Below are 56,033 nucleotides of genomic sequence, written 5' to 3'. Positions count from 1 at the left end.
GACGCGGGGGCCTTCGCCGTGTACGGGGCTCCACGCGGCCCCGGGGCCTCGTGCGGCGGCGCCGCGTGCCGTCGGCGCGGGCCGGTACGCGGAAGGCCCCGCACCCTGGAGGGGGTGCGGGGCCTTCGGCTGCTTCCGGGGAGGGACCGGGGCTCAGCCCTGCCAGCTGTGCGGGGCGCGGAAGCCCGGGGTGCGCTCGAGACGGCGCCAGCCGGCCTGGCGCGGCAGGCGGGCCGTGGTCTCCTCGGGCGTGGCGGCGGCGCGGGCGAGCAGGATCGCGGTGATCGCGGCCAGCTCCTCGGGCGCGGCGTTGCCCTTTTCGACGCGGAGCAGGGTGTCAGAGGCGTTGGTCATGGGGTGGCAGATCTCCTTCGCGGTTACTGCGGCGGGTTGCCGTGCTTGCGGGACGGCAGATCGGCGTGCTTGTTGCGGAGCATCGCGAGGGCGCTGACGAGCACCTCGCGGGTCTCGGCGGGGTCGATGACGTCGTCGACGAGGCCGCGCTCGGCCGCGTAGTACGGGTGCATCAGCTCGGACTTGTATTCCTTGACCATGCGCGTGCGCATGGCCTCGGGGTCCTCGGCGTCCGCGATCTGCTTGCGGAAGATGACGTTGGCCGCGCCCTCGGCGCCCATCACGGCGATCTCGTTGGTGGGCCAGGCGTAGGTGATGTCGGCACCGATGGACTGGGAGTCCATGACGATGTACGCGCCGCCGTAGGCCTTGCGCAGGATCAGCGAGATCCGCGGGACGGTGGCGTTGCAGTACGCGTACAGCAGCTTGGCGCCGTGGCGGATGATGCCGCCGTGCTCCTGGTCGACGCCCGGCAGGAAGCCGGGGACGTCCAGCAGCGTGATGATCGGGATGTTGAAGGCGTCGCACATCTGGACGAAGCGCGCGGACTTCTCGGAGGCCTCGATGTCGAGGACGCCGGCGAGATGGGCGGGCTGGTTGGCGACGATGCCGACCACCTGTCCGTCCATGCGCGCCAGGGCGCAGATGATGTTGCGGGCCCAGCGCTCGTGGATCTCCAGGACGTCGCCGTCGTCGACGAGCTCCTCGATGACCTTGTGCATGTCGTACGGGCGGTTGCCGTCCGCGGGGACCAGGTCCAGGAGGACCTCGCTGCGGCGGTCCGCCGGGTCGCTCGTCTCGTGGACGGGCGGGTTCTCGCGGTTGTTCGAGGGGAGCATCGAGATGAGGTAGCGCACCTCGGAGATGCAGGTCTCCTCGTCGTCGTACGCGAAGTGCGCGACGCCCGAGGTCTCGGCGTGCACGTCGGCGCCGCCGAGGCCGTTCTGGGTGATCTCCTCGCCGGTCACCGCACGGACCACGTCCGGGCCGGTGATGAACATCTGCGAGGTGTCGCGGACCATGAAGACGAAGTCCGTCAGGGCCGGGGAGTACGCGGCTCCGCCGGCGCACGGGCCGAGCATCACCGAGATCTGCGGGATGACACCCGAGGCCTTGGTGTTGCGCTGGAAGATGCCGCCGTAGCCGGCGAGGGCGGAGACGCCCTCCTGGATGCGGGCGCCGGCGCCGTCGTTGAGGGAGACCAGCGGGGCACCGGCCGCGATGGCCATGTCCATGATCTTGTGGATCTTGGTGGCGTGGGCCTCGCCCAGGGCGCCGCCGAAGATCCGGAAGTCGTGCGCGTAGACGAAGACCGTGCGGCCCTCGACCGTGCCCCAGCCGGTGATGACACCGTCGGTGTACGGCTTCTTGCTCTCGAGGCCGAAGCCGGTCGCACGGTGGCGGCGCAGCTGCTCGACCTCCCTGAAGGAACCCTCGTCGAGGAGCAGTGCGATGCGCTCGCGCGCCGTCAGCTTCCCCTTCGCGTGCTGGGCCTCGGTCGCACGGTCACTCGGTCCACGCCGCGCCTGCTCGCGCAGGGAGTGCAGCTCGGCCACGCGCCCACGGGCGTCCGTCGGCTCGCTCGGGATCTGGTCCACAACGGTCATGTACCGACCTTACGAAGATCGTGATGAAAAACCTCCGTTCATTCCGCACAGTCTCGGGAGTCTTCCGCTGTCCGGCCCGCACAGAACCACCGGTGGAAGTAAGGACTCCGCCAGATGGCGCTCTCCGGGGTTGTAGGACCTTCACAGATTTCGCTGACACCTCCACTGGTAGTTGAAATTTGAACGGAATGGTTCTAGTGTCTGTCGTGTCGAAGTCGTTGAAGTTTCAACAGCTTCGACTTCCCCCACACCGGATTACTACCGAGGAGTAAGTCATGGGTCTCTTCAACCGCCGCACCGCGCAGGACACCACCGCCGTCGCCACCCTGGAGGTGGATCCGGCGCTCGCCGCCCTCACCGGCGACTACGTCATCGACCCGGCCCACAGCAGCATCGGCTTCACCGTCCGGCACGCGATGGTGACCAACGTCCGCGGCTCCTTCGCCGACCACGAGGGCACCCTGTACCTGGACGGCTCCGACCCGGCCCTCTCCACGGCCTCCATCGACGTGAAGATCGCCTCCGTCGACACCGGCATCGCCGACCGCGACGCGCATCTGCGCAGCGGTGACTTCTTCGACGCCGAGGCCTTCCCGCTGATGACCTTCCGCTCCACCGAGGCCGCGTTCCTCGGCGGGGACACCTACCGGGTCACCGGCGACCTCACCATCAAGGACGTCACCCGGCCGCTCTCCATCGACCTGGAGTTCAACGGCTCCGCCACCGACCCGTACGGCAACCAGCGCGTCGGGTTCGAGGGCAGCGCGGACATCCTGCGCTCGGACTGGGGGCTGACCTGGAACGCGGCCCTGGAGACCGGCGGTGTCGTGGTCAGCGACAAGGTGAAGCTGACCTTCGACATCTCCGCCATCAAGCAGGCCTGACCGGCCGCACGGCGACCCGGGGGCGGTGCGCCCTAGAAGCCGCCCCCGTCGAATCCGCCGCCGCCGAACCCGCCGCCCCCGCCGAAGTCCCCGCCGCCGAAGTCCGACGGGTTGAAGTCGGCCCCGGAGAGGTCGCCGCCGCCGTAGCCGTCGCCCATGCCGCCCCCGTAGTCCGCGGCATAGGCGGGCGTCGACATGATCGAACCGAGCATCGTGCCCATGAGCAGGCCGGGCAGGATGCCGCCGCCGAAGTAGCCGCCGGCCCAGGGCCCGTACGCCGGGCCGGCGTCGTAGTACGGCCGCGGTCCGCGCTCGGTGTCGACCGTGCGCACGGCCGGGTCCAGTCCGTCGCGCAGCCGCACCGCGTCCGCCGTGCACACGGGCACCGTACGCGCCGCCCCCGCCGCCGGAGCCCACGTCGCGTCCTCGGCGCTCGGCCCGTGGCGCGGGTCGAAGAAGCACGGAGCGCGACGCTCCGGCACCGGCTCGCCCCGTCGGCGCGCGTCCAGACAGGCCAGGGCGTACCGGCCGTCCTCCAGGGCCTGGGTCACCCCGGTGACCTCCTCCGGGTTCCGGACGGAGGCCATGATCCGCTTGGCCTTCTCGTACGAGTCGAGCCCCCGCTCGTAGTCCTCGCGCATGGTGTCGTCGGCGCCGGGCTCGCCGGGGTGGAAGTCGAGGCGCTCCAGCTCCTCACCGAAGGCAGTGATGTCCTCGTCGACGACCACGCTCAGCCGCTCGATGGCCTCGCGCCGGGCCTCTTCCTTCTTCTTCCGGTTCCGGCGCACCAGCGCGTAGGCGCCGCCGCCGCCGATCGCGGCCACCGCGCCGAGGGTGACCAGGCCGCCGACCGGGACTCCGTCGTCGGCGCCGGCGGTACCCCAGGAGTCGGGGGCACTGCCCCTGGTCTGGGTCAGGGCCTGGTCCACGAAGTTGTTGAGCTGGGTGCTCGCGTCGACCGGGGCGCCCGTCTTGACCGCGTCGGTGAGGTTGCGCACGGCGTTGGTCGGCATGACCGCCCGGTCTGCGCCGGCGTCGAAGCCTTCGCCGAGCCGGATCGCGTAGAGCCCGGTGATGCCGGTCTGCGCGCGGACCGCGGCGAGCACCTTGTCCTGCGGGAATTCGGCGGTGGCCGGGAGGACGGCGACGAAGACCGGCTTCCCGGCGTCCTCGATCTTCTTCGCGAGCGCATCGGCCTCGGCCTTCGGCAGCTGCGCCTCGGCCCGCGGATCGACGTAGACGGGACCCTCCTTGAGGGCCTCGGCCACGGCGGCGACGCCGGTGGCGGCCGATGCCTGCGGTGCGGCCGCCAAGGCGGTCGCACCGAGGGCCAGCAGCAGACCGGAAAGCAACGATCCCAAACGTATGGATATCAGCCTGGTCCTCATATCCATGACGCTACCCGAACCGGCACTTTCCCGTGTGAGTAGGACATAAGGGAGCCTTGGCCCCGGCCGTCGGCAGGCGTCCGCGAGCACCGCCCCGGCCGGTGCCGACCCGGCTACTCGGCCGGTTCGACGCCGGCGTGGAGGAGGCCGTAGGTGAAGGCGTCCTCCAGGGCCTGCCAGGAGGCGGCGATCACGTTGGGGGCGACACCGACCGTCGACCACTCGCGGACCCCGTCCGTCGTGGCGACGAGCACGCGCGTCGTGGACTCCGTGCCGTGCGTGCCCTCCAGGATGCGGACCTTGTAGTCGACCAGCTCGAACTTGGCGAGTTGCGGATAGAACCGCTCCAGCGCCACCCGCAGGGCCCGGTCCAGGGCGTTGACCGGGCCGTTGCCCTCGGCCGTCGCGACGATCCGCTCGCCCTTGGCCCACAGCTTGACCGTGGCCTCGTTGGCGTGGGTGCCGTCCGGGCGGTCCTCGACGATCGCCCGCCAGGACTCGATGCGGAAGTACTTGCGGGCCCGCCCCTCGGCCTCGGCGCGCAGCAGCAGCTCGAAGGAGGCGTCGGCCGCCTCGTAGGTGTAGCCCTGGAGCTCGCGCTCCTTGACCCGCTCCACCACCCGGGAGATCAGCGCGCGGTCCCCGCCGAGCTCCACGCCGAGCTCCTTGCCCTTGAGCTCGATGGAGGCCCGGCCGGCCATGTCGGAGACCAGCATCCGCATGGTGTTGCCGACCCGCTCGGGATCGATGTGCTGGTAGAGGTCCGGGTCGACCTTGATCGCCGAAGCGTGCAGGCCCGCCTTGTGCGCGAAGGCGGAGACGCCGACATAGGGCTGGTGGGTGGAGGGCGTCAGGTTGACGACCTCGGCGATGGCGTGCGAGATCCGGGTCATCTCGGCGAGCGCGCCGTCGGGGAGCACCTGGCGCCCGTACTTGATCTCCAGAGCGGCGACGACGGGGAACAGGTTGGCGTTGCCGACGCGCTCGCCGTAGCCGTTCGCGGTGCACTGGACATGGGTGGCGCCGGCGTCGACGGCGGCCAGGGTGTTGGCGACGGCGCAACCGGTGTCGTCCTGGGCGTGGATGCCGAGGCGGGCGCCGGTGTCGGCGAGGACGGTGGCCACGGTCGCCGACACCTGGGCGGGCAGCATGCCCCCGTTGGTGTCGCAGAGGACGACCACGTCGGCGCCGGCCTCGTGCGCGGTGCGCACGACGGACTTCGCGTACTCGGCGTTGGCCCGGTAGCCGTCGAAGAAGTGCTCGCAGTCGACGAAGACCCGGCGGCCCTGGGCCACCAGGTGGGAGACGGTGTCCCGGACCATCTCCAGGTTCTCGTCGAGGGTGGTGCGCAGGGCGAGTTCGACGTGGCGGTCGTGGGACTTGGCGACGAGCGTGATCACGGGGGCGCCGGACTCCAGCAGGGCCCGCACCTGGGGGTCCTGGTCGGCCGAGCCGCCGGCCCGGCGGGTGGCGCCGAAGGCGACCAGCCAGGCGTTCTTGAAGTCGATCTCCGCGCGGGCGCGGGCGAAGAACTCGGTGTCGCGGGGGTTGGCGCCGGGCCAGCCGCCCTCGATGAAGCCCACTCCGAAGTCGTCCAGATGGCGGGCGATCGTCAGCTTGTCGGCGACCGTGAGGTTGATGCCCTCACGCTGGGCGCCGTCGCGCAGGGTGGTGTCGAAGACGTGGAAGCTGTCGTCCAGGCCCCCGGACAGCGCAGTTGCCGCCTCTGGTGTCGTCGTCATGCTGATCTGGCTCCTGTCGGATGAGTGGTTCCGTGAAACCCGGAGTCCACTGCCCCATCATCGCGCGCAGTCCGCTCCCGGCAGGGATGGGCCGGGAAACGAAAAAACCTCTCGCGGGTAGCGAGAGGTCTGCACGCGGGTCCGAGGCACGGTGGCCGCGTCCGCGAAGTTCTTCCACGGTTCAGCGGCCACAGGGGACCGGCGCGCTGCTGGCGATAATCATGAGCTGAGCAGGCACGGTCGCAGTGTGCCACACCGCTCGCCGTGGATGGACAGGCATCTCACCATGCGGGCAGCGCCCTCCGGTGGGGACGCGCCGCCGCGGGGCTACGGGCGAAGGGCCAGGGTGTCGGTGAGGAACTCGTGTACGTGGGCCAGGATGGCCGTCCGGTCGAGCGTGGGCAGGCCCACCGCCAGCTGGATGCTGAAACCGTCGAGAAGGGCACGGATGCGGGTCGCCACGCGCTCGGCGTCGACCGGGCGGAACTCACCGCGTGAGATGCCCTCGGCGAGCAGCGCCACCAGGTCGCGGTGCCAGGCGCCCTCGATGGCCGCCTGCCGGTCCCGCTCCTGCGGGCCCGCGTTCTGCGATCGGTTCCACACCTCCAGCCACAGCGTCCAGTGCGGGTCGCGGGCCTGCGTGGGCACGTACAGGTCCACGTACGCCTGCAGGCGCTCGGCCACCGGACCGCGGCGTGCGAGCAGGGCCCGCCGCGCACTGCCCAGTTCCGCCTCGCTCCACTCCAGTGTCTGGAGCAGGAGCTCGTCCTTGCTCCGGAAGTAGTAGAGGAGGTGGCCGCTGCTCATGCCGACCTCGCGGCCCAGACCGGCCATGGTGAGGCCTTCGAGCCCGCGCTCGGCGATCGTGGCCATGGCGGCGACGAGTACGTCCTCGCGCGGGGGCGCGTTCTTGCGCGCCGCCCGTACCGGTACTCCGCCCGCCGCCATGACCACTCCTCGTCGCTCGGCCGCCGTTCGTCCGCGGATCAGACCTTCGGCTGCTGCTGGGTGATGCAGTGGATACCGCCGCCCCCGGCGAAAATCGTACGTGCGTCGACGAGGGTCACGGTCCGTTCGGGGAACAGGCCGCGGAAGATCTCGGCGGCCTCCTCGTCCCGCGGGTCGTCGAAGGAGCAGAGCACGACGCCGTCGTTGCACAGGTAGTGGTTGATGTAGGAGTAGTCCACCCACTCGCCGTCCTCCTCCAGGACGGTCGGCGCGGGGATCTCCACGACCTCCAGCTGCCGGCCCCGGGCGTCGGTGGACGCGCGCAGGATCGCCGCGATGGTCCTGCAGCGCTCGTGGTCCGGGTGGGAGGGGTCGGGCTGGGTGTGCACCATGACCACGCCGGGGCGGGCGAAGGCCGCGACGATGTCGACGTGGCCCTGGGTGCCGTAGGTGCCGTAGTCCCCCGCCAGGCCGTACGGCAGCCAGATCGCCTTGCTGGTGCCGAGGTGGGCATGGATCTCGGTCTCGACCTGTTCGCGGGTCCAGTCGGGGTTGCGGCCCTTGCCCAGCTGGACGGTGTCGGTGAGCAGCACGGTGCCCTCCCCGTCGACGTGGATGGCGCCGCCCTCGTTGACCAGCGGTGTGCTGAACGTGCGGGTGCCGAGCACGTCCGAGACCTGGCGGGCGATCTTCGAGTCGTGGTCCCAGCGCGCCCATTCCTGGGCGCCCCAGCCGTTGAAGGTCCAGTCGACGGCGGCCAGCTCGCCGGCGTCGTTGGTGACGAAGGTGGGGCCGATGTCGCGCATCCAGGCGTCGTCGAGCTCGCGCTCGACCACGTCGAGGGCGTGGCCGTCGCCGGCGCCGGCGATCGCCAGGGCGTTCTCGGCATCGCCCGGGGAGACGACGAGGGTCACGGGCTCGTACGCGCGGACCGCGCGGGCGACTGCGCCCCAAGCCTCGCGGGCCTCGGCGAGCTCCTGCTCGTTGGTGAAGGTCGGGTTCGGGCTGGGCCAGGCCATCCAGGTGCGCTCGTGGGGCGTCCACTCGGCGGGCATCCGGAATCCGTTGTGCACGGGCTTGGCGGTCATGGCAGGCAGGTCCTTACGGGCTGTGCTGGTTTACAGGAAGTACAGGCGGTTGAGCGAGACCGATTCGGCGGGTTCGGAGCGCAGGGGTTCCCCGTCGAGGGAGACCAGCCCGCTGCGCGCGTCCACGTCGACCGCGCCCACCCGGGAGTTGAGGAGCAGGTCGCCGGGGCCGATGCCGCGGGTGCCGCGGACGGCGACCCGGCGGCGGCGCGTCGGCATCGCGTCGCTGCCCAGGGCCGCGGCGGCGGAGGAGACGAAAGCGACGGAGATGTCGGCCGCGGTGGCCCCGTACGAGCCGAACTGCGGTCCGAGGACGAGGGGTTCGCAGGTGTCGGTGGCGGCGTTGGGGTCGCCCGTGACGCCGTAGGCGGGGAAGCCGGACTTCAGGACGAGTTGCGGCTTGGCCCCGAAGAACTGGGGTCGCCAGAGCACGATGTCGGCGAGCTTGCCCACCTCGATGGAGCCGATCTCGTGCGCCAGGCCGTGGGCGATGGCCGGGTTGATGGTCAGCTTGGCCATGTAGCGCAGCACGCGGGCGTTGTCGTCGCCCTCGCCGTCGCCCTCCAGCGGGCCCAGCTCGCCCTTCATCTTCGCGGCCATCGCGAACGTGCGGCGGATGGTCTCGCCGGCGCGGCCCATGCCCTGGGCGTCGGAGGAGGTGATGCCGATCGCACCCAGGTCGTGCAGGACGTCCTCGGCGCCCATCGTCCCGGCCCGGATCCGGTCGCGGGCCATGGCGGCGTCGCCGGGGAGGTCGGGCTTGAGGTCGTGGACGGAGACGATCATGCCGTAGTGCTCGGCGACCGCGTCCCGGCCGAAGGGCAGCGTGGGGTTGGTGGAGGAGCCGATCACGTTCGGCACGCCGGCCATCTTCAGCACGTTCGGGACGTGTCCGCCGCCGCAGCCCTCGATGTGGAAGGCGTGGATGGTCCGGCCCTCCAGCACCCGCAGGGTGTCTTCGACGGACAGGCATTCGTTGAGGCCGTCGCTGTGCAGGGCGACCTGCACGTCGTGCTCCTCGGCCACCCTCAGCGCCGTGTCCAGGGCCCGGGTGTGGGCGCCCATGTCCTCGTGCACCTTGAAGCCGCTGGCGCCGCCCTCGGCGAGTGCCTCGACGAGGGGTGCGGCGTCGGAGGAGGAGCCGCGGGCGAGGAAGCCGATGTTCACGGGCCAGGCGTCGAAGGCGTTGAAGGCGTGCTTCAGGGCCCACGGGGAGTTGACGCCGACCCCCCACACCGGGCCGAACTCCTGGCCGATGACGGTGGTCACGCCCGCGGCGAGCGAGGCCTCCATGATGCGCGGGGACAGCAGGTGGACGTGGGTGTCCACGGCGCCGGCGGTGGCGATCAGGCCCTCGCCGGAGACGATCGAGGTGCCGGTGCCGACGACGACGTCGACGCCGTCGAGGGTGTCGGGATTGCCGGCCCGGCCGATGGCGTGGATGCGGCCCTCGCGGATGCCGATGGAGACCTTGCGGATGCCGAGGACGGCGTCGATGACGAGGACGTTGCTGATCACGACGTCGCAGGTGTCGCGGACCGCGGCCCCCTTCAGGTGCAGGCCGTCCCGGGCGGTCTTGCCGAAGCCGGCCAGGAACTCGTCCCCCGGCTTCTGCGCGTCCGACTCCACCCGGACGGTCAGACCGCAGTCGCCGAGCCGCACCCGGTCGCCCGCGCGGGGGCCGAAGACGGCCGCGTACTCGTGCGGATCGATGTGCCGGCTGCCCGGCGCGCAGTGCGCACTGTGGTCGGTGTGCGGGGTCTGCCTGCTCATGCCGTCGTCCCTTCCGGGCGGCCGGTGGGGTCGGCCTGGCCGGCCCCGGTCGGGGTTGCGCCCAGGTAGCCGCAGGCCGCGGCGCGGCGCAGGGCCTCCTGCCTGGCGCCTGGGGCGTCCAGCGGGCCGTCGACCAGGCCCGCGAAGCCGATCGCGATCCGGTCGCCGCCGATGGGGACGAGGCCGACGTCGCCCTCGCCGTGCGGGTCGAACCGTACGGACGAGCCCGCCGGCACGCACAGCCGCATGCCGTAGGCCGCGGCGCGGTCGAAGTCCAGGCGCGGGTTCGCCTCGAAGAAGTGGAAGTGCGAGGTCACGCTCACCGGGACGTCGGCCGTGTTGCGCACGTGCAGGCGCACGACCGGCTCCGGCTGGGGGGCGCCTGGGCCGGGGACGACGGCGCCGGGCGCGTCGTCGCCGAGCGGCACCGCGCCCCGTACGGGGGACGAGACCACGGCGAGGCGGGATCCGTCGTCGAAGACGGCCTCCACGTGCACCTCGGTGACCACGTCGGCGACCCCCGGCAGGACGTCGTCGGGGCCCAGAACGCTGCGGGCCTCCTCGATGGCCTCGGCAAGCCGTTTGCCGTCCCGCGCGGCCTCGCAGACCGTGTCCGCGATCAGCGCGGTGGCCTCCGGGACGTTGAGTTTCAGGCCACGGGCCCGACGGGCCCTGGCCAGTTCCGCAGCGCCGCGGAGCAGCAGCCGGTCGCGCTCCGTAGGGGTCAGCCGCACGCCGATCCACCACCTCTTGAGTAGAAGAGTTAGAGCATCACTCTAACTCTTCATTTCGTTGCGGGGAATCATTGACCTGAGAGCAGGGCTTGAGTCACATTGAGTGTCGCTCAAATACAAGCGCAACCACCCCCCGCCCTGCCAAGGGAGTCCCCCCATGCCCATCGAACAGCGCGGAGTCGACACCATCCCGGAGGAGGAACGGACCAGCGGTCCCCGTGACCTGATATCGATCCTGCTCGGCTCCAACCTCTGCCTCGGTGTGATCGTCTTCGGCTGGCTGCCCCCGTCCTTCGGACTGGGCCTGTGGCCCTCGGTCACGGCCATCGTGACCGGCACCCTCGTCGGCATCGTCTTCACCGCGCCGCTGGCGCTCGTCTCCCTGCGCACCGCGACCAACCTCTCCACCTCCAGCGGCGCGCAGTTCGGTGTGCGCGGCCGACTCGTCGGTTCGGTGGTGGGCCTGCTGCTCTCGCTCGGCTACACGGCGCTGACGCTGTGGATCGGCGGCGACGTGATGGTCGGCACCCTCGCGCGACTCACCGGACTCGCGGACACCGGCCTCTCGCGGGCCGTGATGTACGGCCTGCTGGCCGCATGCACCGTCGTCGCGGCCGTCTTCGGCTACCGCCTGCTGCTGCGCATGAGCAAGGTGCTGTCCATCGGGATGGTGCTGCTGCTGGCGGCCGGCTTCGTCGCCTACGGCCCGGACTTCACCACCGCCGCGCCGCCCGAGACCCCGTACCTGCTCGGCTCCTTCTGGCCGACGTGGCTGCTGGCCGCTGTCGCCGCCGGGCTCAGCGGGCCCGTCGCCTTCATCACCCTGCTGGGCGACTACACGCGCTACATCTCCCCGCGCCGGCACGGCTCGCGCAAGGTCCTGTGGGCCACTGCCCTCGGTCTGCTGATCGGCCTGCTGATCCCGCAGCTCTTCGGCACCTACACGGCGCTGGCCGCCCGGGCGGGCCTGGACTACGCCGGACCGCTGGTGGACGCCGCCCCGTACTGGTACCTACTGCCGCTGCTGGCGGCGGCCGCGGCCGGCTCGGTCGGCAACGCCGGGCTGATGCTCTACTCCATGGGCCTGGACCTCGACGCGATCGTCCCCCGGGCGACCCGCACCACGGCCACCGTGATCGCCGCGGCCGTCGCGACCGCCTTCGTCTTCGTCGGGTCCTTCGAGTGGGACGTGCAGTCCGCGATGACCTCGTTCGTCCTGCTTCTCACCGCGATCGGCACCCCGTGGGCCGTGATCACCCTGATCGGCCACGTGCGCTGCCGCGGGGTCTACGACGCCGACGCGCTCCAGGTCTTCAACCGCCGCTCGGTGGGCGGGGTGTACTGGTACCGCTCCGGCTGGAACGTCGCGGCCACCGCCTCGTGGGCGATCGGCGCGGCCGTCGGCCTGCTCGCCGTGACCACCCCCTTCTACGAGGGCCCGCTGCTCGCCCTGACCGGCGGCGTCGACTGCTCCTTCGTCCTCTCCGGCCTCACCGGCGGGCTCGTCCACGCCGCGCTCACCGCGCGCCGCGCCCCGGCCGTGGCTGCCGTGGCCGCCGCCGAGGAGCCGGCGAACGCCTGAGGCGGGTACGCGAACGGGCCCGCACCCCGGAGATCCGGAGGTGCGGGCCCGCTCCCTTACGCGGCCTAGCCGAGGGGGTGCATCCAGCCGTGCGTGTCGGCGGCGCGGCCGGTCTGGAGCTCCAGCAGCGCCTTGCGCAGGCGCATGGTCACCTCGCCGGGCTCGCCGTCGCCCTGGGTCCAGTCGGCGCGCTCGGACTTGACCGAGCCGACCGGGGTGATGACGGCGGCCGTGCCGCAGGCGAACACCTCGGTCAAGGTGCCGTTCGCGTTGTCGCGCTGCCAGTCCTCGGTGGTCAGGCGTCCCTCCTCGGCGGTGTAGCCGAGGTCGCGGGCGATGGTGAGGAGGGAGTCGCGGGTGATGCCGGGCAGCAGCGAGCCGGTGAGCTCGGGGGTGACGATGCGGTCGCCGTACACGAAGTACAGGTTCATCCCGCCCATCTCCTCGATCCAGCGGTGCTCGACGGCGTCGAGCCACACCACCTGGTCGCAGCCGTGGGCGGCGGCCTGGGCCTGCGCGACCAGCGAGGCGGCGTAGTTGCCGCCGGTCTTGGCCGCGCCCGTGCCGCCCTTGACCGCGCGGACGTAGTCCTCGGAGAGCCACACGGAGACGGGCTTGACGCCGCCGGGGAAGTACGCGCCGGCGGGCGAGGCGATGACGATGAAGAGGAACTCGTTGGCCGGGCGGACGCCGAGGCCGACCTCGGAGGCGAACATGAAGGGCCGCAGGTACAGCGAGGCCTCGCCGGAGTCGGGCACCCAGGCGCGGTCCTGCTTGATCAGGACGTCGCAGGCCTCGATGAAGAGCTCGACCGGCAGCTCCGGCATCGCCATGCGGCGGGCCGAGGCCTGGAAGCGTGCGGCGTTGGCCTCGGGGCGGAAGGTGGCGACGGTGCCGTCGGGCTGGCGGTAGGCCTTCAGGCCCTCGAAGATCGTCTGCGCGTAGTGCAGGGTCATGTTCGCCGGGTCGATCGAGAGCGGCGCGTACGGGACCAGTTCGGCGTCGTGCCATCCGCGGCCCTCGGTCCACTTGATCGTCACCATGTGGTCGGTGAAGTGGCGGCCGAAGCCGGGGCTGGCCAGGATCGCCTCGCGCTCCGCGTCGGACAGCGGGTTCGAGGAGGGCTTGAGCTCGATCGTGGGCGTCGTCATGAGTGCTTGTCCTTCACCGGTTGTGTATGGCGGACCGCGCTCACGGCGTACTAGGACGTCCGAGCTTCCCCGCATTCCGCGGTCTCGCGTTCGATTATCGCGCGCGGGCAGGCTTCGGAGAAGCGGGGGGATTGCGGCCCAGGGGAGATGGTGGCACCCGGGGCCGCACAGGAGAAGCCGCCGGGTCCCATTGTGACCCGGCGGCTTCCTGGGGTGGAGCGGCCGGGTCAGCCGGCTACTCGCGCGGCGAGGGCGTCGCCGATCGCGTCGGTGGAGCGGAAGGTTGCGTCGCGCTCCGCGAGGTCGGCGGAGACCGCGTCCTCGATGCGGACGGCCTCGGCCTCGTAGCCCAGGTGGCGCAGCAGGAGGGCGACGGAGAGGATCGTCGCGGTCGGGTCGGCCTTGCCGGTGCCGGCGATGTCCGGGGCCGAGCCGTGGACGGGCTCGAACATGGACGGGAAGGCGCCGGTCGGGTTGATGTTCCCGGAGGCGGCCAGGCCGATTCCGCCGGTGACGGCGGCGGCCAGGTCGGTGAGGATGTCACCGAAGAGGTTGTCCGTGACGATGACGTCGAAGCGCTCCGGCTGGGTGACGAAGAAGATCGTCGCCGCGTCGACGTGCAGGTAGTCGGTGGTGACCTCGGGGTACTCCTGGCCCACCTTGTCGAAGATGTTCTTCCACATGTGGCCCGCGTACACGAGGACGTTGTTCTTGTGGACCAGCGTCAGCTTCTTGCGGGGACGGGAGTTGGCCCGCTCGTACGCGTCACGGACGACGCGCTCGACACCGTACGCGGTGTTGACGCTGACCTCGGTGGCCACCTCGGCGGGGGTGCCGGTGCGCAGGCTGCCGCCGTTGCCGGTGTACGGGCCCTCGGTGCCCTCGCGGACCACGACGAAGTCGATGTCCGGGCGGCCCGCCAGCGGGGTGGCGGTGTTGGGGAACAGCTTCGACGGCCGCAGGTTGATGAAGTGGTCGAAGGCGAAGCGCAGCTTCAGCAGCAGGCCGCGCTCCAGCACTCCGGACGGGACCGAGGGGTCGCCGATGGCGCCCAGCAGGATCGCGTCGTGGTGCCTCAGGGCTTCGAGTTCCGCGTCCGGGAGGGTCTCACCGGTGCGGTGCCAGCGCTGGGCGCCGAGGTCGTATTGCCTGGTCTCCAGCTTCACGTCCTGGGGCAGGACCGCGGTAAGGACCTTGAGTCCCTGAGCCACGACTTCCTGGCCGATGCCATCACCGGGGATCACTGCGAGATTGATGCTGGTCGACATGGCGAAACCGTACTCCGTGTCCAACCCTCAGACATTTCACGTCCACGATGTGGACGCGAAATGTCCCCGGGAGGGTGATCAGTGGCCGGTCGAGCCGCCGTTGTCGCGGCGGTCGAGGGCGCGCTGCAGGGCGGCGGCGGCGTTCTTGCGCTCGTCGGCCGAGGCGGAGGCGTGGCGGACGCGGCGGGAGGAGGTGGTGGCGGTCATGGTGATCGACTCCTTGAGATCACGGCGTGGCGGGGCCACGGATGAGGGGTTCCTTCAAGGCGCCGGAAGAGGCGGGGAGCGGGGCGCCGCAGGGGTTGCCTGCCAGGGGCGCGCTCTCGACCGCCATTCGCCTGATCGGCGATACGTTCGGCTTCTACAAAGCTAGGCCAGGTCCCGCTGTATGTCTCGGCAATTACTCGGACTTCCTACTATCTGAGACGCCGATTGCCTCGGAAAGCCGCCCCAGCAGGGTCCGTTTCAGCCCCTGTCGGAGCGAAGTTCCCTGATCAGGGCCCTGATGGTGAGAGCGGAGGCGGCTTCCGGCGTAGTGACGTATCCCACCTGCCTCACCGGCCCCTGCGGGCCCAATCCGGTGATCTGCACCGCCTCGGTCGCCTCCCTCAGGGAGAGCTCCGGCATGATCGCCATGCCGAGCCCGCGGCCGACCATGGTCAGCACCATCGCGTCGTCCTCGGCCTTGACCGTCGCCCGCGGGATCCAGTCCTGGGCCCGCCACCACGCGCGGGTGTAGGAGCCGCAGTTCTCGTCCCAGTCCATGAGGGGCAGAGACCTCGGGTCGGGATGCCCCGCCGGATGCACCAGGTGGTACGCCTCCTGCGCGAGCACACCCGTCAGCAGGCCGGGCGGCGCCACGTCCTGCGAGCCGCTCAGGGTGGCGATGCCCAGGTCCGCGCGCCCCGCCGCCACTTCCCCGGCCGCGCCGGCGCCGATCTCGCGCACCACGCGGACCTCGGGGCGGACGCCGGGGTGCCGGGCGGTCAGCCGTTCCAGGGCGGGCGGCAGCAGGTGCAGGGCGGCGCTGCGGAACGCCGCGATCCGCAGTACGCCGCCGAGTCCGTCGCCGCTCCCGTCGCGGCCCGCGCCGCGGGCCTCCGCACCCATGACCTCGTACAGCCGCAGGATGCGGCGGGCGTGGCCGACCGCCCGTTCCCCCGCCGGTGTGGGCGACGCCCCGGACCGCCCGCGCTCGAAGAGCACCGCGCCGAGCTTGGCCTCGCTCCCGCGCACCGAGTGCGACACGGCCGACTGGGTGAGGCCGAGCGCCGCGGCCGCGGCGGAGAAGCCACGGGCTTCCGCGACGGCGACCAGGATCCGCAGTTCCTGCGGATGAAGATCGGACATCGGGCCCCACCTCGCTCTATGAGTGGCGTTCATGGACATGTGACTTCCATGAGCCCAACCCCCTGCCCGGCTCCGGGATTCCTTCCTAGCGTTCGGGCCATGACCACGAACACCGCTCGCGCCGTCCACCAGGTCGCCCGCCCCGACGGCTTCCCCTCCGCCTCCGACTTCGCCTACGTCTCCTCCCCGGTCCCCGAGCCGCGGCCCGGCACCGCCCTGGTGGAGAACCTGCTGCTCTCCGTGGACCCGTACCACCGCGGCCTGATGGACGGCGGCGAGGACGGCTTCGCGCTGAACAGCCCGCTGGAGGGCCGCTCGGTGGGCCGGGTGATCGCCTCCCGCGATCCGGGGCTGCGCGAGGGCGACCTGGTCTTCCACCGCGAGGGTTGGCGCACGCACGCCCTCGTCACCCTGGGCCGGGCCGGCACCCGCACGCTGCGCGGCCACGCGGGCGTCCCGCTGGAGGCGTACCTGTCGATCCTCGGCGGCACCGGCCTGACGGCGTACGCCGCGCTCACCCGGACCGCGGCGCTCCGCAAGGGCGAGGACCTGTTCGTCTCCGCCGCCGCCGGCGGGGTCGGCACCGCCACCGGGCACATCGCGCGGCTGCTGGGCGCCCGGCGGATCATCGGCAGCGCCGGCTCGGCGGCCAAGGTCCGCCACCTGACGGACGCCCTCGGCTTCGACGCGGCCTTCGACTACCACGACGGGCCGGTCGGCGAGCAGCTGTCGAAGGCCGCCCCCGAAGGCATCGACGTCTACGTGGACAACGTGGGCGGCGAGCACCTGGAGGGCGCGATCGGCGCGCTGCGCGAGTTCGGCCGGATCGCCTGGGTCGGCGCCGTCTCCACCTACAACGGCGACCGCTCCCCCGCCGCGCCCCGCAACCTCTTCGAGGTCGTCCACAAGTCGCTGCGCATGGAGGGCGTGCTGGTCCGCCATCACAGCGATCTGCAGAACGAGTTGGAGGACTTCCTCGTCCCCCATCTGCGCAGCGGCCGGATCGGCACCGACACCACCGTTGTGCACGGCTTCGAGCACACGGTGGACGCCTTCCGCGGCATGCTCCGCGGGGAGAACACCGGCAAGATGCTGGTGCGGGTCGGCACCTGAGCCGGGCCACCCGGAAGTCCGCCGAACTCCTGCCGCGCCGGCTCCGACGGCACCCGGCCGCGCCGCTGCACGGGGCACATCGAGGCGGGCTCGGCCGGCATCGGCGGGTCCCGACCCTTGGCTGGGCGCTGTGGCCCGAAAAGGTTTGCCGGTGAGACCTTCCGGCCGCAGCGCTAGAGGACGTCCCCGTCGCGCCAGTCGAAGTCGAGCCGTGCGGCGGGGTCCAGCCGGATCCCGCCGGGCGGCGCCCACACGTAGGTGGAGCCCTCCTCCTCGGGCAGCCGTACCGGCCCGTCCGGCGACAGCGCCCCCACCTCGCCCGGCCACACCGACCAGCCGCGGGCCCGGTACAGCCCGGCCCCCTCCTGCGACGCCGACAGCGCGCCCAGCACGTAGGCACCCGCCACGACCTGCTCCAGCCGGGCCATCACCTGTCCGCCGAGGCCGCGGCGGCGCAGGCCGGCCCGTACGGCCACGGCCTCGACGTATCCGATGCGCAGGGCGCGGCCCCGGTGCAGGGCCCGCCGCTGGACGACGCTGCCGTGCGCGGCGAGCCGGCCGTCCACTTCGATCAGGACGTGCATCCCGCCGAGGGCGTGCTCGAAGTCCTCGTCGGCGAAGTCCCCTTCGAAAGCGTCGTCGAGCAGCGACCGGATCGCGCGCAGCTCGGCGGCGGTCAGTTGCGAGGTGTGCGCGATCCGCGTGTCCATCACTGCTCCAACCGGTCGGTGTGCCAGGTGCGCACGTCCGGACTCTCGGGCCGGCGGCCGCCGAAGTCCCGGTCCGGGTGTCGGACCTGGCCGGCCGGCGGCCCGTCGAGTACGAGCCTCACATACCTCCGGTACCCCCACGGGCAGCGTGATGCCGTGCTCCGCCTCGAGGGCCCGGACATCCGCCTCCGGGAGCGGCGGCCTCAGCGCGTGGCGGAAGGGCTTCGGCGCAGCCCCTCGCGCACCGCCTCCGCGTCCCCGTCGCTCACCCGACGAACGTACCAAGGGCCGGGTCGGCGTACGGACCGCATTGCGGACGCCGAGGGCCGCACTCCGGCCGCCTTCGGCCGAAGCGGCTCTAGCGGTCTGGACCAATGCGTCGGCAGACTCGCCCCATGTCGCCCGATACCCAGCAGTGGACCCCCACCCACGGCCAGCCGTACCGCCCCGCCCCGTACCGGCCCGATCGCATGCCGCAGCACGAATCCCTCGCCCGCGCCGCCGAGTTGCGCGCCCGGATGGACGAGCGGCGGACCGTGCGCCACTTCTCCCCCGACCCGGTGCCCGAGCAGGCCGTCCGGGACGCCATCGCGTGCGCGGCGACGGCACCGTCGGGGGCGCACCAGCAGCCGTGGACCTTCGTCCTGGTCAAGGATCCTGCCGTCCGCGCCCGGATCCGTGCGGCGGCGGAACAGGAGGAGGAGCTCTCCTACGACGGCCGGCTCGGCGACGAGTGGCTGGCGGCGCTGCGCCCGCTCGGCACGGACGCCGTGAAGACCCACCTGACGGACGCCCCCGCGCTGATCGTGGTCTTCCAGCAGCGGTACTGGCTGGGCCCCGACGGTACGAAGCGCAAGCACTACTACGTGGACGAGTCGGTCGGCATCGCGGTCGGCATGCTCCTGTCCGCCCTGCACCTGAGCGGCCTCGCCGCGCTGATCCACACGCCGAGCCCGATGCGCTTCCTGAGCCACGTCCTGAACCGGCCGGCGAACGAGAAGGCCTTCGCGGTCATCCCGGTCGGCTACCCGGCGGACGACTGCGTGGTCCCGGACCTGATCCGCAAGTCCCTCGACCAGGTCATCGTGGAGGTGTGACGCCTTCTGCTGCGGGCGGCTCCGGGGGCGGCCCCGGCTGCCCGCCGCCGAGCGCTTGCGCGAGCCGCATCCCGATCCGCACCCGGTCCTCCGGCGTCCCGGTCTCCATGGCGGCCCTCACCTGCCGCAGGATCAGCCAGTCGCGCACCACTTTCGCGACTCCGAGGACGGCTGCCGTCACGATCACGGCGGTCGGCATCACGCGTACCACCGCGCCGAGGGGTGGGGGCATAGCAGGGCCCGCGGCGCAGGGTGACGAAGGCTTTGCCCAACGCGGTCTCCCCGGGGACCGCAGCTGGTCCCGCAGCCGCTCGGCGATCCGGCCCGGCCGCTGCGCCAGGCCGCTCCGCCGCAGCCGCCGCCCGAGTTCGTCCCTTTCCACGGCGCGGCACCACTCGACGACGGCGTCCCCGCCGCCGTGGGTGCAGACGTTCGCCGATCCGTGGGCGACCCCCGCCGCGCCCAGCAGCCGCGGACGCCTCAGGAGCCTGCTGTTCAGCCAGTCCTGCGCCGCGACCGATCCGGGATCGCCCCCTGCGCCGGCGCGCCCGCTCAGCTCCGCCGCCTCGGCGGGGTGCAGCTGGTGGCGGTTGCGCCGGCACGGTTGCGCCAGTCCGTCACCGTGTTCCGGCAGCGCCGGGCGCCAGTCCGGGTCGGGGTGCCGCAGATGGACCGCAGCCCGGTCCCGCAGCTGGGTCGGTGCCCAGCTCCGACCCGTCGGGACGATACGCAGCCCGGGCACCCCGCGGAGCCCGCCGTGGTGCTCGTCGATGCGCGGCAGCACCGTGGCGAGGACCCGGTCCGCCATGGCCGGGTGCAGCCCACGCCGTACGGGAACCCGTCAGAGCCCTTGGCTCCCCCGGGTCACCGGGCCCGGGTAGCGGAGCTGGTCTCCGTACGCGACAACTGCGGCCAAGCTGGCAGCAGTTGTCCGTCGAGGAAATGGAAACCGCCCCCGCTCCGGACTTGGGGGTACCGGAACGGGGGCGGGGTACAGCAGGGGCCGGAGATCAGCCCATGTGGGGGTAGCCGTACTCGGTCGGCGGGACCAGGGTCTCCTTGATGGAGCGGGTCGAGGTCCAGCGGAGCAGGTTCGACGCGGCGCCGGCCTTGTCGTTGGTGCCGGAGGCGCGGCCGCCGCCGAAGGGCTGCTGGCCGACGACGGCGCCGGTGGACTTGTCGTTGATGTAGAAGTTGCCCGCCGCGAAGCGGAGCTTCTCCATCGCGTCCGCCGCCGCGTAGCGGTCCGCGGCGATGATCGAGCCGGTGAGGGCGTACGCCGAGACGGACTCCATCTGCGCCAGCATGGCGTCGTAGTTCTCGTCCTCGTAGACGTGGATCGCCAGGATCGGGCCGAAGTACTCGGTCGTGAAGACCTCGTTCTCCGGGTCGGTGCACACGATGACGGTCGGGCGGACGAAGTAGCCCTCCGAGTCGTCGTAGGTGCCGCCTGCGACGATCTCGCAGGTCGGGTCGGCCTTGGCGCGCTCGATGGCGGCCTTGTTCTTCGCGAAGGAACGGTCGTCGATGACGGCGCCGATGAAGTTGGACAGGTCGGTGACCGGGCCCATGGTGATGCCGTCGACCTCGGCCGCGAAGGCCTCCTTGAAGCCGTCGTTCCAGATGGAGGCCGGTACGTAGGCGCGCGAGGACGCCGAGCACTTCTGTCCCTGGAACTCGAAGGAGCCGCGCGTCAGGGCCGTCTTCAGGATCGCGCGGTCGGCGGACGGGTGCGCGACGACGAAGTCCTTGCCGCCGGTCTCGCCGACCAGGCGCGGGTAGGACTTGTACTTCTCGATGTTGTTGCCGACCGTCTTCCACAGGTACTGGAAGGTCTTGGTGGAGCCGGTGAAGTGGATGCCGGCCAGCTCGGGGTGGTTGAGGGCCACCTCGGACACGTCGATGCCGTCGCCCGTCACCAGGTTGATGACGCCCTTCGGCAGGCCGGCCTCCTCCAGGAGCTCCATGAGGAGGACCGCGGAGTGGGTCTGCGTCGGGGACGGCTTCCACAGGACAACGTTGCCCATGAGGGCGGGAGCGGTCGGCAGGTTGCCGGCGATGGCCGTGAAGTTGAACGGCGTGATCGCGTAGACGAAGCCCTCGAGCGGGCGGTGGTCGCTGCGGTTCCACACGCCGGCGGAGTTCGCGACCGGCTGCTCGGCCAGGATCTGGCGGGCGAAGTGGACGTTGAAGCGCCAGAAGTCGACGAGCTCGCACGGGGTGTCGATCTCCGCCTGCTGGGCGGTCTTCGACTGGCCCAGCATGGTGGAGGCGGCGAGCTTCTCGCGCCACGGGCCGGACAGCAGCTCGGCGGCGCGCAGGATGATCGCGGCGCGGTCGTCGAAGGACATCGCGCGCCAGGCCGGGGCGGCGGCCAGGGCGGCGTCGATGGCCTCCTGGGCGTCGGCCCGGGTGGCGTTGGCGTACGTGCCGAGCACCGACTTGTGGTCGTGCGGCTGGACCACGTCGAAACGCTCGCCGCCGCCCATCCGCTTGACGCCGTTGATCGTCATCGGAAGGTCGATCGGGTTCTCGGACAGCAGCTTGAGCTGTGCCTCGAGACGCGCGCGCTCCGGGGTCCCGGGGGCGTACGAGTGGACCGGCTCGTTGACCGGCGCGGGGACCTGGGTCACAGCATCCATGGGGCTGGTAACTCCTTAGACCTGGTTCTTGGCTAGTTCTTGGTGATCATCGAGCGGACGAAGAAGAGCAGGTTGGCAGGCTTCTCCGCGAGGCGGCGCATGAAGTAGCCGTACCAGTCCGTCCCGTATGCGGTGTAGACGCGCATCCGGTGGCCCTCGGCGGCGAGGCGCAGGTGTTCCTCGCTGCGGATGCCGTACAGCATCTGGAATTCGTACTCGTCCAGCTTGCGTCCGGCCTTGCGGGCGAGCTCCTGGCCGATGGCGATCAGACGCGGGTCGTGGGACCCGATCATCGGGTAGCCCTCGCCGTCCATCAGGATCCTCAGGATGCGGACGTACGCCTTGTCGATCTCCGCCTTGTCCTGGTACGCGACCTCGGCGGGCTCCTTGTAGGCGCCCTTGACGATCCGCACGCGGCTGCCGTCGGCGGCCAGGCGGCGGGCGTCGGCCTCGGTGCGGAAGAGGTACGCCTGGATCACGCAGCCGGTCTGCGGGAAGTCCTTCCGCAGCTCCTCGTGGATGGCGAACATCGAGTCGAGGGTGGTGTGGTCCTCGGCGTCCAGCGTCACGGTGGTGCCGATGGCGGCGGCGGCCTCGACGACAGGGCGGACGTTGGCGAGCGCAAGCTCGTGGCCGCCCTCCAGGGCCTGGCCGAACATGGACAGCTTGACGGACATCTCGGCCTTCTCGCCGAGGCCCAGTTCCGCGAGGCGCTCGATGAGCTGGAGGTAGGCGTCACGGGCGGCGTAGGACTGCTCCACCTCGGTGATGTCCTCGCCCACGACGTCGAGGGTCACCTCGAGGCCGGCCTGCGTGAGGTCCTCGACGATCGGGATGACCTGGTCGACCGTCTCGCCGGGGATGAAACGGTTCACCACGGGCTTGGTCACCGGGGCGGCCGAGACGATACGACGCATCTTGTCGCTGCGCGAAGCGGCGAGGATCACGGGACCCAGCACGGGGCACCTCCAGCGGGTGGCAGAAGAAAAGCGCAAGTGAAACCACCGTGAAACCTAAGGATCGCTTTGATCCTCTGCCATCGACAGCTGTCACGCATCCGTGTCCGCGATCTCATACATTTGTCTGAAGAGGTGGGGCGGGAGTGGGAGAATGGGCGGGTGAAGGGCGATTACCAGGACCTGGTGGACGAGATCTCGGCGCTCCTCGGCGCCCCGGCGACCCTGGAGAACCGGGACTTCCGCCTCATCGCCTTCGGTGCCCACGACAGCGACGACGATCTGGCCATGGATCCGGTGCGGACCCGCTCGATCCTGACCCGGCAGTCGACGGCGGCCGTGCGGTCCTGGTTCGAGGGCTTCGGCATCGCCCGCGCCACCGGCCCCGTCCGCATCCCGGCGGCGCCCGACGCGGGGGTGTTCCGGGGGCGGATCTGCCTGCCGGTGCGGTCCCGGGGCATCGTGCAGGGCTACGTGTGGCTGCTCGACCAGGAGCCCGGCAAGCCCGGCCCCGACCCCGCGGCGCTGGCCGCGGCCATGGAGGTGGCCCAGCGGATCGGGGTGCTGCTCGCCGAGGAGGCGAAGGCGGGGGCGGACCTGTCGCGGGAGTTCCAGGCGGTGCTCACGGCCGGGCGGGGGTGGCAGCAGGACATGGCGGTGGCAGCACTGCGGGCCGCCCTCGGGCCGGGTGGGGACGGCCTGCACGCGGCGGTCTGCGTCGCGCCGTGGCCCGGCGAGGCTCCGGCATCCGTGCCGGGCGCAGCGGCCGTGTGCGTCGTACCCCGGCGGCCCGGCGGCGCGGGCGAGCCGGGCGACGGGCCCGCCGCCGGGCCGGCGGGCGGCCAGGCCCTGGCCGTACTGCTCCGGCTGCGGTCGACGGACGCGCTGGCTCCGGCGCTGACGGCGGTGGCACGGCTGCTGCCGCGCCCGGTGGAACCGGCGGCGGCCGCGGCGGCCGGCGCGGGCGCCTCCGGCACCCGGGTGAGGGCCGCTGCCGCACCGTCCGCGGGAGCCGGGTCCACGACCGCGACCGGCCCGCACCGGATGACCGCGGGGGTCGCCGACCCCGTACGCGGCCTCGCCGAACTGCCCGCCGCCTGGGAGCAGGCCGTGGCCGCGGCTCGTGCGGCCGTCGCCGAGCCCCGGCTCGGCCCGGTCGCCCAGTGGTCGCAGATCGGCCCGTACCGGCTGCTGGCGGGCCTGGCCTCCGACCCGGTGGACGATCCTGCGGCCCGTACCCTGCTCGCCCCGGCCCACCGGGAACTGGCCCGCACCGCCGAGGTGTTCCTGGACTGCGCCGGTCAGGCGGGCCGCGCCGCCGCCGCCCTCGGCATCCACCGCCAGACCCTCTACTACCGCCTCGGCCGCGTGGAACAGCTGACCGGCCTCGACCTCGACGCGGGCGAGGACCGCCTCCTGCTCCACATGGCCCTCAAGGCCTCGCGCATGGCCTGAGGGTCATCCCCGGGCCCGTCTCAGGGCTGTCCCCGATGCCCCGGTGCCCCCCTGCCTCCTACCGTCGCGAACAGCGCCGGCCGCCCGGCCGCGGACCCCGTCCGCACCGGCCGGTGCGCCACGGAGGCCCCGATGAAGGCGATCGTCCAGGACCGGTACGGCTCCCCCGCCGTACTGGAGTTGCGGGAGGTCGAGCGGCCCCGGGCCGGCGACCGGGAAGTGCTCGTACGGGTCCACGCGGCGGCCGTCAACGCGCGTGACTGGCACGTCATGCGGGGCGACCCCTACCTGGCCCGGCCGGCGCTGGGCCTGCGCGGCCCGAAGGTACGCGTCCGGGGCACCGACTTCGCGGGCCGGGTGGAGGCGGTGGGCAGGGACGTGACCCGGCTGCGCCCGGGCGACGAGGTGTTCGGCGAGGCCGAGGGGGCCTTCGCCGAGTACGTGTGCGCCCCGGAGGGCGCGGTGGAGCCGATGCCCGCGAACCTTTCGTTCGAGCAGGCGGCGGCGGTCCCGCTGGCGGGGAACACCGCCCTCATGGGGCTGCGCGACCTGGGGCGTGTGCGGCCGGGACAGCGGGTCCTGATCAACGGTGCGTCAGGCGGGGTGGGGACCTTCGCCGTTCAGATCGCCAAGGCGTTGGGAGCGGAGGTGACCGGCGTGTGCGGCACGCGGAACGCGCAGCTGGTGCGTTCGCTGGGCGCCGACCACGTCGTCGACTACTCCCGCGAGGACTTCACCCGTACCGGCCGGAGCTACGACCTCGTCCTCGACCTGGTGGGCAACCGGTCGCTCGCCGAGTGCCGGCGCGCCCTGACGAGCGGGGGCACGCTGGTGCTCTCGGGCGCGGCGTGTCCGAAGGGGGCAGCCTGGTGGGGCCGATGGCCCTGCTGGTCAAAGGCCGGGCGCTCGCCCCCTTCGTCCGCCACCGACTGCTCGTCCTCACGGCGAGGCCGGACCGCCGGAACCTGGCGGCGCTCCGCGAGTTCATCGAGTCCGGCCGCCTCACCCCCGCCGTGGACCGCACCCACCCTCTGCACGAGGTGCCCGAGGCCATCAGGTACCTGGAGGTCGAACACGCCCGCGCGAAGGTGGTGATCACGCTGTAGCGGACCCGGGAACGGCTGCGTCGCCGGGGCCGAAGACGGGGCCGGAGACCGGGCCGGAGCCGGAGCCCGGGCAGGGCCAGGACAGGAGCCGCAGCCCGAGCCGGGGCCGACGCCGGGGCGTCGTCCGGGTCGGCTGCGGCTACGCCCGCGGGCGGGTCATCGCCTCGGCGGCACGGCGCATGCCCTCGGTGAGCTCCTCGGCGGTGGCGGCGGACTCCGGGTCGAAAAGCCACTGGATCATCAGGCCGTTGAGCAGCGCCTGGTAGAAGGAGCCCAGGGTGCGCACGTCCCGCTCGTCGAGCTCGGCCTCCGGGGTGCCGGTGAGCAGTGAGATCAGCCCGCGGCGCCCCTCTGCCTGCGAGGCCGCGAGCATGGCCCGCAGCTCCGGCCGCTGGTCACGGCCGAGCGCCACCTCCAGGCTCGCCGCCCAGACGGGCGCGGACTTCTCGTGCTGCGCGAGGACGCCTTCCCACAGTGCGCGGAAGCGCTCCAGCGATCCGCCCTCACCGTCCAGGCCGTCCTGGAAGACCGCCCCCCACTCCTCCATCAGGCCGATGAAGGCCTCGGTGAGCAAGGCGTCCTTCGAGCCGTAGTGGTAGCCGATGGAGGCCAGGTTCGTCCCCGACACACTGACGATGTCGCGCGCGGTGGTGCGTACGAACCCCTTCTCCACCAGGCATTTCTTGGCGCCCTCGAGCAGATCTTCGCGATGTCCCATGGCCTCACCGTAGCAAGACAGCCGTCCTATACGACAGTCCCAGACAACCGTTCCATACAATCGTCATAGACAAGTGTTTTATACGCGTGTATGTTTCCCGGCATGACGAACCCCGCCGCCTCAGCGCGACTCGCCGGTCGCCGCGAATGGACCGCCTTCAGCGTCCTGCTGCTGCCCCTGCTCCTGGTCTCGATGGACGTCTCGGTCCTCTACTTCGCCATCCCCGCGATCACCGAGCAGCTCGACCCGAGCGCCACCCAGCAGCTCTGGATCTTCGACAGCTACGCCTTCGCCCTCTCCGGTCTGCTGATCACCATGGGCTCTCTCGGCGACCGGATCGGCCGCCGCAGGCTGCTGCTGATCGGGGCCGGCGCCTTCGGCCTCGCCTCGGTGGGCGCCGCCTACGCCACCAGCGCGGAGATGCTCATCGCGGCCCGCGTGCTGCTCGGCATCGGCGGCGCGACCCTGATGCCGTCCACACTGGCCCTCGTCCGCAACCTGTTCCAGGACGACAAGCAGCGCGGCAAGGCCATCGCCATCTGGTCGGGGGCCATGACCGGCGGCATCGCGCTCGGCTCGGTGCTGAGCGGCGTGATGCTGAACCACTTCTGGTGGGGCTCCGTCTTCCTGGTCAACGTGCCCGCCATGGTCCTCCTGCTCGCCCTGGTCCCGGTCCTGGTCCCGGAGTTCAAGGACCCCGCTCCCGGCCGTTTCGACCTGCTCGGCGTCCCGCTGTCCATGGCCGCCGTACTGCCGGTCGTGTACGGCCTCAAGGAGATCGCCGCCGAGGGCTTCGAGCCCCTCCACCTGGGCTGCCTCCTCGTCGGCCTGGCCTTCGGGTACGTCTTCGTCCGCCGCCAGCGCACCCGTGACGACGCCATGGTCAGCCGCTCGCTGTTCCAGGGCCGCGGTTTCGGCGCCGGCATCGGCCTGAACACCCTCGCCGCCTTCGCCATGCTCGGCTCGGCCTACTTCACCACCCAGTACCTCCAGTCGGTGCTCGGCATGGGCACCCTGGAAGCCGCCCTGTGGAGCCTGGCCCCCTCTGTCGTCATCGGTGCGGCGGCCCCCGTCTCCGCGGCCCTCGCCCAGAAGGTGGACCGGGCCTACGTCGTCGCCGGCGGCTTCGTCCTCGCCGCCGCCGGATTCGCGCTGATCGGCCTGGTGGGCACCGACTCCCTGTGGCTGCTGCTGACGGGCGCGGGTGTCCTGGCCTCGGGCATCGTCACCGTGATGTCCCTGGTCTCCGACATGGCCCTGGGCGCGGCCCCCGCCGAGAAGGCCGGTTCCGCCGCCTCCCTGCTGGAGACCGGTACGGAGTTCGGCGGCGCCCTGGGCATGGCGGTCCTCGGCAGCCTGGGCACCGCGGTCTACCGCAGCGACCTGGCCGGCGCCGAGCCCGCCGCACGGGAGACCCTGGGCGGCGCCGTCGCCACCGCCCACCGGATCGGCGGGGAGGCCGGCGGGCAGGTCCTGACCCTGGCCCGCGAGGCCTTCGTCCACGGAATGCAGTTCGCGGCCTGGGGCGGTACGGCGCTGCTGCTCGGGGCGGCCGTACTCGCAGCGGCCCTGATGCGGGGAATCGGCGCCCCCGCCCCGGCGGAGCCCGCCCGCGCCGCCGGGGCGCGGGAGCAGGACGCGGCGTACCACTGATCGGCGCGGCGCGTCCGCCGGAAGGCGGATGGAAGAGACCCGGTACGCGGGACGCGGCACGCGGCACGCGGCACGCGGCACGCGGCACGCAGAACACGGAAGGGCCCGGGGTCTCCCCCCGGGCCCTTCTCATGTACCTGCTGGGCGGCGTCAGGCGAGGCTGACGGTGCGCGCCGAGGCCGCGCCGATCTCGGCGGCGATGTCCGCGAGGACGCCCGCCGGCACCTCGGCGTCGACGGTGAGGACCGCGAGGGCCTCGCCGTGCTCCTCCGCACGGGCGACCTGCATGCCCGCGATGTTCAGGCCGCCTTCGCCGAGGACGCGGCCGACGGTGCCGACCACGCCGGGGCGGTCGGTGTAGCGCAGCACGACCATGTAGTCGGCGAGCGCCAGGTCCACGTCGTACTCGCCGATGCCCACGATCTTCTGAAGGTGCTTCGGGCCCGCGAGCGTGCCGGAGACCGACACCTCCTGACCGTCCGACAGGGTGCCGCGGACGGTCACCACGTTGCGGTGGTCCGGGGACTCCGAGCTGGTGGTCAGGCGCACCTCGACACCGCGCTCCTGCGCGAACAGCGGGGCGTTGACGTAGGAGACCGTCTCGTCGACGACGTCCTCGAAGACACCCTTGAGCGCGGACAGTTCGAGCACCTTGACGTCGTGCTGGGTGATCTCGCCACAGACCTCGACGTCGAGGCGGACCGCGACCTCGCCGGCGAGGGCGGTGAAGATGCGGCCGAGCTTCTCCGCGAGCGGCAGGCCCGGACGGACGTCCTCGGCGATGACGCCGCCCTGGACGTTGACCGCGTCCGGTACGAGCTCACCGGCGAGGGCGAGGCGCACCGACTTGGCGACCGAGACACCGGCCTTCTCCTGGGCCTCGTCCGTGGACGCGCCGAGGTGCGGGGTGCAGACGACCTGGTCGAGCTCGAAGAGCGGGGAGTCCGTGCAGGGCTCCTTCGCGTACACGTCGAGGCCGGCGCCGGCGACGCGGCCCTCCTTGAGGGCCGAGTAGAGGGCGGCCTCGTCCACGATGCCGCCGCGCGCGGCGTTGACGATGCGGACGGACGGCTTGACCTTGTGCAGGGCCTCGTCGCCGATGAGACCGAGGGTCTCGGGGGTCTTGGGCAGGTGCACCGTGATGAAGTCGGCGACCTCCAGCAGCTCGTCCAGCGTCAGCATCTTGACGCCCATCTGGGCGGCGCGCGCGGGCTGGACGTAGGGGTCGTAGGCGACGACCTTCATGCCGAAGGCCGACATGCGCTGGGCGACGAGGACGCCGATGCGGCCGAGGCCGACGACTCCGAGGGTCTTCTCGCTGAGCTCGACACCCGTGTACTTGTTCCGCTTCCACTCGCCGTTCTTCAGGGCGGTGTTGGCCTGCGGGATGTTGCGTGCGGTGGCGACGAGCAGGCCGCAGGCGAGTTCGGCGGCGGTCACGATGTTCGAGGTCGGGGCGTTGACGACCATCACGCCTGCCTTGGTGGCGGCGGAGACGTCGACGTTGTCCAGTCCGACGCCGGCGCGGGCGACGACCTTCAGCTTCTTCGCCGCGGCGATGGCCTCGGCGTCGACCTTCGTCGCGGAGCGGACGAGGATCGCGTCGACGTCGGCGATCGCGGGCAGCAGCTCCGCGCGGTCGGCTCCGTTGACGTGCCGGATCTCGAAGTCCGGACCGAGCGCGTCCACCGTGGCGGGCGACAGCTCTTCAGCGATGAGTACGACAGGTTTCGAGCTCACGTGGGTCATCCTCACAAGTCCAGTGCGGACGGCCGTCCCGACGGCCGCAGGCGGTGGAGGGGGTAGCCGCGTGGAAGACGCACGACACTGTGGGCCTGACGCGTATGTGTTGAGCAGTGTAGTGGCGCGGACGGGCCGGTTTTCCGCCTGTACGGAAGGATCACTCTTCCGTGGTTGGCCGGGTTGGACAAGCGGCCCCCGTGAGGGCTCCAGATCCCGGCACTCCGGTCCCGGCGCTCCGGTCACCGGTGCGGCAGGTGCCGTACCGCACGGTGATGTGCGGCGGGGCCGGGACTCGACTGTCCCGGCCCCGGCGCGGCGAGATCAGCTCTCGTCGCTGTCGACCCAGCTCATCAGCTTGCGCAGCTTCTTGCCGGTGGTCTCGAGCAGGTGCTCGGAGTCGGCCTTCTTGTACTCGTTGTACTTCGGCAGGCCGGCCTTGTACTCGGCCATCCACTCCTCGGCGAACTTGCCGCTCTGGATCTCCTCGAGGACCTTCTTCATCTCGGCCTTGGTGGCGTCGGTGATGACGCGCGGGCCGGTGATGTAGTCGCCCCACTCGGCGGTCTCGGAGACCGACCAGCGCATCTTCTCCAGGCCGCCCTCGTACATGAGGTCGACGATGAGCTTCAGCTCGTGCAGGCACTCGAAGTAGGCGATCTCCGGCTGGTAGCCCGCCTCGGTGAGGGTCTCGAAACCGGCCTTGACCAGCGCGGACGCGCCACCGCAGAGGACGGCCTGCTCACCGAACAGGTCGGTCTCGGTCTCCTCGGTGAAGGTGGTCTTGATGACACCGGCGCGGGTGCCGCCGATACCGGCCGCGTACGAGAGCGCCAGGTCGAAGGCCTTGCCGGTGGCGTCCTGCTCGACGGCGGCGATGCACGGCACGCCGCGGCCCTCCTCGTACTGGCGGCGGACCAGGTGGCCCGGGCCCTTCGGGGCGACCAGCGCGACGTCCACGTTGGTGGGGGGCTTGATGAAGCCGTAGCGGACGTTGAAGCCGTGGCCGAAGAAGAGCGCGTCGCCCTCCTTGAGGTGGTCCTTGATGGACTCCTCGTAGATCTCGGCCTGCAGCGGGTCCGGGGTGAGGATCATGATGACGTTCGCCCACTCGGCGGCCTCGGCCACGGGGACGACCTTCAGGCCCTGCTCCTCGGCCTTGGCCTTGGACTTCGAGCCCTCCTTCAGGCCGACGACGACGTCGACGCCGGAGTCACGGAGCGACAGCGCGTGGGCGTGGCCCTGGCTGCCGTAACCGATGACCGCGACCTTGCGGCCCTGGATGATGGACAGGTCGGCGTCGTTCTCGTAGAACAGCTCGGCCACTGGGATATCTCCTTGGTGCGCTGGTGTTGCTCCCACCGTACGGCGGGGAACGGAATCTGAGTTTGTCGGTCTCGCTATGCGGGCCGGGGTGTCTGCCGCGGCCTCTGCGGCCTCGGCGGGCGGTGTGCCGCGGCAGCCGGGCCGGCCGGGTCAGGCGCTGCGGTCGAGCGCGCGCAGGCTGCGGTCCGTGATGGACCGTCCGCCGCGCCCTATGGCGATCGTGCCGGACTGCACGAGTTCCTTGATGCCGAAGGGCTCCAGCATCTTGAGCATCGCGCCGAGCTTGTCGGAGCCGCCGGTCGCCTCGATGGTGACGGCCTCCGGGGAGACGTCGACCGTCTTGGCACGGAACAGCTGCACGATCTCGACGATCTGCGAGCGGGTCTCGTTGTCGGCGCGGACCTTCACCAGGACGAGTTCGCGCTCGATGGCGTTGTGCGGCTCCAGCTCGACGATCTTCAGCACGTTGACCAGCTTGTTGAGCTGCTTGGTCACCTGCTCCAGCGGGAGGTCCTCGACGTTGACGACGATGGTGATGCGGGAGATGTCGGGGTGCTCGGTGACGCCGACCGCGAGGGAGTCGATGTTGAACCCGCGGCGGGAGAACAGGGCGGCGATCCGGGCGAGGATGCCGGGCGTGTTCTCGACCAGGACGGAGAGCGTGTGCTTGGACATGTGAGGCGTTCTCTCTCTCAGGCTCTCTCGGCTCAGTCGTCTTCGTTGTCGCCGAAGTCGGGACGGACGCCCCGGGCTGCCATGACCTCGTCGTTGGAGGTGCCGGCGGCGACCATCGGCCACACCATGGCGTCCTCGTGGACGATGAAGTCGATGACGACGGTACGGTCGTTGATCGCGTTGGCCTCGGCGATGACCTTGTCCAGGTCGGCGGGGTCCTCGCAGCGCAGCGCCACGCAGCCCATGGCCTCGGAGAGCTTGACGAAGTCCGGGACGCGCGTGCCCTTGCGGGGCGCGATGGACTCGCCGAGCTGGGAACCGACCGTGTCGTGACCGGTCTCGTCGGCGTGCAGGACGGTGTTGGAGTACCGCTGGTTGTAGAACAGCGTCTGCCACTGGCGCACCATGCCCAGCGCACCGTTGTTGATGATCGCGACCTTGATCGGGATGTTGTTCAGGGCGCAGGTGACCAGTTCCTGATTGGTCATCTGGAAGCAGCCGTCGCCGTCGATCGCCCAGACCGTGCGCTCGGGCATGCCGACCTTGGCGCCCATCGCGGCCGGGACCGCGTACCCCATGGTTCCGGCGCCGCCGGAGTTCAGCCAGGTGCGGGGCTCCTCGTACTTGACGAAGTGGGAGGCCCACATCTGGTGCTGGCCGACGCCGGCCGCGAAAACCGTGCTTTTGGGCGCGAGCGCGCCGATCCGCTCGATGACCTGCTGCGGGGAGAGGCTGCCGTCCTCGGGCAGGTCGTAGCCCAGCGGGTAGGTCTCGCGCCAGCGGTTGAGGTCGTTCCACCAGGCGGTGTAGTCGCCGGCGCTCCCCTCGGTGTGCTCGGCCTGGACCGCCTGGATCAGGTCCGCGATGACCTCGCGGGCGTCACCGACGATCGGAACGTCGACGGCGCGGTTCTTGCCGATCTCGGCCGGGTCGATGTCCGCGTGGATGATCTTGGCGAAGGGGGCGAAGCTGTCCAGCTTGCCGGTGACGCGGTCGTCGAAGCGGGTCCCGAGTGCGATCAGCAGGTCCGACTTCTGGAGCGCGGTGACGCCGGTGACGCTGCCGTGCATGCCGGGCATGCCGACGTGCAGCGGGTGGCTGTCGGGGAAGGAGCCCAGGGCCATGAGGGTGGTGCAGACCGGGACGCCGGTGAGCTCGGCGAGGACCTTCAGCTCGGCGGTCGCGCCGGACTTCATGACGCCGCCGCCGACGTAGAGGACCGGGCGCTTGGCCTGGCAGATGAGCTTGGCGGCCTCGCGGATCTGCTTGGCGTGCGGCTTGGTGACCGGCCGGTAACCGGGGAGGTCCAGGGAGGGCGGCCACGCGAAGGTGGTCTTCGCCTGCAGGGCGTCCTTGGCGATGTCGACCAGGACCGGGCCGGGCCGGCCGGTGGCGGCGATGTGGAACGCCTCGGCGATCGTCTTCGGAATGTCCTCGGCCCTGGTGACCAGGAAGTTGTGCTTGGTGATCGGCATGGTGATGCCGACGATGTCCGCCTCCTGGAAGGCGTCGGTACCGATCGCCTTGGAGGAGACCTGGCCGGTGATCGCGACGAGCGGGACGGAGTCCATGTGCGCGTCGGCGATCGGGGTGACGAGGTTGGTGGCGCCCGGGCCGGACGTGGCCATACAGACGCCGACCTTGCCGGTGGCCTGGGCGTAGCCGGTGGCGGCGTGGCCGGCCCCCTGCTCGTGGCGGACCAGGATGTGACGGACCTTCTTGGAGTCCATCATCGGGTCGTACGCGGGGAGGATGGCGCCTCCCGGAATTCCGAAGACGGTGTCGCACCCCACCTCTTCGAGAGAGCGGATGAGGGACTGCGCACCCGTGACGTGCTCAACTGCGGCGGGCTGCTGTCCGCCGGAACGGGGCCGCGGCTGCGGATGGTGGGCCCCGGTGGCCTGCTCGGTCATCGGCATTCTCTTCTCGAAGCTGAGGGTTTTACGCGGATTCGACTCTGTGCCAGTGCAACAAAAAACCCCTCGTGCCAGGAGGCAAGCGAGGGGAGCGCGTCGGGTGTGTTGAGCGGGGACATGCAGGCCCCAGCTTCAGCCGACGCGCTTTCCAAGTACGAGAATTCGGGTGCGCATGGCATTGACCCTCCCTCTGGCGGGAGGGTGATGTCAAGTAGGTGGGACAGGCGTCTCATTATGTGAGCCTCTGCGGATGACCATCGAGCCCCCGGAGGAGCCGCCCGCCAGTGCGGGCTGGGCCGCTCCGCCCGGTACTGGGAACGTACCGCGCACCAGCGCGCGCCGCAGCCTGTACTCGTCGAGCGGGCCGGAAAACGCCATCCCCTGGCCGTGCGTGCACCCCATCGCCCGAAGCGCGGCCACCTGCTCGGGCAGGTCCACCCCGTCGGCCACCGAGCGCATGCCCAGGTCGTTTGCGATCCGCAAGAGGCCTGCTGTGATCTTGTGCAGGCGGGAGGATTCGACCACTCCCTCCACCAGGCCGCGGTCCAGCTTGAGCATGTCCACGGGGAGCCGGCGCAGGGCGCTGATGGCCGCATAGCCGCTGCCGAAGCCGTCGAGGGCGATTCCCACCCCCAGGCGGTGCAGGGCCGCGAGGCGCCGCTCCAGGTCGTCGAAGGGCACTCTGGGGTCGGACACCGCGAGCTCCAGTACCAGGGCCCCGGAGGGCAGGCCGTGCCGGGTCAGCAGGGCTTCCACGGAGCCGAGCGGCATGGCGCTGTCCAGCAGTCGCTGGGCGGTCATCCGCACGGCCACAGGCACGTCGTGCCCGGCCCGGTGCCGGTCGGCGGCCTGCTCGACGGCCTCCTCCAGCAGCCAGCGCCCCAGCTCGGCGGTGCGCGAGGCGTCCGGGCCCGCGCCGGCCGGGCCGGCCGCGCCGCCGCCCGCCGCGCCCTCGCTGTATTCGGCCACCCGGAGGAACTCGGCCGGCGTGAAGAGGATTCCCTGGGCGGAACGCCACCGGGCCTGCGCGGCGACGGCTGCGATCTCGCCGGTGGACAGCGAGACCACGGGCTGGTGCAGCAGGGCAAACTCGCCCTCGTGCAGTGCGGCGCGCAGCCGGCCCGCCAGCTCGGCCTTGCGCACCACCTCGGCCTGCATCTGCGGGGCGTAGGTCTCGACGCGGTCCTTGCCGCCCGCCTTGGCCCGGTACATCGCCAGGTCCGCGTTGCGCATCAGGTCCGAAGGGGTGATCCCGGGGTCGGCGAAGGCCACGCCGATGCTGGCGGCCACCCGTACCTCGCTGCCGCCGATCCGGTACGGCTGGGAGAGCTTGGCGCGCAGCCGGTCGGCGATCTCGCGGACCTGGTATTCGCGGGCGCTGCGGTCGCGGCTGCCGTCGCCCAGGATCAGCGCGGCGAACTCGTCGCCACCGAGCCGGGCGGCCGTGTCCCCGGCCCGGACGGAGTCCTGGAGCCTGCGGGCGGCCTCGATGAGCAGTTCGTCGCCGGCCTGGTGGCCGATGGTGTCGTTGACCGCCTTGAAGCCGTCGAGATCGATGAAGAGCACGGCGGTGCTGTGGTCGCCGGCACGGCGGCCCGTCAGGGCCTGGCGCACGCGCCGGGTGAAGAGGGCCCGGTTGGGCAGGTCGGTCAGCGGGTCGTGTTCGGCGCTGTGCTGGAGCTGGGCCTGGAGCCGGACGCGCTCGGTGACGTCGCGGCTGTTGAGGATGAGTCCACCCTGGTGGCGGTTGACGGTGGACTCCACGTTCAGCCACTCGCCGCCGCCCGACTTGAAGCGGCACTCGATGCGGGTGGTGGGCTCCTCGGTGGGCGGCGCGGCGAGGAAGCGGCGTACTTCGTGGACCACCCTGCCGAGGTCGTCGGGGTGGATGAGGGTGGCCAGTTCGGTGCCGACCAGCTCCTCCGCCTCGCGGCCGTAGACCCCGGCGGCGGCCGGGCTGACGTAGCGCAGGGTCCCGGTGGGCGCGGCGATCATGATGACGTCACTGGAGCCCTGGACCAGGGAGCGGAAGTGGTTCTCCTTCTGGGCCAGTTCCTGGGTCAGCGCGATGTTGTCGAGCAGCATGATGCCCTGCCGGATGACGAGGGCGAGCACGACGGTGCACCCGGTGAAGACGACCATCCTGTCGACCTTCCGGCCGTCCACGACGTTGTAGAGGATGCCGAGGGTGCACACGGCGGCCGCGAGGTACGGCGTCAGGGCGGGGAGCGACCCGGTGATCGGGCGGCTGTGCGGCCGGTCCCTGCGCGGGTGGCCGACGGGCATCGGGCCCTGGTGGATGCGCCGGGCGCCCCAGGGCGCGTACGCGAGCAGCAGCGAGCCGGCGAACCAGCCGGCGTCGAGCAGCTGTCCGGACTGGTACTCGGCGCTCAGCAGGGGCGAGGTGAACAGGGCGTCGCTGAGAACGGTCAGGGCCAGCGCCGCGATGGCGGTGTTGACGGCGGAGCGGTTGGTCTCGTTGCGCCGGAAGTGCAGGACGAGAACCATCGAGACGAGCGCGATGTCGAGCAGGGGGTAGGCGAGGGAGAGCGCGGCGCGCGGGACGCTGCCCGGGGCCCCGGACTGCGCGGTCCGCGCGGCGTGGGCCAGGGCCAGGCTCCAGGACAGGGTGAGGAGGGAGCCGCCGATGAGCCAGGAGTCGAGCCCCAGGCACACCCAGCCGGCGCGGGTGACCGGGCGTTTGGCGAGGACGAGCAGGCCCACGATGGCGGGCGGGGCGAAGCAGAGGAACGCGAAGTCGGCCAGCGAGGGCTTCGGCACGTCCTGGCCGAGGACCACCTCGTACCAGCCCCAGACCGCGTTGCCGCAGGCCCCCATGAGGGAGGAGAAGGCGAAGAGCAGCCAGGCGGGGCGTTCCCGGCTGTCGATCGTCCGTGCGTAGGTGTAGCAGGAGACGGCGGCGAGCAGGCCGGCTGCGCTGAGCCCGAAGTCGCCCATGATCTCGGCGACTTCCTCGGACCCCCAGTTGAGGGCGGCGCCGACGGCGTACCCCCCGCTGACGACCGCGAGGATCAGCTGCATCGCCAGGCCCCTGCCTCCGCCCGAGACGGACGGCCGGTCCAGGAGCGCCGCCCCCGGGGCACTCACCGGTCCCCCTCGCCGGCTGGTTCCGGCGCGGTCCAGTCCCGGCAGCGTCGCCTCCGGCGGCTGTGCCGCGTCGGATCCTTCGTCCATTGACCGTACATCGCCCGTCGCCCCCCAAAGTGTCCGATCACTCCCCAGCGCCAGACGTTCGTGGCGCAGCCCCTTCTTCCGGACGATACACCACTTTCGTCACTCAGGGACATAGTTGCTCTACTCTCCGTTACCGGACGGGGAGTTGTCACAACCGCACGCGTACGAGTGACTGCGGAGCGTACAGGGGGTCGGGTCTCATTCGGTGATCAATACGGTGTGCTCCACCGGTTCCCCGGCGGCGAAGCGGGTGAGCTGGCGGGCCAGCAGGCGCTTGGCGCGTGGCTCGAACGCCGAGCTGCTGCCGCCGACATGGGGTGTGATCAGGATGTTCGGCGCGCGCCAGAGCGGGTGGCCGGCGGGCAGCGGTTCCGGGTCGGTGACGTCGAGGGCAGCGCGCAGCCGGCCCGACTCCACCTCCGCCAGCAGGGACTTGGTGTCGACGACGGGGCCGCGCGACACGTTCACGAGCAGGGCCCCGTCCTTCATCCGGCCGAGGAACTCGGCGCCGGCCAGACCCCGGGTGGCCTCGGTCAGGGGGGTCACGAGGATCACCACATCGGCTTCGGGCAGGAGCCGGGGCAGGTCGGCGAGGGCGTGCACCGGGCCCCGGGCGGCGGTCCGCGCCGAACGGGCCACGCGTGCGATCCGTTCGCACTCGAAGGGCACGAGCCGGTCCTCGATGGCCGAGCCGATGGATCCGTAGCCGATGATCAGAACTGACTTGTCGGCAAGGGCGTCGTAGAAGCCGGAGCGCCATTCCTCGCGGTCCTGGCCGCGGACCATGCCGGGGATGCCGCGCAGGGAGGCGAGGGTCAGCGCGAGGGCCAGCTCGGCGGTGCTGGCCGTGTGGACCCCTGCGGCGTTGCACAGCCGTACTCCGGGGCGCAGGTCGCCGAGGCGGCCCATGACGTCGTCGATGCCGGCTGTGAGGGTCTGGACGACCCGGACGGCCGGCATCTCGGCGAGCGGGCGGACGGTGACCTCGGCGGACTTCATGTACGGGGCCGCATAGAAGACGCAGTCGGCCGGATCGGCGGGGAAGTCGTCGTCCCCGTCCCACTGGCGGTACCGGAAGGAGTCGGGGAGGCCGGCGACCTCTTCGGCGGGGAAGGGGAGCCAGACGTCCCGGGGCGTTGCAGTCATGATCACGAGGCTATGCCAAGCCGTCTTGATCAAGCCGTTAGTTTGGTGGCCGAAGTGGAGGGGGACGCAGGGGTGGAGCGCAGGTCGATCGGGGCGGGGGCGCTGAGCGTGGGCGCCGTCGGCCTCGGCTGTATGCCGATGAGCTGGGCGTACGCGCCTTCTCGGCGGCGGGGGCACGAATCGCTGGCCGCCGTGCACGCCGCGCTGGACCTGGGGTCGAACCTGCTGGACACGGCCGATGTGTACGGGCCGTTCACCAACGAACTGCTGTTGGGGCGGGTGCTGCGGGAGCGGCGGTCCGACGCATTCGTGTCGGCCAAGGTCGGACTGCGGGCCGGCGACCAGCACGTGGTGGCCGACGGCCGGCCCGGCTACCTGCGGCGGGCGTGCGACGCATCGCTGCGGCGGCTGCGGACGGACGTCATAGACCTGTACCAGCTGCACCGGGTGGACCCGGAGGTTCCGGTGGAGGAGACCTGGGGGGCCATGGCGGAGCTGGTGAGCGCGGGGAAGGTGCGGGCGCTCGGCTTCTGCGCGTTGGGCGCCGGTGCCGGCCCGGGGGCGGGGCGGCGCGGCGACCGCGGGTACCGGACGACGCTGCGGCACCTGGAGCGGCTGCAGCAGGTCTTCCCGGTGAGCGCGGTGCAGGCGGAGCTGTCCGTGTGGTCGCCGGAGGCGGCTCGGCAGCTGCTGCCGTGGTGCGCTGCGCGCGGGGTGGGGTTCCTGGCCGCCATGCCGTTGGGCAGCGGCTTCCTGACGGGGACGCTGACGCCGGGCGAGGGCTTCGAGCCGCAGGACGTCCGGGCCCGGCACCCGCGGTTCACGGCGGAGGCGATGGCCTCGAACCAGGTACTGGTGGCGGGGATGCGGCGGGTGGCACGGCGGTACGGGCCCGAGGTCACGGTCGCGCAGGTGGCCCTGGCCTGGGTGCTGGCCCAGGGGCCGCAGGTGGTACCGGTGCCCGGCGCGGACCGGGCGCACTGGGCGGTGGAGAACGCGCGGGCGGCGCAGCTGCGGCTCACGGCCGGGGACCTTGCCGAGATCGCGGGCCTTCCGGTCGACGTGGGAGCCTGGGACTGACCGCCCACAACCACTCGATCGGGTGTACGAGTGGTGGAACTTCGGGAACTGCCCCGGCTGTTGAGACGGGTGAAGGGCAGGATCGGAGGACCGGAAGGGAGCAGGGCGATGCGATACGGAAGTTCTCCCGGGCAGGCGGGGCACGAGGGGGCGGGCGCGCGGCGCCTGAGCGTGCGGGCGGCGCTCGCGCTGGCCGGGTGCGGTGCGCTGCTGGTGGCGGGATGCTCCCCGGAGGGCGCCCCGGGCACCGGGCGGGGTGGTTCCCCACCGGGCGCGACGACGGCGGGGCCCGGGTCACCGGGACCTTCGGGGAGCGGGGCGGCCTCGCCACCGACGTCCGTGCCGCCGGCGAAGGGGGCGGTGACGGTCACCGGCGAGGCCGCCAAGGACCTGCGCTCACCCTGGGGCGTGGCCCCGCTGCCGGGGGGTGACCTGCTGGTCGCCTCCCGGGACGAGGGGACGATCAGCCGGGTCGCGGCCGGGTCGGGGGCGGTGACGCAGATCGGCGAGGTTCCGGGCGTGGACCCGGGCGGCGAGGGCGGACTGCTGGGCCTTGCGCTGTCGCCGGACTTCGCCTCGGACCGTCTGGTGTACGTCTACTTCACGACCGCGTCCGACAACCGCATCGCACGGCTGCGCTACGACGAGCAGAGACCTTCCGGGCAGCAACTGGGCGCACCGGACACCGTGTTCCGGGGGATCCCCAAGGGGCTGATCCACAACGGCGGGCGGATCGCGTTCGGCCCGGACAAGATGCTGTACGCGGGGACGGGAGAGACCGGTGTCACAGGTCTCTCGCAGGACAGGAAGTCGCTCGGCGGGAAGATCCTTCGGATGACTCCGGACGGGGATCCGGTGCACGGCAATCCGGAGGCCGATTCGGTCGTCTACTCCCACGGGCACCGCAATGTGCAGGGCCTCGCCTGGGACAAGGACAAACGGCTGTGGGCGGCCGAGTTCGGCCAGAACACCTGGGACGAGCTGAATCTGATCGAGCCCGGCGCGAACTACGGCTGGCCCGAGGCCGAGGGCAAGGCGGGCAAGCCGGGTATGCGGGATCCGGTGGCGGTGTGGAAGACGGACGAGGCCTCGCCGAGTGGGATCGCCTGGGCCGAGGGGTCGATATGGATGGCCGGCCTGAAGGGCGCGCGGCTGTGGCGGATCCCGCTGTCCGGGACAGAGCCGGTCGCCGAGCCGGAGGCCTTCCTGCGGGACGAGTACGGCCGGCTGCGGACGGTGATCGCTCTGGGAGGCGACCGGCTGCTGCTGGTCACGAGCGAGACGGACGGGCGCGGGTCGCCGAAGGCGGGCGACGACAGGATCCTGACCCTGACGGTGCGGTGACCGGCATGCCCCGGGCGCGGGGCGGAAGGTGCGTGGACACGGTGTTCAACATGATCGAGGAGCTGTTCAGCCCGGGACGCAAGCACACGAATGAGGAGAAGAAGCGGCTGGAGCTGTCCCGGACCGACGTCGGCGACCACGATCCGGGACGGGGTCCGATAGACCTCGACTCCGGCAGGGTGGTCATACGCCTGGACGAGGAGCCCCCCGACGATTGCTGACCGGCCGCGCGTCGGGCGCGTACCGGGCGGGGCGGACGCGGGCTGAAGAGCCGTAGCAAGTTCGGCCAGGAGCGGGCGCGGCGGCTGGCGGCGGTGGACGTCGCCCGAACGGCAGGTGGCGACGATGACGACCCGGCCGCTGCCGAGGGTGCGCAAGAGGTAGGACAGCAGGGGGCGGGTGGAGGTGTCCGCCGGTGCAGGTCCTCCTGGACGAGGACGACGATGCGGTCGGCGGCGAGCCGCTCCAGCATCCGGGCCGTCAGTTCGAAGAGCCGGGCCGTGCCCTTCTCGCCGTGCGGGCCCTGGGGGTGTCGCCGAGTCCGGGAGGATCCGGGCGAGCGTCCTCCTGGCCCGCTGCTGCGGCGGCCAGCTCCGCTGTGAGCAGCCGGTGCAGGGCGGGCAGGGCGGGCAGTGCCGTCGAGTACGCGGCGAAGGGAAGTCCCTCCGCCCCTGTCTCACACAGCCGCCGAAGGCGAGGACGGCGCCCAGCCGGTCCGCCTCGCAGGGGAACTCCTCGGTGAGGCGGGTCTTGCCGACCCGGTCTCTCCCCCGATGAGCATCGCCTGCGGTTCCCGGTCGGCGGCCCGGGTCGGTGCGTCGGTGAGTACGGCCGGTTCGTCGGCGCGGCCGACGAACACCGGGCTGACAGATTGGTCGCCGCGTCGCCGAGCACCGCACAGAGGTCCTGTCCGGCGGGACCCGCTACAGGGTCGCTCCGCATCGCCCGCCGGTTCACGCGGGCCGGGGCCGCGGAGCGGGCGCCGCGGGTCCGGGATCCTGTCACCGCCCTCGGGGTTCCCTCCCGCGCAAGGAGGCCCGGCGCGCCGTGCGGGCTCCCCGGACCACCCGGCACGCGGCGGCTTCCTAGGCCGCTGCCTTCGGGATGGCCAGCAGGAGGTCGAAGTACATGAGGACGAAGAGCAGCACGCCGAGGGCGCCCAGGCCGATGCCCGCCCAGGAGACGGACCGCACCCAGGTGGGAAGGGTGCGCTCGGGGGTGCTGAAGGCGGGGAGGGCCAGCACGAAGGTGGCGATGATCAGGGCGAGGGCCGAGAAGACGCCGTTGACCATCGCGGTGGTGTGCCAGGGGTCGACGAACTGGGCGGCGATCTGCGCGTTGGCGTCGGCGGCCTGGCTCAGCTCCAGCCGGGCGGCGATGCTCGCGCGCTCGGACACGATGCCGGCGACCCAGCTTCCGCTGAGGGCGACGACGGAAAGACCGGCGGAGACGATCGCGAAGGCCGCGGAGCCCACGTGGCCAGGCTGCCGGGCCTCGTCCTCGTCCTCGTCCTCGGCGAAGTCGTCGTCGAGGTCGGCGTCGGTGAGCGCGGAGTCGGCGTCGGTGTCGGCAGCCGCGGCGAGGTCGGCGTCGGCCTCGGCTGCGGCGTCCTGGGTGGTCTTTCTCTTCCCGAGGTCGACCTGGGTGTCCGCCTCGGCGGCGTTCGGGGCGGGGGTCTTCGTGGTGTCCATGCGGGGCACCGTAGGGGCCGTGTCTGAGAGTTCTCTGAGAATCCGGTGGTCGTGGCCGTATCGGGCCCCGTGGACGGCGGGGCCCGGACGCGGTGCCTCAGGAGCTGCGGGTGGCGGCCCACTCGTGGGCGAGGATCGACCACACCTCGGTGTCCTGCCGGACGCCCCGGTGCAGGTAGTTCTCCCGCATGACGCCTTCGCGGGTCATGCCGAGGCGTTCGGCGACGGCAAGGCTCTTCTTGTTGCCGGTGGCGGCGTGCCACTCGACGCGGTGCATGCCGCGCTCGGCGAAGGCGTAGTCGATCAGGATCCGGCAGGCCTTGGTCACCAGGCCGCGGCCGACCGCGGCGGGCTCCAGCCAGCAGCCGATCTCGCAGTTCCCGGCGGCGGCGTCGAAGTCGGGGAAGAGGACGCCGCCCACGAGAGTGCCGTCGAGGCGGATGCCGAAGAACCGGGCGCCGTCCTCACCGGCCTTCACGGCGTACTTGGCCAGGAAGGCCCGGGCGGAGTCGACGTCCGGGGAGCGGTCGGGGAAGCCGACGTACTGACCGATGAACTCGCGTCCGCGTTCGATGTGCGCGAAGAACTCCTCGGCGTGCCGGGCCTCCAGCGGGAACAGCTGGGCGCCTTCGGCGAGGTCTATCGAGAACATGCGGCTTCTTCCTTGGGTCTCGTGCGGCGGTTCGCCGGATCACCGGGAGGCTGTGGCGGCCTCGGCCTCGTCCTCGCTCGTGGTGAGGACCTCGCCGGACCGCTGTGCCGGAAGTTTCGCATGCGGACGGTGTTCGGGGGGCTCGATGCTGATCCGGGGCAGCCGCCGGTCGAGCCAGGCGGGCAGCCACCAGTTGGCGCCGCCGAGCATGTGCATCAGGGCCGGCACGAGGAGGGTGCGCAGCACGAAGGCGTCGAGGGCGACGGCCGCGGCGAGCGCGATGCCGAACATCGCGATGATCCGGTCGCCGCTGAGCACGAAGGCGAGGAAGACGGAGATCATGATGACGGCGGCCGAGTTGATGACCCGGCTGGTCTCGGCGAGGCCGACGCGTACGGCCCGCCGGTTGTCGCCGGTCTCCAGCCACTCCTCGTACATCCGGCTGACGAGGAAGACCTGGTAGTCCATGGAGAGTCCGAAGAGGACGGACACCATGATCACGGGCAGGAAGGGCTCGATGGGGCCGGCGCTGCCCAGGCCAAGCCGTTCACTGCCCCATCCCCACTGGAAGATCGCGACCACGACGCCGAAGGAGGAGGCGACGGCTGCGACGTTCATGGCCGCCGCCTTCAGCGGGATGCCGATGGACCGGAAGGCCAGCAGCAGGAGCAGGCAGCCGAGTGCGATCACGACGGCGACGAAGAGCGGCAGCTTCCCGACGATGACCTCGGCGAAGTCGTCGTACGCGGCGGTCACCCCGCCGACGTGCACCTCCATGGAGTTGCCCTGCCCGGCGCGCGGGACGACGTCCTGGCGGAGGGTGTCGACGAGGTCGCTGGTGGCCCTGGACTGCGGGGCGGAGTCCGGGATGACGGTCAGGACGGCCGTGTCGCCGCTGCGGTTGAAGACGGCGGGGCCGGTGGAGGCGACGCCAGGCGTCGTGCGGAGCGCCTGCTCCAGTTGGTCCACGGCGAGCCGGTCCCCGGCGCCGTCCAGGCGGGCGACGACGGCGAGCGGGCCGTTCGCGCCGGGCCCGAAGCCCTCCGCGAGCAGGTCGTAGGCCTGCCGGGTGGTGGAGCCGGCGGGGTTGTTGCCCTGGTCGGAGGTGCCCAGGTGGAGGGAGAGGGTGGGCAGGGCCAGTACCACCATGACGGCGGTGGCGACGGCACCGAGCAGCTTGGGGTGGCGCTCGACGAAGGCGGACCAGCGGACGGCGAAGCCGGAGGTCCGCTGGGGCTGCGGGCCCTCGGCGGCGAGCCTTCGGCGTTCGCGGCCGGAGAGGGCGCGCATGCCGATGCAGGACAGGAGTGCCGGCAGCAGGGTGACGGAGGCGGCGACGGTCAGGACGACCGTCACGCACGCCGCTATGGCGACGCCGTTGAGGAAGTTCAGCCGCAGCACCAGCATGCCCAGCAGTGCGATGCAGACGGTGGCGCCGGCGAAGACGACGGCCCGGCCGGTGGTGGCGACGGCGCCGGCCGCCGCCTCCTCCACCGGCAGGCCCCGTGCGAGGCCCTTGCGGTGGCGGGTGACGATGAACAGCGCGTAGTCGATGCCCACGCCGAGGCCGATGAGGGTGCCGAGCATGGGGGCGAAGTCGGCGACCGGCATGGCGTGCCCGAGCAGGGTGATGCCGAAGTAGGCGGTGCCGACGCTGACGAGGGCGGTCGCGATGGGGAGCAGGCTCGCGGCGAGGGAGCCGAAGGCGAGGTAGAGGACGAGGGCCGCGACCGCGACGCCTATGACCTCGGCGAGGTGCGCGGTGGGGGCCTCGGTGAGCTGGATGGCGCGGCCGCCCAGCTCGACCTGGAGTCCGCCGGCCTCGGTGGTGGGGTTCTTCGCGGTGTCGACGACCGCCCTGGCCTGGGCCTTGGGCACGGAGTCGGCCGGCTGGTCGAAGGTCACCACGGCGTAGGCGGTGCGTCCGTCGGGGCTGACGCGTGCGGCGCTCTCGGGGCCGGGGCCGTAGGGGCCTGCGACCGATCCGACACCGGGCAGTGCGGCGACGGCGTCGAGCGCCCGGGTCATGCGCTGCTCGATGTCCGGGGTGTGCGCGTTCTGGTGGGCCGGGGCCCGCCACACGATGGTGTCGGTGTCGCCGCCCTGTCCTTGGAAGCCTTCGCGCAGGAGGTCGTTGGCCTTGCCGGACTCGGTGCCGGGGACCTCGTAGTTGGTGGAGAACGCCGCTCCGGCTGTCACTGCGGCCGCCGCGGTCCCGCCGAGGGCGAGCAGCCAGACAAGGACGGCGAGGAGGCGGTGGCGCATGCACCACCGCGCGAAGACTGCCAACGGACGTGCTCCCTGGTGGGTTCGGATCTTTACCGGGAGACAGCCCGTCGCAAAGAACGCGTGAACTCGTGAAGGCCCGGCCGAAGCCCGGGGGGTCGCCCCGCGGTTCGGCCCAGATGGTCTGCTACCTCCACGATCGCAGCGTTTCGTGATCGTCGGCCCTTTTCGTGTGCATCATCACAGGAGGACCGGGAGGTGCGCGGGAACTCAGGTCCCGGCGGGTGTCCCGCCGGAGAGTTCCGAGGACAGGGCGTCGGTCCGGTCATCGGGCTCGTCCACCCGGTAGCCGGGGATCGAGGGCCAGCGGACGGTGAGGACGACCGCGTCCTCCTCCGCATACCAGGAGTGGTCGACGCCGCGGCCCCAGAGCACGTAGTCGCCCTGTTCGGCGAGGACGACGGTCCGCCCCGGGAACTCCAGCCGGAAGCGTCCGCTGATCAGCACCAGCAGTGCGGTGCGCTTCTCCGCGGTCGCCCAGCGCTCCCGTTCGTCGCCCTTGGGGTGGACGCCCCACTTGATCTCCACGTCCTCGCTGTGACGGGGATCGGCCGGGTCCTTGAAGTGGCCGAGGAGCCAGCCGCGGTCGGCGGCGGCGTCGGGACCGGCCTTGCCGGTGTGGATGGTGAGGTCGTCGTTCACGCTGGTGAGGCTAATGCAGTTGTGCGGGTCGGCGGCACACTGGTGAGCTGGGCGGATGAGCATGGATCTTGATGAGCTGCTGAAGGTGCGCGCCCGGTACGACGCCGAGGTGCGCGAGGACGCCCGGCCGGACGGCGGGGACGCCCTCGTGGAGCGGGTGGGCCGGGTCGTCCGGCAGAGTGTGCCGGGCCTCGGGTGGAACGGCGTCCTGTGGTCGGACCTCGACGAGGAGACGGCGGACGGGCAGATCGCGGCGCAGGTGGCGTTCTTCTCGGAGCACGGCTGCCCGGACTTCGAGTGGAAGCTGTACGCGCACGACGGGCCGGCGGATCTCGGGGACCGGCTGCGGGCTGCGGGCTTCGTACCGGAGCCGCCGGAGACGCTGATGGTGGGGCGGGCGGCCGAACTCGCCCAGCTGCCGGTGGAGCCGCCGCAGGGAATCACCCTGCGGGTGGTGACGGACGAGGCCGGCGTCGACCTGATGATGGAGGTCCACGCGGGGGCCTTCGGCACGGAGCGGCCCCGGATCCGCGCGGCGTTGCTGAGCCGGCTGCGCGACGAGCCGGAGACCATCGCCGCGGTGGTCGCGATGGCGGGCGACACCCCGGTCAGCGCGGCCCGGATGGAGATGCGGCCGGGTGCGGCCTTCGCCGGCCTGTGGGGCGGCGGCACGGTCCCGCAGTGGCGCGGCCGGGGCATCTACCGCACGCTCGTCGCCCACCGCGCGCGCCTGGCGGCGGAGCTGGGCATCCCCTACCTCCAGGTGGACGCCTCGGACGAGAGCCGCCCGATCCTGGAGAGGCTGGGCTTCGGGGTGATGGGTGTGACGGTGCCGTACGTCTGGACGCGGCCCGGCCGGGACGCGGACTGATGCCGCGCCGGCCGGTCGCCCGGGCCGGCCCGACGGCGGGGCGGGGTTCCGCGGCGCAGGGCCGACGGGCACGATCGCGGACATGGAACGCATCAGCCCGCCCCTGACCGGGGCCGAACGCGAAACCCTCCGGGCCTACCTCGACTACCACCGGGCCACCCTCGCCTGGAAGTGCGAGGGCCTCACCGACGAGCAGTTGCGCCGCGCATCGATGCCGCCGTCCGAGCTGTCCCTGCTGGGCCTCGTCCGGCACATGGCCGAGGTGGAGCGGCACTGGTTCCGCCGGGTCGTCGGCGGCGAGGAACTCCCGCACCTGTGGTCGGACAGCCACGACTTCCAGGCCGCCTATGACGCCTCCGGCTCCAGCCGCGCCGAGGCGTTCGCCGCCTGGCAGGAGGAGGTGGCGCACGCCCGGCGCATCGAGGCGGCCGCCGAGTCCCTGGAGGTGACGGCGTACGTGCCGCGCTGGGAGGAGGAGGCCTCGCTGCGCCTGGTCATGCTGCACCTCATCCACGAGTACGCCCGCCACAACGGCCACGCCGACTTCCTGCGCGAGGCGATCGACGGGGCGACCGGGGCCTAGACCCCGGTGCCGGTGCCGGTCCCCGGCCCGCTCCCGGTGCCGGTCCCGCTCCCGGTTTCGGTGCCGGTGCCCGGGCCGCGGTCCGACGCGGCCCCGGGTCTCAGGCCGCGCGCCAGTAACCCAGGCCGTTCACCCGCTGCTTGGGCAGGCCGAGGTCCTTGCGCAGGTAGGCCGTCAGGGTGCGGGTCGTGGCCGTGTCGCAGGCCAGCCAGACGTAGGCGGATCCGGGGTCCCCGAGCAGCTCGGGCAGCTCGGCCCGGACCCGGTCGGCCAGCGCCGTCCCGTCGCGCCGCACCCGGCGGATGTCGTGCCGGTCCGCGTCCAGGCGGACCGGCAGCTCCTCGTCGGAGAGGTGCTGGGTCTCGAACCAGATGGTCGCGGGCAGGCCGGGGAAGGAGTCCAGCAGGGAGTTGATCGCCGGGAGGGACGCGGGGTCGCCGATGACCAGCAGGCGCTCCGGGGCCGGAGCCGGGGCGGTGAATCCGGTGCCCTGGACGGTGGCCTCGATGGTGTCGCCCGGCTGGGCGCCGCGCGCCCAGTCGCTGGCGACGCCGTCGTGGAGCGCGAACTCGAAGCAGAAGGTGCCGGCCTCGGGGTCCGGGTCGACGAGGGTGTACGCCCGCTGGTGCGGCTTGTCCGCGTTCTGGAACCAGACCCGCACCCACATGGTCGGGTGCAGCGATGCGCCGGCGGCGGCCAGCAGTCCGCCGTCGGTGAAGTACACCCGGCGGAAGTGCTCCGTGACGTCTTCCACCCCGGTCACCGTGAACGTGAAGTCCTTGCCCCGCAGGAGCTTGAGGACCACGCCCTCCCAACCCTTGCCGACCGCCATGTTCGTCCTCTCCCCTGACACCTTTATAGTTAGGGCAGCCTAACCTAAATGCACGTCGGGGAAGAGTGTGAGCAGCGTGAGCAGTGTGAGCAGCGAGAGCGACCCGGAGCCGTACACGGGCGCCCGGGACGAGCCCCACGGGCAGACCCCGGAATCCTACGCCGTCTTCCGCGACCCCTGGGGCATCCCCCACCTGCGCGCTTCGGACGAACTCGGACTCGCCCGCGCCCAGGGCCGCGTCACCGCTTTCGACCGTGCCTGGCAGTTGGAGGTCGAGCGGCACCGCGCCGAGGGCTCCAGCGCCTCCTTCCTGGGCCCGGACGCCGTCGTCTGGGACCGCTTCGCCCGCCAGAGCCGCCTGGCCGACACCGCCCGCCTCTGCTACGAGGCCATGGAGGCCGACGACCCCGCGACCGCCGCGTGGGTGCGCGCGTACGTGGACGGCGTCAACGAGGGCCTGGCCGCCGGCGCCGCCCGTGACGAGCGCTTCGCCCGTACCGGCCTCGCCCCCTCGCCCTGGGATCCGTGGGTTCCGCTGGCGATCTGGGTCGCCACGCACATCCTGTTCGCCGGCTTCCCCACCAAGCTGTGGCGCGAGCGCGTGGCCCGCGCCCTGGGCGACGACGCGCTCACGCTCTTCGCCACCGACGGTCCCCGTATCGCCGGCAGCAACGGCTGGATGGTGCCCGGCGACCGCACCACCACCGGTGCGGCGATCATCGCGGGCGACCCGCACCGCTTCATCGAGGACCCGGGCGTCTACCAGCAGATCCGCCTGTCCTGCCCGGACTACGACGTCCTGGGCCTCGCCGTCCCCGGCGTGCCCGGCCTCGCCCACTTCGGGCACACCGGCTCCGCCGCCTGGGCCATCACCAACGCGATGTCCGACTACCAGGACCTGTACGTCGAGCGGCTGCGCCGCGGCGACGACGGCGCGGCCGTCGAGGCGCTCGGCCCGGACGGGGTCTGGGAGCCCGTGGCGCGCCACACGGAGACCATCGTCGTGGCGGGCGGCGACGACGTCGAGGTGGAGGTCCTGGAGACAGCCCGCGGCCCGGTGATCGTGCACGCGGACGGCGGCCCCGGCGCCGACGCCGCGACCGACACCGGCACCGCCTCCGAGAGCAGCGCCGACGGCAGCACGCAGACCCTCTCCCTGCGCTATCCGCCCCGCGTCCGGCGCGACCTCGGCTTCGCCGCCCTCCCCGCCCTGCTGCGCGCCCGCACCGTCGCCGACATCGACCGAGCCCTCGACGGCTGGGCCGAGCCGGTCAACGTCGTCCACGCCGCCGACACCGAAGGCGGCCTGCTGCACCGCGTCGCGGGCGCCGTGCCGCTGCGCCACGGCACCAACCGGCTGCGCCCCGTGCCCGCGTGGGAGCCGGAGCACGCCTGGCAGGGCTGGGCACCGACCCCTGCCGAGCCCGTACAGGGCTTCGCCGTCATGGCGAACGCACGCGGCATCGCCTCCCCGCTCGGCGTGGAGTTCGCGCCCCCACACCGCGCCGACCGCATCCGCGAGCTGCTCAGCGGCTCCGCGCACTGGTCCCCGAAGGCGATGGCCGACGTACACCGGGACACGTACCTGGCCTCGGCCGAGCCGCTGCTCGCCCTGCTTCCCGGCTTCGAGGAGCTGACGCCGGCCGCGCAGGAGCTGCGCACCCGGCTGCTGGCCTGGGACCGGCGCATGGAGGCCGGGAGCACCGACGCCACCGCCTTCTCGGCCTTCCGGACCGCGACGGTACGGCGCCTCGCCGCCGACCCCGTCTTCGCGGAACTGGCGGGGGCGCCCGCCGGGCCCGCGGTGTTCCACCCGTGGCTCTACCTGGTTCCCAAGATCGGCTACGCGCTCGAAGGCCTGCTCACCACGTCCCTCTTGCCCGAGCTGGACCGTGCGGCGCATGTCCGCGCCGCTCTCGAGGAGACGGCCGCGGCGGGCTCCCCCGACACCCCCTGGTCGAAGGTCCACCGCCTGGCCCCCTGGCAGGCGGTACCCGACCCGGACGCTCCCGAGTGGCCCGGCCTCGGTGGCGACCACGACTGCGTGAACGCCACCTCCTCCGTGCCCGGCTTCACCGACCTCACCGCCCGCGCGTCGGCCGCCCGTTACGTCTGGGACCTGGCCCGCCGCGAGGACAGCCTCTGGGCGGTCCCGCTGGGTGCGGACGGCGTCACCGGAACCCCCCACCACCGCGACCAGCTCCCCCTGTGGGCGCGCTGCGAACTCGTTCCCGTCGTCACCGACTGGACCCGGCTCACCAAGGAATCGATATGACCTCCGCCGTCTCCGCCCGGCAGCCCGTCTACACGCACCACGTCGAGGGCTTCGGCACCGTCACCATCACCCCGGTCGACCCGGCCGCCGACGCCGGCCTGATCCACGGCTGGGTCACGCAGGAGCGGGCCCGCTTCTGGGGCATGGGCGAGGCCAGCCTCGAACTGGTCCGGGAGATCTACGAGGACGTCGACCGCCGCACCACCCACCACGCCTTCATCGTGGCCCGCGAGGGTGAGCCGGTCGCACTGTTCCAGACCTACGACTGCGCCGAGGACCGGGTCAGCGAATGCTATGAGGCGCTGCCCGGGGACGTCGGCGTGCACCTGCTGATCGGCCCCGGCGAGGGCGCCCCGCAGCCCGGCTTCAGCGCGAGCCTGATGGAGGCCTTCTTCTCCTTCGTGTTCTCCGACCCGGCCGCCCGGCGCGTGGTCGCCGAGCCGGACGCGCGCAACACGAAGGCCATCGCGCGGCTGGAGCGCACCGGGTTCGTCCTCGGCCCGGAGGTCGTGCTCCCGGAGATCGACCTGCCCGAGGTCTACCTGCCGGCCAAGCCGGCCCGCCTCGCCTTCCTCAGCGCACCGCAGGGACGCTGAGGAAGTCGGTCACCAGCGCCGCCCATTCGGCGGGGCGCTCGGCGAACGGAAGGTGCCCGGTGGGCAGTTCCACGAGCCGGGCGCCCGGCAGCGTGTCCGCCAGTTCCCGCTGGAGCGCGAGCGGCACGAGCAGGTCCTCGGTGGTCGCGACGACGAGGGCCGGCACGTCGAGGCGCGCGATCTCGGTGCGCAGGTCCGTACCTTCGAGCAGCGCGACGTGGTCGGCGGTCCCGGGCGGGAGCGACCCGGCGGTGTCCCGCACCGCCTGCCCCACTTCGCCCGGGGTGAGGCCCGCCAGGACCGCGGGGTTCAGCACGAGCGGCACCAGCAGCGAGGCCAGCAGCTCTCGCTCATTGCGCTCGGCGAGCTCCTTCCAGAGGCCGCCGACCAGGTCCAGCCAGTTGCCGGACCGCGCGAAGGTGGCGGTGAGCACGATTGCGGTCACCCGCTCCGGATGGCGGGCGGCGACGCGGACGGCCACGTTCCCGCCGAGCGAGTAGCCGAGTACGGCGAACGTCTCCAGCCCCTCCGCGTCGGCGGCGGCGACCAGTTGGTCGGCCATCTCGTCCAGTCGGAGCGGCTCGTCGGCACGCGGAGTGCCCCCGGTCCCCGGATAGTCGACGCCGACGACGCTGAACCCGGCGGCCAGCGCGTCCAGCACCGGGCCGAAGTTGGATTCGACGGAGCCGCCTCCCCCGTGGGCGAGCAGCAGGCCCGGACCGCCGCTTTCGGTGCGGACCGTGCGGGCGTAGGGGGCGGTCGTCGTGGTGACGGGCATGGCAGGACCTCGTTATTTCTGTAGCGGTCATTACGCATTGAACCGTACCCAACTTCTTTAGCGAGCGCTACATAAACTTCCTGCCGGACCGAACACCTTCGCGGTCCGGCAAACCGATCGTTCCGATTGACCGCGTGATTCCGGCCACGAAAGACTGATGGCCAGTCACCAATCCGGCGCTGGGGGGAAATTGACCAGCCAGAATCTGCACATCGGGCCGGACGCGGCAGCGGACCGCTATCGCCTGCTCAGGTCGATCGGGCGCGGCGGGGAGGCCGTGCTCTACCTCGCGGAGATCGAACTCGCCGGCGGGTCGGAGCCCGTGGTCGTCAAGGTGCTCGACTCCAAGACCACCATCACGCCCGAGGTCTTCGACCGCATCAGCCAGAAGTGGAACGAGCAGGCCGAGCTGCTGAGATTCGTCCACCGGCCCGGCGTCGTGGGGGTGCGGGAGCACTTCGAGGGCCCGCCGATCCACCGTCCCGGGGAGTCGTCCACCCTGACCGGGCGGGCGCTCGTCCTCGTCATGAACCACATCGACGGGCTCGACCTGCGGGACTGGCGCGCCGAACGGACGCTTGCCACCGCCACCGAACGGCGCGAGGTCATGCGCACCCTGGAGCAGTTGGCCGAGGTCCTGGACTGGCTGCACTCGGGGAAGGCCACGCCCTCGGGACGGCAGGTCGTCCACGGCGACCTCTCCCCCGGCAACGTGATGGTCGACGCCCACGGGCAGGCCACGCTGGTGGACTTCGGCCTCAGCAAGCTGACCGCCGACCACCAGACGGCCGAGGTCTGGTTCACCCCGGGCTACGCGGCGCCGGAGGTGTTCGAGGGCAAGCGGACACCCGGCACCGACCGGTACGCCTTCGGGGCGATCGCGTACTTCCTGCTCAGCGGGGAGTCGCCGCCCGCCTCTCCGCAGCAGCTGGCCCGGGCGATGGCCGAACTGCCGCAGATCGCGGTGCTGGACGCCGAGCAGCGGGCCCGGATCACCGCCCTGTACGCGGAGGATCCCTCTCGCCGACCGGTGAATCTGGCCGGGTGGATGAAGGACGTACGCCGCGCCGTGGTGTCCACGACGACGTCCACGACCTCGCAGCGGGCCGCCGTCCGGGACCACCCGCCGAAGCCGGCCGCGCCTGCGCCGCCGACGGTGGCTCCGGCGGCCGCGGCGGCGCCGCCACCGCCCGCGTACAGTCCGACCGCGCCGGACCCGGCTGCCGCGGCGCACCCGCCGACGCACCCGCCGACGCACCCGCCGACGCAGCCGGCGGCTCCGCCCGACCGGGCGCTGCCGGCGCAGCCGGCGGCGGAGCCCGCCCCGGCACCCCTACCGGAACCGGCGGCGTCGGTGCCCCAGGGGTACGGGCCGGCGTACGACCTGTCCCCGGCGCCGCCCGCACAGGCCGCCGCGCCGAAGCAGAAGCGGCGGACCGGCCTGGTCCTGGGCTCGGCGCTCGCCGTGGCCGTACTCGCCGCGAGCGCGGTCGTCGGCGTGAAGCTCCTGGGCGACAAGGAACGGGCGGACACCGCCGCGAGCGGGAAGCCCGGCGGGGCGAGTGCACCGCAGTCGCCGGCGCCCGCCCCCTCCTCGGCCTCCGCGACCCCGTCCGCGGGCTCCGCGTCGGACGGATCCGGCTCCGCGGCCTCGCCGACCCCGGAGGTCTCCGCCGGCCCCCACGCCCCCGGGGAGGTCAAGGACAGCAACGTCGCCGACCTGACCGTGCTGTCCTGGGTGGGCGGCGTCGACAACTTCGAGGTCGGCTCCGCGAAGCTGAACACCACGGAGTACGGGGCGGCGCTGCTCGGCAGCTGCTACTACGGCGCGGCGATCGAGTACGACGTCAACAGGGCCTGGTCCACGCTGGAGTTCACCGCGGGCATCGACGACGGCTCTGCCGTGGAACAGGCACGGCTGACCATCTCGGTGGACGACAAGCCCGCGATCTTCTCCGAACTGGTCCACCTGGGCAAGCCGGTGACCAAGTCCCTGGACATCAAGGGCGCCCTGCGGCTGCGCATCAAGGTGGAGGAGGGCTGCAAGGGCCGCGGCAACGCCGTCCTGGCAGCGCCCGTCCTCAAGCGCTGACGGAGCCTGTCCCGTCCGCCACCCCGAGGTCGGCCCGCATGGCCGCGCGCATCTCCCGGAGCAGGGCCCAGATCGCATGCTGGGCCGCGGAGACGGTGGCCATCGTCTCGCCCTCCTCGGGGGCGCCCCGTTCCAGGCGCTTGACCTGGCCGTAGACCATGCTCAGGGCGTGGTTGACGGCGCTCGCAGGCCCGAGCACGGCGTCCGGTGCGATCATCTGTGCCTCGGAGTAGCGGTCGCGCTGGGCGTCCTTCGCCTCGTCGAGCGCCTCCCGGTCGGCGTCCTCGACCGCGCGCTCCCGCATGACGTGCAGATGGCGGTTGAGGGCGGTGGTGAACTGCCGGGCATCCCGGTTGAGGTCCGCGTAGCAGGTCCGCCGCAGCGCCAGGTAGTCGCGGATCTCCTCGTGGCCGCGCAGGAGTTCCATCTCCCGGCGCTTCGCCCGCTCCGCGCCCCGCTGGGTGAGCAGCGCCCCGCCCAGGGTGCCCACCACGCCCACGGCAGCGATGACCATCGCACCGATCTCCACCGCAACTCCCCCTGTCCTGTGACGGCTTCGACCGTCATTGTGCAGGAGACGGCCGAGGCCCCGCACCAACGGGTGCGGAGCCTCGGGAAGCCAGGGCCGCCAAGGCGTCCGGGCGAATCAGCCCTCGGAGACGCCCAGGCGCTCCAGGATGAGCTCCTTGACGCGCGCCGCGTCGGCCTGGCCCCGGGTGGTCTTCATGACCGCGCCGACCAGGGCGCCGACCGCGGCGATCTTGCCGCCGCGAATCTTGTCGGCGATGGCCGCGTTGCCCGCGATGGCCTCGTCGACGGCCGCGCCGAGCGCGCCCTCGTCCGAGACGACCTTCAGGCCTCGCTTCTCGACGACCTCGTCCGGGGTGCCCTCGCCGGCGAGGACGCCCTCGATGACCTGACGGGCCAGCTTGTCGTTCAGGTCGCCGGCCGCGACCAGGGCCGCGACCCGGGCCACCTGCGCCGGGGTGATCGGCAGCTCGTCGACGACGACGCCCTGCTCGTTGGCGTTGCGGGCCAGCTCGCCCATCCACCACTTGCGGGCGGCGGCCGAGTCGGCGCCCTCCTCGATGGTGGCGACGATGGAGTCCACCGCACCCGCGTTGAGAATCGACTGCATGTCGTGCTCGCTGACGCCCCACTCCTCGCGGAGGCGGTTGCGGCGCACGCGCGGCATCTCGGGCAGGCCGGCGCGCAGCTCCTCGACCCACTCACGGGCCGGCGCCACGGGCACCAGGTCGGGCTCCGGGAAGTACCGGTAGTCCTCGGCGTTGTCCTTGATGCGGCCGGCCGTGGTGGAGCCGTCCTCCTCGTGGAAGTGCCGGGTCTCCTGCACGATCGAGCCGCCGGAGGACAGCACGGCCGCGTGCCGCTGGATCTCGAAGCGCGCGGCGCGCTCGACGGAGCGCAGGGAGTTGACGTTCTTGGTCTCCGAGCGGGTGCCGAACTCCGTCGTCCCGTTGGGGCGCAGCGACAGGTTCACGTCACAGCGCATCTGGCCCTTGTCCATGCGCGCCTCGGAGACGCCGAGCGCCTTGATGACCTCGCGCAGCTCGGCGACGTACGCCTTGGCGACCTCGGGGGCCCGCTCGCCCGCGCCCTCGATGGGCTTGGTGACGATCTCGATGAGCGGGATACCGGCGCGGTTGTAGTCCAGCAGGGAGTGGGACGCGCCGTGGATACGGCCGGTGGCACCGCCGACGTGCAGCGACTTGCCGGTGTCCTCCTCCATGTGGGCGCGCTCGATCTCCACGCGGAAGATCTCGCCGTCCTCCAGCTGGACGTCCAGGTAGCCGTTGAAGGCGATGGGCTCGTCGTACTGGGAGGTCTGGAAGTTCTTCGGCATGTCCGGATAGAAGTAGTTCTTCCGGGCGAAGCGGCACCATTCGGCGATCTCGCAGTTCAGCGCGAGACCGATCTTGATGGCGGACTCGACGCCGATCGCGTTGACGACCGGGAGGGAGCCGGGCAGGCCGAGGCAGGTGGGGCAGGTCTGCGAGTTGGGCTCGCCGCCGAGCTCCGTCGAGCAGCCGCAGAACATCTTGGTCCTGGTGCCGAGCTCGACATGGACCTCGAGGCCCATGACGGGGTCGTACGACGCCAGGGCGTCCTCGTACGACAGCAGTTCGGTGAAGGTGGTCACGGTGAAACTTTCCCTCTCAGCCCAGCAGGACGTCGTCGTCGCCCAGGCGCTTGAGCTCGCGGTACAGGATCGCGAGGCCGGTGACGATGGCGGCGGCGGACACGGCGGCGTCGACCAGCTTCAGCATGTCCTGCTCGCTGCGGGCCTTCTTGACCTGCTTGAACACGCTGATGGCGCCGAAAGCGGTGGTGCCGATCGACAGGTAGGTGCCGGTCTTGGACTTCTTGAAGCCCTTGGCCTTGGACAGTGCACTGGTGCTCACAGCGACGGTGCCTCCTCGAGCAGCGGGTGACCCCAGCGTGCGACGAAGGCGGCCTCGACGGCTGCACCGACCTTGTAGAGCCGGTCGTCCTTCATCGCCGGGGCGATGATCTGGAGCCCGACCGGGAGGCCGTCCTCCGGCGCCAGGCCGCAGGGCAGCGACATGGCGGAGTTGCCGGCCAGGTTGGTCGGGATGGTGCACAGGTCCGCGAGGTACATGGCGAGGGGGTCGTCGGTGCGCTCGCCGATCGCGAAGGCGGTGGTCGGGGTCGTCGGGGAGACGATCACGTCGACCTGCTCGAAGGACTTCTCGAAGTCCTTCGAGATCAGCGTGCGGACCTTCTGGGCGGAGCCGTAGTACGCGTCGTAGTAGCCGGAGCTGAGCGCGTACGTGCCGAGGATGATGCGGCGCTTGACCTCGTCGCCGAAGCCGGCTTCGCGGGTCAGGGCGGTGACGTCCTCGGCGGACTTGGTGCCGTCGTCGCCCACGCGCAGGCCGTAGCGCATGGCGTCGAAACGGGCCAGGTTCGAGGAGCACTCGGACGGCGCGATCAGGTAGTACGCGGCCATGG

The 56,033-nt window shown here is 71.9% G+C and carries 48 protein-coding genes and 2 pseudogenes (1 of these 50 running past the window's edge); 15 read left to right on the top strand and 35 right to left on the bottom strand.

The window, feature by feature from the left end; translation table 11 throughout:
• Positions 1 to 153 precede the first annotated feature (153 nt).
• Together ACZ6JS_RS02920 and ACZ6JS_RS02915 are read right to left on the bottom strand one after the other, a co-directional pair.
• Entirely contained in the window at positions 154 to 354 is a 201-nt protein-coding gene (locus tag ACZ6JS_RS02920; RefSeq protein ID WP_037928229.1) for an acyl-CoA carboxylase subunit epsilon, read from the bottom strand.
• Between the two features lie 23 nt (positions 355 to 377).
• Positions 378 to 1,961: an acyl-CoA carboxylase subunit beta gene (locus ACZ6JS_RS02915; RefSeq protein WP_030846976.1), complete on the bottom strand. Its 1,584-nt coding sequence runs from the start codon at positions 1,959 to 1,961 to the stop codon at positions 378 to 380.
• A gap of 275 nt (positions 1,962 to 2,236) precedes the next feature.
• On the opposite strand from ACZ6JS_RS02915, the gene ACZ6JS_RS02910 reads away from it, so the two are divergent.
• Positions 2,237 to 2,845: a YceI family protein gene (locus ACZ6JS_RS02910; RefSeq protein ID WP_469295334.1), complete on the top strand. Its 609-nt coding sequence runs from the start codon at positions 2,237 to 2,239 to the stop codon at positions 2,843 to 2,845.
• A 32-nt stretch (positions 2,846 to 2,877) separates the two neighbouring features.
• On the opposite strand, the gene ACZ6JS_RS02905 is transcribed toward ACZ6JS_RS02910, so the two are convergent.
• The 6 genes from ACZ6JS_RS02905 to ureA all read right to left on the bottom strand — a co-directional run bounded on the left by ACZ6JS_RS02905 (position 2,878) and on the right by ureA (position 10,518).
• Positions 2,878 to 4,233: a hypothetical protein gene (locus ACZ6JS_RS02905; protein WP_469295333.1), complete on the bottom strand. Its 1,356-nt coding sequence runs from the start codon at positions 4,231 to 4,233 to the stop codon at positions 2,878 to 2,880.
• Between the two features lie 113 nt (positions 4,234 to 4,346).
• Complete coding sequence (gene cimA / locus ACZ6JS_RS02900) at positions 4,347 to 5,975, bottom strand: citramalate synthase (RefSeq protein ID WP_469295331.1); 1,629 nt, start codon at positions 5,973 to 5,975, stop codon at positions 4,347 to 4,349.
• Positions 5,976 to 6,302: 327 nt separating this feature from the next.
• Positions 6,303 to 6,923 (bottom strand): TetR/AcrR family transcriptional regulator, encoded by a 621-nt coding sequence (locus ACZ6JS_RS02895; RefSeq protein ID WP_469295330.1) that lies wholly within the window; start codon positions 6,921 to 6,923, stop codon positions 6,303 to 6,305.
• Between the two features lie 38 nt (positions 6,924 to 6,961).
• Positions 6,962 to 8,011, bottom strand: a complete 1,050-nt coding sequence (locus ACZ6JS_RS02890) for an agmatine deiminase family protein (protein WP_469295329.1) — start codon at positions 8,009 to 8,011, stop codon at positions 6,962 to 6,964.
• A gap of 30 nt (positions 8,012 to 8,041) precedes the next feature.
• A complete protein-coding gene (locus ACZ6JS_RS02885; protein ID WP_469295328.1) occupies positions 8,042 to 9,784 on the bottom strand; it encodes an urease subunit alpha in 1,743 nt (580 codons plus the stop codon).
• Positions 9,781 to 10,518, bottom strand: a complete 738-nt coding sequence (ureA, locus tag ACZ6JS_RS02880; RefSeq protein ID WP_469295327.1) for an urease subunit gamma — start codon at positions 10,516 to 10,518, stop codon at positions 9,781 to 9,783. Before ureA ends, ACZ6JS_RS02885 begins: the two co-directional genes overlap by 4 nt.
• A 157-nt stretch (positions 10,519 to 10,675) precedes the next feature.
• On the opposite strand from ureA, the gene ACZ6JS_RS02875 reads away from it, so the two are divergent.
• The gene (locus ACZ6JS_RS02875; RefSeq protein WP_469295325.1) at positions 10,676 to 12,100 is read left to right on the top strand and encodes a cytosine permease; all 1,425 of its coding nucleotides are present in this window, start codon (positions 10,676 to 10,678) and stop codon (positions 12,098 to 12,100) included.
• Between the two features lie 65 nt (positions 12,101 to 12,165).
• On the opposite strand, the gene ACZ6JS_RS02870 is transcribed toward ACZ6JS_RS02875, so the two are convergent.
• The 4 genes from ACZ6JS_RS02870 to ACZ6JS_RS02855 form a co-directional block, all read right to left on the bottom strand.
• The gene (locus tag ACZ6JS_RS02870) at positions 12,166 to 13,251 is read right to left on the bottom strand and encodes a branched-chain amino acid aminotransferase (RefSeq protein WP_469295323.1); all 1,086 of its coding nucleotides are present in this window, start codon (positions 13,249 to 13,251) and stop codon (positions 12,166 to 12,168) included.
• Between the two features lie 227 nt (positions 13,252 to 13,478).
• Positions 13,479 to 14,519, bottom strand: coding sequence for a 3-isopropylmalate dehydrogenase (locus ACZ6JS_RS02865; RefSeq protein ID WP_469295322.1), 1,041 nt, complete (start codon positions 14,517 to 14,519; stop codon positions 13,479 to 13,481).
• A 78-nt stretch (positions 14,520 to 14,597) separates the two neighbouring features.
• Positions 14,598 to 14,726 carry a hypothetical protein gene (locus ACZ6JS_RS02860; protein ID WP_469295321.1) on the bottom strand — a complete coding sequence of 43 codons (129 nt, stop codon included), beginning with the start codon at positions 14,724 to 14,726 and terminating at the stop codon, positions 14,598 to 14,600.
• A 258-nt stretch (positions 14,727 to 14,984) separates the two neighbouring features.
• Entirely contained in the window at positions 14,985 to 15,869 is an 885-nt protein-coding gene (locus ACZ6JS_RS02855) for a LysR family transcriptional regulator (protein WP_469295320.1), read from the bottom strand.
• 99 nt (positions 15,870 to 15,968) lie between these two features.
• Here ACZ6JS_RS02855 and ACZ6JS_RS02850 point away from each other — a divergent pair, with 99 nt between their 5' ends.
• The gene (locus tag ACZ6JS_RS02850; RefSeq protein WP_469295319.1) at positions 15,969 to 16,982 is read left to right on the top strand and encodes an NADP-dependent oxidoreductase; all 1,014 of its coding nucleotides are present in this window, start codon (positions 15,969 to 15,971) and stop codon (positions 16,980 to 16,982) included.
• 173 nt (positions 16,983 to 17,155) lie between these two features.
• Here ACZ6JS_RS02850 and ACZ6JS_RS02845 read toward each other — a convergent pair whose 3' ends face one another.
• Together ACZ6JS_RS02845 and ACZ6JS_RS02840 are read right to left on the bottom strand one after the other, a co-directional pair.
• Complete coding sequence (locus ACZ6JS_RS02845) at positions 17,156 to 17,692, bottom strand: GNAT family N-acetyltransferase (RefSeq protein ID WP_469295318.1); 537 nt, start codon at positions 17,690 to 17,692, stop codon at positions 17,156 to 17,158.
• Positions 17,692 to 17,814 carry a hypothetical protein gene (locus ACZ6JS_RS02840; protein WP_469295317.1) on the bottom strand — a complete coding sequence of 41 codons (123 nt, stop codon included), beginning with the start codon at positions 17,812 to 17,814 and terminating at the stop codon, positions 17,692 to 17,694. The genes ACZ6JS_RS02845 and ACZ6JS_RS02840 overlap by 1 nt, the downstream gene beginning before the upstream one ends.
• Before the next feature lie 273 nt (positions 17,815 to 18,087).
• Between ACZ6JS_RS02840 and ACZ6JS_RS02835 the strand changes: the two genes are divergently transcribed.
• Positions 18,088 to 18,789, top strand: coding sequence for a nitroreductase family protein (locus ACZ6JS_RS02835; protein WP_469295315.1), 702 nt, complete (start codon positions 18,088 to 18,090; stop codon positions 18,787 to 18,789).
• On the opposite strand, the gene ACZ6JS_RS02830 is transcribed toward ACZ6JS_RS02835, so the two are convergent.
• The 3 genes from ACZ6JS_RS02830 to ACZ6JS_RS02820 form a co-directional block, all read right to left on the bottom strand.
• A complete protein-coding gene (locus ACZ6JS_RS02830; RefSeq protein ID WP_469295314.1) occupies positions 18,773 to 19,597 on the bottom strand; it encodes a hypothetical protein in 825 nt (274 codons plus the stop codon). The two genes, ACZ6JS_RS02835 and ACZ6JS_RS02830, sit on opposite strands and share 17 nt — an antisense overlap.
• 202 nt (positions 19,598 to 19,799) lie before the next feature.
• Positions 19,800 to 21,431, bottom strand: coding sequence for an L-glutamate gamma-semialdehyde dehydrogenase (gene pruA, locus ACZ6JS_RS02825; protein WP_469295313.1), 1,632 nt, complete (start codon positions 21,429 to 21,431; stop codon positions 19,800 to 19,802).
• A gap of 32 nt (positions 21,432 to 21,463) precedes the next feature.
• Entirely contained in the window at positions 21,464 to 22,390 is a 927-nt protein-coding gene (locus tag ACZ6JS_RS02820; protein ID WP_469295312.1) for a proline dehydrogenase family protein, read from the bottom strand.
• Positions 22,391 to 22,549: 159 nt separating this feature from the next.
• Between ACZ6JS_RS02820 and ACZ6JS_RS02815 the strand changes: the two genes are divergently transcribed.
• Both ACZ6JS_RS02815 and ACZ6JS_RS02810 read left to right on the top strand, forming a co-directional pair.
• A complete protein-coding gene (locus ACZ6JS_RS02815; RefSeq protein ID WP_469295311.1) occupies positions 22,550 to 23,842 on the top strand; it encodes a PucR family transcriptional regulator in 1,293 nt (430 codons plus the stop codon).
• 132 nt (positions 23,843 to 23,974) lie between these two features.
• Positions 23,975 to 24,948, top strand: a pseudogene (locus tag ACZ6JS_RS02810) (NAD(P)-dependent alcohol dehydrogenase).
• A gap of 139 nt (positions 24,949 to 25,087) precedes the next feature.
• On the opposite strand, the gene ACZ6JS_RS02805 reads toward ACZ6JS_RS02810, so the two are convergent.
• On the bottom strand, positions 25,088 to 25,666 hold the full coding sequence (locus tag ACZ6JS_RS02805; protein ID WP_469295310.1) for a TetR/AcrR family transcriptional regulator: 579 nt from the start codon (positions 25,664 to 25,666) through the stop codon (positions 25,088 to 25,090).
• Between the two features lie 102 nt (positions 25,667 to 25,768).
• Here ACZ6JS_RS02805 and ACZ6JS_RS02800 point away from each other — a divergent pair, with 102 nt between their 5' ends.
• The gene (locus ACZ6JS_RS02800; RefSeq protein ID WP_469295309.1) at positions 25,769 to 27,319 is read left to right on the top strand and encodes an MFS transporter; all 1,551 of its coding nucleotides are present in this window, start codon (positions 25,769 to 25,771) and stop codon (positions 27,317 to 27,319) included.
• A 150-nt stretch (positions 27,320 to 27,469) separates the two neighbouring features.
• Here ACZ6JS_RS02800 and serA read toward each other — a convergent pair whose 3' ends face one another.
• From serA to ACZ6JS_RS02770, 6 genes are all read right to left on the bottom strand, one after another.
• Positions 27,470 to 29,059 (bottom strand): phosphoglycerate dehydrogenase, encoded by a 1,590-nt coding sequence (serA, locus tag ACZ6JS_RS02795; RefSeq protein WP_469295307.1) that lies wholly within the window; start codon positions 29,057 to 29,059, stop codon positions 27,470 to 27,472.
• Positions 29,060 to 29,383: 324 nt separating this feature from the next.
• Complete coding sequence (gene ilvC, locus ACZ6JS_RS02790; RefSeq protein ID WP_037928172.1) at positions 29,384 to 30,385, bottom strand: ketol-acid reductoisomerase; 1,002 nt, start codon at positions 30,383 to 30,385, stop codon at positions 29,384 to 29,386.
• Positions 30,386 to 30,535: 150 nt separating this feature from the next.
• Positions 30,536 to 31,060 (bottom strand): acetolactate synthase small subunit, encoded by a 525-nt coding sequence (gene ilvN, locus ACZ6JS_RS02785; RefSeq protein WP_030027475.1) that lies wholly within the window; start codon positions 31,058 to 31,060, stop codon positions 30,536 to 30,538.
• Positions 31,061 to 31,092: 32 nt separating this feature from the next.
• Positions 31,093 to 32,979 carry an acetolactate synthase large subunit gene (locus ACZ6JS_RS02780; RefSeq protein WP_469295305.1) on the bottom strand — a complete coding sequence of 629 codons (1,887 nt, stop codon included), beginning with the start codon at positions 32,977 to 32,979 and terminating at the stop codon, positions 31,093 to 31,095.
• Between the two features lie 204 nt (positions 32,980 to 33,183).
• Entirely contained in the window at positions 33,184 to 36,084 is a 2,901-nt protein-coding gene (locus tag ACZ6JS_RS02775) for a putative bifunctional diguanylate cyclase/phosphodiesterase (protein ID WP_469295304.1), read from the bottom strand.
• Positions 36,085 to 36,369: 285 nt separating this feature from the next.
• Positions 36,370 to 37,317, bottom strand: a complete 948-nt coding sequence (locus ACZ6JS_RS02770; protein ID WP_469295302.1) for a 2-hydroxyacid dehydrogenase — start codon at positions 37,315 to 37,317, stop codon at positions 36,370 to 36,372.
• Between the two features lie 72 nt (positions 37,318 to 37,389).
• Here ACZ6JS_RS02770 and ACZ6JS_RS02765 point away from each other — a divergent pair, with 72 nt between their 5' ends.
• The 3 genes from ACZ6JS_RS02765 to ACZ6JS_RS02755 all read left to right on the top strand — a co-directional run bounded on the left by ACZ6JS_RS02765 (position 37,390) and on the right by ACZ6JS_RS02755 (position 39,962).
• Entirely contained in the window at positions 37,390 to 38,397 is a 1,008-nt protein-coding gene (locus ACZ6JS_RS02765) for an aldo/keto reductase (RefSeq protein ID WP_469295555.1), read from the top strand.
• 108 nt (positions 38,398 to 38,505) lie between these two features.
• Positions 38,506 to 39,741: a PQQ-dependent sugar dehydrogenase gene (locus ACZ6JS_RS02760; RefSeq protein WP_469295300.1), complete on the top strand. Its 1,236-nt coding sequence runs from the start codon at positions 38,506 to 38,508 to the stop codon at positions 39,739 to 39,741.
• Positions 39,742 to 39,773: 32 nt separating this feature from the next.
• Positions 39,774 to 39,962, top strand: a complete 189-nt coding sequence (locus ACZ6JS_RS02755) for a DUF6191 domain-containing protein (RefSeq protein ID WP_469295299.1) — start codon at positions 39,774 to 39,776, stop codon at positions 39,960 to 39,962.
• A gap of 57 nt (positions 39,963 to 40,019) precedes the next feature.
• Here ACZ6JS_RS02755 and ACZ6JS_RS02750 read toward each other — a convergent pair.
• From ACZ6JS_RS02750 to ACZ6JS_RS02730, 5 genes and pseudogenes are all read right to left on the bottom strand, one after another.
• A pseudogene (locus tag ACZ6JS_RS02750) lies at positions 40,020 to 40,600 on the bottom strand (ATP-binding protein); the annotation flags it as partial.
• Positions 40,601 to 40,826: 226 nt separating this feature from the next.
• A complete protein-coding gene (locus tag ACZ6JS_RS02745) occupies positions 40,827 to 41,432 on the bottom strand; it encodes a hypothetical protein (RefSeq protein WP_469295298.1) in 606 nt (201 codons plus the stop codon).
• A gap of 97 nt (positions 41,433 to 41,529) precedes the next feature.
• A complete protein-coding gene (locus tag ACZ6JS_RS02740) occupies positions 41,530 to 42,084 on the bottom strand; it encodes a GNAT family N-acetyltransferase (RefSeq protein ID WP_469295296.1) in 555 nt (184 codons plus the stop codon).
• Between the two features lie 39 nt (positions 42,085 to 42,123).
• On the bottom strand, positions 42,124 to 44,373 hold the full coding sequence (locus tag ACZ6JS_RS02735; RefSeq protein WP_469295295.1) for an MMPL family transporter: 2,250 nt from the start codon (positions 44,371 to 44,373) through the stop codon (positions 42,124 to 42,126).
• Positions 44,374 to 44,580: 207 nt separating this feature from the next.
• Entirely contained in the window at positions 44,581 to 45,012 is a 432-nt protein-coding gene (locus ACZ6JS_RS02730) for a cupin domain-containing protein (RefSeq protein ID WP_469295293.1), read from the bottom strand.
• 61 nt (positions 45,013 to 45,073) lie between these two features.
• On the opposite strand from ACZ6JS_RS02730, the gene ACZ6JS_RS02725 reads away from it, so the two are divergent.
• Both ACZ6JS_RS02725 and ACZ6JS_RS02720 read left to right on the top strand, forming a co-directional pair.
• On the top strand, positions 45,074 to 45,883 hold the full coding sequence (locus tag ACZ6JS_RS02725; RefSeq protein WP_469295554.1) for a GNAT family N-acetyltransferase: 810 nt from the start codon (positions 45,074 to 45,076) through the stop codon (positions 45,881 to 45,883).
• A gap of 82 nt (positions 45,884 to 45,965) precedes the next feature.
• Complete coding sequence (locus ACZ6JS_RS02720) at positions 45,966 to 46,466, top strand: DinB family protein (protein WP_469295292.1); 501 nt, start codon at positions 45,966 to 45,968, stop codon at positions 46,464 to 46,466.
• A 100-nt stretch (positions 46,467 to 46,566) separates the two neighbouring features.
• Here the strand turns inward: ACZ6JS_RS02720 and ACZ6JS_RS02715 are convergent, their stop codons facing one another.
• Positions 46,567 to 47,298 (bottom strand): siderophore-interacting protein, encoded by a 732-nt coding sequence (locus tag ACZ6JS_RS02715; RefSeq protein ID WP_469295291.1) that lies wholly within the window; start codon positions 47,296 to 47,298, stop codon positions 46,567 to 46,569.
• 184 nt (positions 47,299 to 47,482) lie between these two features.
• Between ACZ6JS_RS02715 and ACZ6JS_RS02710 the strand changes: the two genes are divergently transcribed.
• Entirely contained in the window at positions 47,483 to 49,573 is a 2,091-nt protein-coding gene (locus ACZ6JS_RS02710) for a penicillin acylase family protein (RefSeq protein WP_469295552.1), read from the top strand.
• Positions 49,570 to 50,169, top strand: a complete 600-nt coding sequence (locus tag ACZ6JS_RS02705; RefSeq protein ID WP_469295289.1) for a GNAT family N-acetyltransferase — start codon at positions 49,570 to 49,572, stop codon at positions 50,167 to 50,169. The genes ACZ6JS_RS02710 and ACZ6JS_RS02705 overlap by 4 nt, the downstream gene beginning before the upstream one ends.
• Here ACZ6JS_RS02705 and ACZ6JS_RS02700 read toward each other — a convergent pair.
• A complete protein-coding gene (locus ACZ6JS_RS02700; protein WP_469295287.1) occupies positions 50,147 to 50,947 on the bottom strand; it encodes an alpha/beta fold hydrolase in 801 nt (266 codons plus the stop codon). The two genes, ACZ6JS_RS02705 and ACZ6JS_RS02700, sit on opposite strands and share 23 nt — an antisense overlap.
• A gap of 190 nt (positions 50,948 to 51,137) precedes the next feature.
• Between ACZ6JS_RS02700 and ACZ6JS_RS02695 the strand changes: the two genes are divergently transcribed.
• Entirely contained in the window at positions 51,138 to 53,039 is a 1,902-nt protein-coding gene (locus ACZ6JS_RS02695; protein WP_469295286.1) for a protein kinase domain-containing protein, read from the top strand.
• Here the strand turns inward: ACZ6JS_RS02695 and ACZ6JS_RS02690 are convergent.
• The 4 genes from ACZ6JS_RS02690 to gatA form a co-directional block, all read right to left on the bottom strand.
• Positions 53,029 to 53,568 (bottom strand): hypothetical protein, encoded by a 540-nt coding sequence (locus tag ACZ6JS_RS02690; protein WP_469295285.1) that lies wholly within the window; start codon positions 53,566 to 53,568, stop codon positions 53,029 to 53,031. The two genes, ACZ6JS_RS02695 and ACZ6JS_RS02690, sit on opposite strands and share 11 nt — an antisense overlap.
• 117 nt (positions 53,569 to 53,685) lie before the next feature.
• On the bottom strand, positions 53,686 to 55,200 hold the full coding sequence (gene gatB, locus ACZ6JS_RS02685) for an Asp-tRNA(Asn)/Glu-tRNA(Gln) amidotransferase subunit GatB (RefSeq protein ID WP_469295284.1): 1,515 nt from the start codon (positions 55,198 to 55,200) through the stop codon (positions 53,686 to 53,688).
• A 16-nt stretch (positions 55,201 to 55,216) separates the two neighbouring features.
• Positions 55,217 to 55,462 carry a hypothetical protein gene (locus ACZ6JS_RS02680; protein ID WP_469295282.1) on the bottom strand — a complete coding sequence of 82 codons (246 nt, stop codon included), beginning with the start codon at positions 55,460 to 55,462 and terminating at the stop codon, positions 55,217 to 55,219.
• Positions 55,459 to 56,033: the end of an Asp-tRNA(Asn)/Glu-tRNA(Gln) amidotransferase subunit GatA gene (gene gatA / locus ACZ6JS_RS02675; RefSeq protein ID WP_405449792.1), read on the bottom strand. 919 nt of this gene lie beyond the right edge of the window; the window shows 575 of its 1,494 coding nt (coding positions 920–1,494); the start codon falls outside the window, past its right edge; it ends in the stop codon at positions 55,459 to 55,461. The genes ACZ6JS_RS02680 and gatA overlap by 4 nt, the downstream gene beginning before the upstream one ends.

The sequence above is a fragment of the Streptomyces sp. NPDC046349 genome (assembly GCF_055587885.1).
This window is presented reverse-complemented; position numbering and strand designations above follow the sequence as displayed.

Excerpts from the sequence above, each read along its gene's own strand:
- ACZ6JS_RS02770 (WP_469295302.1), bottom strand. The coding sequence starts at position 37,317 with ATGACTGCAACGCCCCGGGACGTCTGGCTCCCCTTCCCCGCCGAAGAG.
- ACZ6JS_RS02805 (WP_469295310.1), bottom strand. The coding sequence starts at position 25,666 with ATGGGACATCGCGAAGATCTGCTCGAGGGCGCCAAGAAATGCCTGGTG.
- ACZ6JS_RS02855 (WP_469295320.1), bottom strand. The coding sequence starts at position 15,869 with ATGTCCGATCTTCATCCGCAGGAACTGCGGATCCTGGTCGCCGTCGCG.
- ACZ6JS_RS02705 (WP_469295289.1), top strand. The coding sequence starts at position 49,570 with ATGACCTCCGCCGTCTCCGCCCGGCAGCCCGTCTACACGCACCACGTC.
- ACZ6JS_RS02780 (WP_469295305.1), bottom strand. The coding sequence starts at position 32,979 with ATGCCGATGACCGAGCAGGCCACCGGGGCCCACCATCCGCAGCCGCGG.
- ACZ6JS_RS02700 (WP_469295287.1), bottom strand. The coding sequence starts at position 50,947 with ATGCCCGTCACCACGACGACCGCCCCCTACGCCCGCACGGTCCGCACC.
- ACZ6JS_RS02870 (WP_469295323.1), bottom strand. The coding sequence starts at position 13,251 with ATGACGACGCCCACGATCGAGCTCAAGCCCTCCTCGAACCCGCTGTCC.
- ACZ6JS_RS02835 (WP_469295315.1), top strand. The coding sequence starts at position 18,088 with ATGTCGCCCGATACCCAGCAGTGGACCCCCACCCACGGCCAGCCGTAC.
- ACZ6JS_RS02725 (WP_469295554.1), top strand. The coding sequence starts at position 45,074 with ATGGATCTTGATGAGCTGCTGAAGGTGCGCGCCCGGTACGACGCCGAG.
- ACZ6JS_RS02890 (WP_469295329.1), bottom strand. The coding sequence starts at position 8,011 with ATGACCGCCAAGCCCGTGCACAACGGATTCCGGATGCCCGCCGAGTGG.
- ACZ6JS_RS02860 (WP_469295321.1), bottom strand. The coding sequence starts at position 14,726 with ATGACCGCCACCACCTCCTCCCGCCGCGTCCGCCACGCCTCCGCCTCG.
- ACZ6JS_RS02715 (WP_469295291.1), bottom strand. The coding sequence starts at position 47,298 with ATGGCGGTCGGCAAGGGTTGGGAGGGCGTGGTCCTCAAGCTCCTGCGG.
- ACZ6JS_RS02720 (WP_469295292.1), top strand. The coding sequence starts at position 45,966 with ATGGAACGCATCAGCCCGCCCCTGACCGGGGCCGAACGCGAAACCCTC.
- ACZ6JS_RS02915 (WP_030846976.1), bottom strand. The coding sequence starts at position 1,961 with ATGACCGTTGTGGACCAGATCCCGAGCGAGCCGACGGACGCCCGTGGG.
- ACZ6JS_RS02830 (WP_469295314.1), bottom strand. The coding sequence starts at position 19,597 with ATGGCGGACCGGGTCCTCGCCACGGTGCTGCCGCGCATCGACGAGCAC.
- ilvN (WP_030027475.1), bottom strand. The coding sequence starts at position 31,060 with ATGTCCAAGCACACGCTCTCCGTCCTGGTCGAGAACACGCCCGGCATC.
- ACZ6JS_RS02760 (WP_469295300.1), top strand. The coding sequence starts at position 38,506 with ATGCGATACGGAAGTTCTCCCGGGCAGGCGGGGCACGAGGGGGCGGGC.
- ACZ6JS_RS02800 (WP_469295309.1), top strand. The coding sequence starts at position 25,769 with ATGACGAACCCCGCCGCCTCAGCGCGACTCGCCGGTCGCCGCGAATGG.
- ACZ6JS_RS02920 (WP_037928229.1), bottom strand. The coding sequence starts at position 354 with ATGACCAACGCCTCTGACACCCTGCTCCGCGTCGAAAAGGGCAACGCC.
- ACZ6JS_RS02865 (WP_469295322.1), bottom strand. The coding sequence starts at position 14,519 with ATGTCGACCAGCATCAATCTCGCAGTGATCCCCGGTGATGGCATCGGC.
- ACZ6JS_RS02905 (WP_469295333.1), bottom strand. The coding sequence starts at position 4,233 with ATGAGGACCAGGCTGATATCCATACGTTTGGGATCGTTGCTTTCCGGT.
- pruA (WP_469295313.1), bottom strand. The coding sequence starts at position 21,431 with ATGGATGCTGTGACCCAGGTCCCCGCGCCGGTCAACGAGCCGGTCCAC.
- ACZ6JS_RS02745 (WP_469295298.1), bottom strand. The coding sequence starts at position 41,432 with ATGGACACCACGAAGACCCCCGCCCCGAACGCCGCCGAGGCGGACACC.
- ACZ6JS_RS02875 (WP_469295325.1), top strand. The coding sequence starts at position 10,676 with ATGCCCATCGAACAGCGCGGAGTCGACACCATCCCGGAGGAGGAACGG.
- ACZ6JS_RS02740 (WP_469295296.1), bottom strand. The coding sequence starts at position 42,084 with ATGTTCTCGATAGACCTCGCCGAAGGCGCCCAGCTGTTCCCGCTGGAG.
- ACZ6JS_RS02845 (WP_469295318.1), bottom strand. The coding sequence starts at position 17,692 with ATGGACACGCGGATCGCGCACACCTCGCAACTGACCGCCGCCGAGCTG.
- ACZ6JS_RS02885 (WP_469295328.1), bottom strand. The coding sequence starts at position 9,784 with ATGAGCAGGCAGACCCCGCACACCGACCACAGTGCGCACTGCGCGCCG.
- ACZ6JS_RS02895 (WP_469295330.1), bottom strand. The coding sequence starts at position 6,923 with ATGGCGGCGGGCGGAGTACCGGTACGGGCGGCGCGCAAGAACGCGCCC.
- cimA (WP_469295331.1), bottom strand. The coding sequence starts at position 5,975 with ATGACGACGACACCAGAGGCGGCAACTGCGCTGTCCGGGGGCCTGGAC.
- ACZ6JS_RS02850 (WP_469295319.1), top strand. The coding sequence starts at position 15,969 with ATGACCACGAACACCGCTCGCGCCGTCCACCAGGTCGCCCGCCCCGAC.
- ACZ6JS_RS02910 (WP_469295334.1), top strand. The coding sequence starts at position 2,237 with ATGGGTCTCTTCAACCGCCGCACCGCGCAGGACACCACCGCCGTCGCC.